Genomic DNA, 57,373 nt, shown 5'->3' with positions numbered 1-57,373 from the left:
TTTCGATCAGAACGCCCGAACCGAGGATGCCGAGGATCGCGCCGACGCCCGCGACACCGGCCCACAATCCGACCGCGCTGCTCCGCCGTTCCTCCGGAAATCCGGCGGTCAGCAACGACAGCGTGGACGGCATCACCAGCGCCGCGCCGACTCCTGTCACGACCCGCGCGACGATCAGCCACGTCGGGCTGTCGAGCAACAAGGGAGCCGCTGAAGCGAACGAGAAGATGACGAGCCCCGTGACGAGAACGACGCGCCTGCCGTACCTGTCACCGATCGCACCCCCTGGCAGGACGAGGCAGGCCAGCGCCAGCGTGTAGCCGTCGACAATCCAGGTGAGTTCGGCCTGGCTCGCCCCGGTGTCGGCCGCGATCTCCGGCAACGCCGTATACAGCGCGGCCATCGACGAGGTGACGAGAACTACTGCGAGACAAGACAAGGTGAGCAGCCAATGCTGGGCCGCGGACAATCGGTCGCGTCCGGGGGGAACCATCGGGCCTCCGCTACTGTCAGTATCGCTTCGCTACTATGTGTAGCATAAGTATCTGACGGGAGGTAGACCGTGGGAAAGGTCCACCGGCAGAGGAATACTGGACGATATGAGCGGAACTGACGCCGCCGAGGTCGACCCACGCCGGGTGCGCTCACGCGCCCGGCTACTCGATGCGGCCTCCGCGCTCCTCCAGGACGGCGGCGTGGAAGCGGTCACCGTCGAGGGCGTGACCAGGTTGTCCAAGGTCGCCAGAACCACCCTGTACCGGCATTTCGACAACGCGATTCAGCTACGCGCCGCCACCATCGAACGGCTGCTGCCGTCGGCCCTGGAGACCCCGCCCGAAGGCCCGCTGCGCGAGCGCCTCATAGCCCTATTGGAACGCCAGGCCGAGGCGATTCGAGACACGCCACTGCAGGTGTCGACCTTGGCGTGGCTGGCGACCGGCTCGGACCACAACGCCGACAACGCGGCCGTCAGCTCGCTGCGCCAGCGCATCATCGACCACTATCGGGTGCCGTTCGACCAGGTGCTCGATACCCCCGAGGCCCACCGGCAACTGGGCGAATTCGACACGTACTTCGTACTGTCGCAATTGGTCGGGCCACTCGTTTTCGCGAAGCTCATCGGTCTACGCGCATCGACCCCGCAGGATTGCGCTCGGATCGTCGACGACTTCCTCGCGGCGCGCGCCGAGACTCCTCCGGCGTCCTGAATCCCGCCTGCGCGCCACCATCATTCGCACCACCGTCGACGCAGTCCACCCGGCTGTGCTGCCGATCGCCGGGACCGGCAGCACGACATCACAGATCCGATGTCAGCGAGTTGCCCTCGGAAATCGTGCCGCAACTCGATCCAGCGGCCTCGCCGGCGAAGCGCGCATCGATCCACGAGACAGCGCCGACACTCCACGCAGCCAAGGTCGGGATGTGGCTGAGCTCGTCGTATTGCCGGTATTCGATGAAGGGGTTGCCGTCCGCGCAGTACCGGCGGGCGAGGCTACGGACATCTCCGGCGACCATGACGCCGTCACCGGCGCCGACCGTCGGCTTGCTCCCGTCCGTACCTTCCATGACCCCGTTGGCACCCTGGGCGATGTAGAGCGGGATGGTCGGGGTCGGCGCGTTCGCGAGGTTGACCTTCTCGACCGCTTCCACCAGGGGCGCAACACTATTGGGGTCGGCGTACTCGGGCTTGACCATCTGCTGCCACGACAGGCCGGGATACTGGAACAGCACGTTGGCGATCGACGCGGACCGCAGTGCGGCGACGACCTGCGCGCCGTACGCACTCAGGTAGGGCGAGAAATCGAGGTCATAGGAGCGGGCGACACCGATGACCGCCATCGCGGCGACACCGGACCAGCCGACGCTGCCGCTGACATAGCGCAGGTTGTGCGCGGGATTGACCAGCAGACCGCCCTGGGTCGCGCCGACGAGCGCGGCGTTCACGTCGGGGGCGTAGTCCGGCGCCAGCGCCGCGGCCCAGTCGGTCGCGATCGCGCCGCCGGAATAGCCGACCAGACCGATCCGTGTCTGCGCCGTGAGCCCGGTGGCCTCCGAACGGACCGCCGCGCGGATCGAGTCGAGTGTGTTCATGCCGTACTCGGGCCCCGTCGCGAAATTCGCTTGCTGCCCTTCGGTATCGGCGATGATCACCGTGTAGCCGCGCGCGAGGAGGTCCGCGATCACCGCGGCCTCCGAGGTCAGCACCATACCGCCGAAGCTGACGTCACCGGCGATCGAGCGTGAGGGTCCGTGCTCCGGGTCGAGCGAGTCATAGAAGGACTGGTAAGCGACCGCCCGAGTCGGATCCACTCCACCGGGCGGGATCAGGATCGAGGTGACGTTGGCACTCGGCCGATACCGGGCATCGGTGGTCCGGTACAGCAATTGCACCGCGGTGATCGGCGTGGGGATGCCGACGAGGTGATAGGTCGTGGTCCGGCTGTCGAGGACAGCTCCGGGCGCGAGGCCGGCCAGCGGCGTGTCGTCGCGGTAGCTGTAGAACGGGTCCGATGCCGCAGAGACCGGTGGCGCGAACACTGTGGTCGAGGCGAACGCGACCGACAGCGCGGCGATCGCCGACATCATCGGGGCGACCGAGCGTGCATTCTTCAAGAATTTCCCCTGAAATCTGATACCGCCACCGGATGAAATCCAGCAGCCATTCGAACGAGGCCGAGTACGGGATAGACACGAATTCCCGACCACAACCGGACACGAGTATCCGGTTGCTGGAACGTATTGTTGACGAAATGGCCCCGCTCCGTCAAGTACTCGAGTTCTAGTCACACAGGGCGTGCAGCAACAGGCCCCGGCATTTGCCCGCCACCGATGCCCGTTCACATTCCGGCGTCTTGTTCAGCAGCGCACCCAGCATTCCCACGGCGAGGAAGATCTCCTCGGCGGTGACGCCCCGGCGCACACTGCCACGACGGCTGTCGTCGGCGAGTTTCTCGTCGAGCAAGGCGTACAGGCGGGCGATGATGCCCACCAGGCGCGGGTCGCTGCTGTCCGCGACACGGAACAGATCGAACAGCACAGCAACCTCGACGATTTGGTCGAAGATCTCCGCCAGCAGCTCGTCCAGCGTCGAGTCGACATTGGCGACCATCGACTCCAGCTGGCCGAGATTTTCCTCGAAGACCGCGAGGATGATCGCCTCTCGGTTCGGAAAGTGCCGGTACAGGCTGCCTTGACCGACGCCCGCCGTCCGCGCGATCAGGTTCAGCGGAACGTCCAGGCCGTGTTCGGCGAATGCGGCCTTCGCCGCGACGAGCAGGGCGAGACGATTCTCCGCGGCGGCAGCAGGTCCCCTGTTGGTACGGCGCGGCGAGCTCATCCGGCCAACGTTACCCATCGGCCGATCCCGTCCGGCACCGAACGGCGCCGGACGCCGCTGTCGATGGGCGCGCCCGAGCTCCGTCGACGCGCGCCCATCACCTGAAGAATTGTTGAATCAACAATTCGAAGAATTGAGCCGACGCCAGACAGCTTCCGGCACCACACTGTACGGAATTCATACGCGGCCCGGCGTTGACCTATTCGAATCTAGCAGCGAAACCCTGCCTTACCAAACGAATGTCAGACATTTGTCCGCCGTTCCAACCGCGAATGCGCGATTGGTACGCCCCCACAATCTCTACCCGCCTTCCATCGCGGACCGGGAAACATCCGGACACAACAGTCCGGTTGCGCTAAGGTGCACCTATGCCGGCTTCCGCTCCCTCCGACAGCACATCCGGGCGCCGCGCGCGGCCGACCCAGCGCGACCACCACCTGACCGTGCGGTGAAGACGGCGATCCCGCGCACGCAACGCCACGTCCGCGAGCCGATGCCCGCGTCCGCGGAGGACACGGCGCCGGCCTTCGAATGGCTCACGGCTTTCGCACTGCGGATGCGATCCGAGGCCGAGTCCGAGCCGATCCTGTCCGCCGTCGACTCCGCGATCCAGGAGACCTTCCCGCACTACCTCGCCGACGTCGAAGTCCATCGAGAAGTCCGGGCGGCCACCAGAGCCCACTGGTTGGGCTTCCTCGCGGTGATCGGGCGCACGCAGTTCGAGGCGCGGCCACCCGCCGAGGCAGTGAACGGCGCACGGACCGTGGCCCGCCGCGGCTACGGCGTGGACATGCTGCTCAAGACCTACCGCGCAGCGCAGCGGGGGTTGTGGCGATACATCACCCAGGTGCTGCACCAGCAGATCCCCGATCCCGAACTGCGCGGGGCTGTCCTGGTCATCTTCTGGGAGCACAGCACCCTGTGGCTCGATACCTGCCTCGACGGCATCGTCGCCGCCTACATGGACGAGCGTGAGCACCACACCCGCAATTCCGATGCCCAGCGCACAGAGATCGTGCAGGCCATCTTGCGCGGGGAACCGGCACCACCGGCCGATTCGCCCGACAAACTCGCACACTCGATGGACAACGTCCATGTCGCGCTTGTTCTCTGGACCGACCCCGAGGTGCCGGCGCGATACGCCACCGGTCTGCTGCGTGACTACGCGGCCCAGATCGCGCGCGCACTCGGGGCGCCCCCTCCGCTCCTGATCAGCAGCGGCGTCCACGGTTTGTGGGCCTGGATTGCGACGTCGCATCTCCCGGACATCGCCGCGGTGGCGCCGCCGCCGAGCGCACACCTTCACCTCGCGCTCGGCACCCCCCGCCCCGGTGTGGCGGGCTTTCGGCGAAGCCATCTGGAAGCCTGTGCCGCTCAGCGGATCGCGACCAGCGCACAGAATTCCGGCGCGGTCACCGCCTACCAGGACATCGACCTGGTCTGCCTGCTCACCGGCGACGGAGACATCGAGTCCGTGCGCGCGCTCATCGAACGCGAACTCGGGCAACTGGCCGATCGAAGCGAGCAAGGCGCCCGTCTCCGCGACACCGTGTTCGAATTCCTCTGTGCCGGAGGCAATATCGACGCGGCCGCGAGCCGGCTCGGCGTGCACGGCAATACCGTCCGGTACCGGCTCAAGCAGGCGGAGCGCCGGTTGGGTCATCCGATCGAGAGCCGACGGGTCCACCTCGAGCTGGCGCTGCGCTGCCTCGAAGTCTATGGCGAGCAACTACTTCCAGCACCGTAGCCTCGCGAACGACGGGCGGGCGGGTCGATACGACACCGCCCGCCCGTTCTCGTTCGCGTCCCTTGCTCAGATCACGACACCCACATCGGTGCGCACCAGGACATCCATCGCGCGTTCGGCGATCGCGGCGATGGTCATGGACGGGTTGCAGGCCGCGGTGTTGCCGGGCATGAGGGCGCCGTCGAGCACGTAGAGGCCGCGCTGACCGCGCACCCGACCGTCCAGATCGCACACGCTGTCCATGTTCGCGCCGCCGAGCGGGTGCCAGGTGGACGGGAAGACCGCGTTGGTGTCGAGCACCTGCGCGCCCGGTCCCGCGATCCGCCGCACGGCGGGGTCGATGTGGCCCACCTGGATAGCCTGGTCGCCGTCGGAGGGCCAGCGCAGTGTCGCGACATCCGAGCCCGTGTCGTAGACGAATTCGCCGCGGCTCTCGCTCACGCCGTAGCCGACCAGCATGGTGCTGCCCGCGTCCATCGACAGCGGCGGCAGCGACGCCTGGATCACCGTGAACGCCGAGTGCGGATCGTCCCAGTTCTTGCTGCCGTAGACGACCGGACCGCCCTGCGCGGTACCGAAACCCGCCGCCGGATCGCGCCAGACATAGATGCGGTCGGCATTGGTGCCCCAGCCCTTGCCCAGTTCGTCCGGCAGATCCGGGATCGCGCCCGTGGCGCCGGCCCGCACCAGCAGGCGGGTGGTGTTGAGGCTGCCCGCTGCGAGCACCAGGGTGCCCGTGGTGATGATCTTGTTCTCCTGAACAACGCCCGCGGTGTCGAGACGGTCGACCCGCACCACCCAGCGACCGTCGGGCGCCCGCTCGATGTCGGTGACCTCGTGCAGGGTCTGCACCTCCACCTTCCCGGTTGCCTCGGCGGCCGCGACATAGGTGACGTCGACGGTGTTCTTGCCGCCGTTGTTCACGCCCATCGCACCGTCGCCGTTGGTGTAGGACGGTTTCATCTCCCCACGCAATTCGGCCAGCGCGTAGTTCCAGTCGATCGGCATCGGGATCTTCGACAGCGGCATCCCTGCCCCGCGCACCCGATCGGCGAAGACCCGTGCGGCCGCGTAGGGCGCGCTGTCGACCAGCTCGTCCGGCGCGGTGGCGAGGCCGAGCATGCGCGCGACGCGGGGGTAGTACACCTGGTCCATCTGCTGCCAATTCAGCCCGGCCGGGAAGTGCGTTTCGAACACCTCGCGGGTCGGCTGGAGCGACATGCCCTGATACACCAGTGATCCGCCACCGAGACCGGCCGCGCACAGCGCCGTCATCCCGCTGCCCGAGACAGCTTCGACCAGTCCGGTGTAGGGCTCGAACAGCAGTGGCGTACCGAACAGCGTCGGACTGGAGCGATGCCAGAGCAACCGCTTGTCGGGCTGGGTGGCATGCGGGAAGGTCTCCGCGTTCGGCCCGGTGACCCAGCGCTTCCCGCGCTCGAGCATCAGCACCGGCACCCCGGCCTGGGCCAGTCGTAGCGCGGTGACGCCGCCGCCGAAGCCGGAGCCGATCACCACCACCCTGCGTTCCTCCCTGGTCAGCGGGACACCACCGGTGCGGGCGGCTGGCCCGTTCTCCGCGGCGGCGGCACGCGACGATGCGAGCAGCAAGCCCGCGGCGGCGGCGCCACTGAACAGGGAACGGCGGGTCATCGTAGACATAGCGGTACCTTCATCGTGTCGTTGTCCGGGCACGGGTCAGACCCCGCGCCGGTTCAGCAGGAGGGACATCAGCCCGATTTCCTGCCCCTGGGTGCGCACCATCTCGCGGGCCGAGCGGTCGACCTCGCCTCCGGTGAGCAGCGCATCGGCAGCGGCGGCCATCTCGACCCCACCGGCGTGATGGCGCCGCATCAGCCGCAGGAAAATGATCTCGGCCTGTGTTCCGCGCGCGACGGAAAGCTCGTCCAGTTCGGCGGCCGAGGCAGTCCCCGGCATCGTCCGGTCCGTCTCGGTGCCCGAATGCCGGTGTGACTGTTCGGCATCCGGCATCCACGCCATCCGGCGCGGATTGACAACCGGTGCGCCGGCCAAGCGGAGCCAACCGAGCAGCATGCCCAGTTCGGTGCGCTGGCTGTCGGCGATCTGCCGGGCCAGACCGACGACGAACGGATCAGCGTCGGCGTCGAGCCGCTGGGTGAGCACCAGTGCCTGGCCGTGATGGGCCACCATGTCCTGAACGAAACCGACCTCGGTTTCGCTCAGAACCGCCGGTGCGGTGGCGCCGGCGGGCAGCACGGGCCGCAGCGCCGCGCCCATCGCGAGCAGCAGCAGGGCGAGCGCACCGAACGCGGCGAAGCGGAATCCGCTGCGCCTGATCATGATCCGGTGGTCGAGTTCTGGTCGGACGGCGGGGTGTAGACCTGCGGCGAGAGTTCGAGCGCCAGAAATCCATTGTCGGCGCAGGTGGTCCAGAGCTGATTTCCGCGCCATTCCGGCGGCGAGAAGCACCAGTCGGTCGACAGGTCCCCGACGGCCGCGCCGGTCCGTTCGCTCAGCGCCTGCTCCGGATCGAATTCGCCCCGCAGGATCGCCTGCGCGACAGAGGGCGCCGACAGTAGCGGCAGACCGATGATCGAGGCCAGCGCGTGCGATGAGTTCGACAGCGCGAAATGTTCTCCGGTGCGGGCGGGCGGGTTGAAATAACCGATCTCGCTGACCTTTCCGGGATCACGCACGTCGAAGACGCGGATTCCCGACGAGGTCCAGCCGCAGGCCAATGCCGTGGGATCGACGGGCCGGTCGGCCGCGCAGTAGTGCGCGTCGTAGGAGAACAGCGACCCACCCCCAGCTGAAGCGAGCAGCGAGTCCTGATGTTCGGGCTGGTTGATCTCGAGCTTGATCGAGCCGGAGATCCGCGGATGCCGCTCGTCGGAGACATCGATGAGTTTCACCCCACCGGACCCGGCTTCGTCGACGGCGAACACATGGGGCACTCCCCCGTATGTCACCGGAACGGTGTGCTGTGTCGCCCAGCCGTCCGACCAGGTCAGGTCGGCGAGCTCGGGCACCTGCGGTGCGAGGTCACGCCGCTGGACCGCGCTGATGTCGAGGATCTTCATCCCGCCGAGGTTGTTCGCCAGGTAGAGGCGGTTGCCGTCCGGGGAGACGCCGACCCCGTGCATGGACAGCCCGGGCAGGCCCTGCCACACCACTCGCGGATTCGCCGGGTCGGTCAGGTCGACCGCGCTGAGCAGGCCGGGCGCTGTACCCGAGCTCCAATAGGTGCGACCGTCCGGAGAGAAACCGCCCTCATGAGCGGTGATCGGCAGCGGCAAGGACGGATCGGTCCCGGTGCCCTGGTTGAGCAGGCGCGGATGTGCGCAGTCGCTGATGTCGTACACCGACAGCAGACCCGCGCCGGTCAGGAAGGGCACGCCCGCGCCGACCAGCAGTTTGCGAGTCTTGTTGACCTTCAAACTCTCCCAGGTTCCCGCCAGCATCGCGGGCTCGGTCAGTGTGGCGGTGTGCACGGGTGCGGCCGGGTCGCGTACATCGATGACCTGCACGCCGGCGTCGGGGCCGAGTAGGTCACCGGGAAAGAATGTGCCGACGTAGGCGCAGTGGTCGAAGGTCACCGAGGTGATGCCACCGCCCCGGCCGCCCGCGGCACCGAGTAGCCGGATGTTGCACCGGAATCCGTCCCGAGAACGACCGCTGTCACGGTCGGCGGCGGGAACGTCACCCTGTAGCCCGGATTCAGGGGCCGAGCCGGGCAGGCAGTCGGCGCGGGTCGCGGGCGGCGCAGAATGCGCGGTCACCGCGCCCATCGACACCAGGAGCGCGGCGGCCAGTATCAGTCCGGCGCGCCGATGCGCACGGGCAGAAAAAGTGATCATGAGTGCTGTCGTCGCCCCGATCAGAGGCGCCTTTCTCGAGTAGTAACCGTGTTACTGGTCGCAGACGGTACCACTCGAGAAGCGCCGGGAAACGGAATCCGGCGAATCGGTTCAGCGCACCCGGTCGCGCCGCTCCCCCTCGACTTCACGCAGGAACGACTCGATGAGATCGACGACGTCCGCGTGGCCGGTGTCGACGTCGAAGGCTTCCTCCATCCGCAGGAAGCGGGAGATACTCGACATCAGCAACACCAGGGCGCCGGGCGTGTAGCCGGCCGCGCTCGCGCCGTAGCCGGCGAGGATCTCGGCCACGGCGTCGAGTTGAAGCGAGCGGAATCGGCGCGAGGAATCGGCGATCTCGGCCCGGATCGCCTTCCGGTGGTTTGCCAGCGCGACGAATTCCATGGTCAGTGCGGTGTGCGACTGGTCGTGAATGGAGTCCCACAGCGCCCAGAGCGGCTGGGCCGATTCCAGCGCCCGTAGCTGACGTTCGTAGCTACGATCGGCTCCTCGCCGGAACAGTTCGACGAACAAGTTGTCCATGTTGCCGAAGTAGTAGTAGACGAGCGCGGGATTCACCCCGGCCCTGGTACCGAGACGCCGGGAACTGACGGCGGCGTAGCCCTCCTCCAGCATGATGCGCTCGGCCGCGTCCAGCAGCGCGGAGCGGGATGTGGAGTTCTCGGCGTCAGAGCTGTGCTCGGGCTTCACATGGAGACCTGTCTGTCGTGCGACAGGCGCTGTGGTCTGTCGCGTGGATCGCGGTTCATGGTCAGACAGCGCCCAGCGGTGTTGGGGTTCACCAGTTTACGGCCGTGCGGGGCCGCGATCGCTGACAAGGCCGGTTCACGAATCGGACTCTTGACAGTGGTGAGCGCCGTCACGTATATCTTAATCACTCGCTCAAATTGAGCACTCGATTAATAAAGGAACGAGCCTTCTCGGCCATTCCTGCAGCCCACCGACGGCTGGTCCATCGCGACCCACCCCATCCCTGGAGGATGTGCCTCCCCCGCGCCGACCACGGCGCCATCCCGCACTGGGATCCGGCGACGGCCCACCTTGCCGACGAGCAGAGGAACACGGATATGAGCAACACAGCCACAACGGCCTCGGCGGCGGTAGGCGGCCGGTCACCAGCTCGGGTTGCGGTGGTCACCGGCGGCGCCTCCGGTATGGGCCTGTCGATCTGCGTGGCGTTCGCCGCTTCCGGACATCGGGTCGCGGTCCTCGATGTGGACGGCGCGGCCGCGCAGCGAGTCGCCGAACAGTTGCGCGCGACCGGCGCGACGGCGATGGCCTGCGCGGTCGATGTCACCGATCGCGACGCGGTCCGGGAGGCGATCGGCAAGGTCCGGGTCGAGTTCGGCGCGATCGAAATCCTCGTCACCAGTGCGGGTTCCGTCGATTTCGCGCCGTTCACCGACATCACGCCACAGGCGTGGAACCGCGTTGTCGACGTGAACCTGAACGGGGTGTTCCACTGCGCGCAAGCCGTTGTGCCGGACATGGTCGCGGCCGGATGGGGTCGTATCGTGACGATCTCGTCGTCGAGTGCGCAGCGCGGCTCGCCGGGCATGGTGCACTACACCGCGTCCAAAGGCGCTGTCCTTGCGATGACCAAGGCATTGGCGCGCGAGTACGCCGCCGCCGGTATCACGGTCAATACGATTCCGCCCTCGGGCATCGATACGCCCATGTCGCGCCAGTCGCAGGCGGCGGGCCATCTGCCCGCGAGCGCCGTGATGGCCGCGGCGATCCCGGTCGGGCACTTGGGAACCGGCGAGGACATCGCCGCCGCGTGCGTCTTCCTGTGCTCGGACCAAGCCGGCTACATCACCGGGCAGGTCCTCGGCGTGAACGGCGGGTCGGTGATATGAACCTGTCCGCCGCCGCTCGACTGGTGCCCCTGCCGGTCCGGGAGTGGGACGAGAAGACGCGCGCGATGTTGCGCGGACACGTGAAATCGGCCGATCGGTACCTCTCCGGAGCACCCGATGCCCCGGCGATGCCGGGCGTCCTGGGCGTGCTGGCCCATCACCCCGAACTGGCCGGTGCGTGGTTGGCCTACAACGGTCTGCTGATCGAGCGTCCCACCGTGGACCCGCGTGAGCGCGAACTGGTGATCCTGCGGGTCGCCTGGCGCAGCGAGTCGGATTACGAATGGGCACAGCATGTTCGGATCGCCACGTCGCTCGGCGTCGACTCGGAGCAGATCGAGGCGGTGCGCTACGGACCGCAGGCACCGGTGTGGTCGCCGGTGCAGCGCGCACTGCTGGCGATGACCGACCAACTGCTGGATCGACATCGCGTCGACGACGCCGTCTGGGCCCAGCTCGAACTCCATTTCGACAGTCGGCAGCTGATCGAGCTGCTGTTCGTCGCCGGCTCCTATCTGTGCCTGGCGATGGTGTTCAACAGCGTTGCCCTGCAACCGGACCCCGAACAGGAGGAACGATCATGAGCAAAGTCGTCCACGAACCGGCCGCGCCCCATCGATGGCCGAGACCGCCCGAAGGCACCTGGACTCAGCACTATCCCGAGCTCGGAACGTCGATGATGTCGTTCGAGGATTCGGTGTCGCCAGAATTCTTCGAACTCGAGCGCGAGGCCATTTTCAAGCGCGCCTGGCTCAATGTGGGTCGGGTAGAGCAAGTGCCGAAGACCGGGAGCTACTTCACCAAGGAACTCGATGTGGCGCGCGCGTCGATTGTCGTGGTGCGCGACCGCGACGGCGCCGTCAACGCGTTTCACAATGTGTGCCGCCATCGCGGAAACAAGCTGGTCTGGAACGAATTTCCCAAAGAAGAGACCTCGGGAACATGCCGCCAGTTCACCTGCAAGTATCACGGTTGGCGCTACGGCCTCGACGGGTCACTGAACTTCGTCCAGCAGGAGAACGAGTTCTTCGACCTCGACACAACGCAGCTCGGCCTGAGTCCGGTGCACTGCGACGTGTGGGCCGGCTTCATCTTCGTCAACCTCGACGCCACGCCCCGGCAGACACTGCGAGAATTCCTCGGCCCGATGATCACCGATCTGGATGGCTACCCATTCGACAAGATGACCGAATGGTACGAATTCAGCGCCGACAACCAGAGTAACTGGAAGTTGTTCGCCGACGCGTTCCAGGAGTACTACCACGTGCCCGGACTGCACTCGCAGCAGGTTCCCAGCGCGGTGCGCACCCCGGGCAAGGGTTTCGAGTGCGCGCATTTCCAGGTCGACGGCCCACACCGGATGGTCTCCACCGGCGGCGCGCGACGCTGGACGATGCCGCCGGAGTTCATGTATCCGATCGAACGGGTGACCCGTAGCGGCCTGGTCGGCCCGTGGGAGTCGCCCGAGCTGGGCGAGCTGCCCAAGGGCTTGAATCCCGGCCGGATCGAGCCGTGGGGTATCGACAACTTCCAGATCTTCCCCAATATCGAGATCCTCATCTACCGCGGCTGGTATCTGCTTTACCGCTATTGGCCGACCTCCTACCATTCCCACCGGTTCGAGGGAATGTTGTGCTTCCAGCCCGCGCGCACGGTCCGTGAACGGGTCGAGCACGAGGTCGCCTCGGTCGTGTTCAAGGAGTTCGCGCTCCAGGACGCGGGCATGCTCACCGGTACCCAGACCGCGCTGGAATCGGCGTATCGCACCGCCGGCCTGACCCACTTCCCGGTCAATGATCAGGAAATCCTGGTGCGCCACTTCCACAAGGCCGTCGCCGACTGGGTCGACGTCTACCGGCACGATCTCGCCGGGGCCGATGCGCGATGACATCGACCACGCTGCCGCCCGCCTTCGCCGACCTCGAACGGTTCGCCGTCGACTGGTGCCTGCAGACCGAAGCCGAGCGCTACGCCCGCCGCCTGGCCAGTCCCATGCAGGAATTGATCGACTTCTACGACGCGTGCTTCCCGCGCGTCGAGGACGCCCTCTCCTACTGCGACAAGTTCTCGCTCGAGGAATTGCCCGAGGACGCGATACACCTGCTGCACCTGGTGTATTCGCTGGTCATGGTCGCGATGGCCGTCGAGATCTTCCAACAACCCAAGCCCGTCGACAGCGCCGACGCCGAACTCGCGCGCGTCAGCGCTCCCTGGCCGTAGGACACGAAGGAACTTTCATCATGACGATTACCATCGAGAAACTCGGCCAGGCCGTCGGAGCCGAGGTCATCGGCGTTCGGCGCGCGCAATTGCTCAGCGACAGCAGCGTCGCCGCGACCGTGATGTCGGCCCTCGAGGAGAACGGAGTGCTGGTCTTCCGGGACCTGCATCTGGACCCCGAAACCCAGGTGGCGTTCTGCCGCACGCTCGGACAGGTGGACACCTCACCCGGGCACCATCCGGTGGAGGGCATCTATCGGGTCAGCCTCGACACCACCAAGAACTCGTCGGCGAGCTATCTGCGCGCGACCTTCGACTGGCATATCGACGGCTGCACGCCCGAAGACGACGCGTACCCGCAGATGGCGACCGTGCTCACCGCCAAGGCCGTCGCCGCCGTCGGCGGTGAGACCGAATTCGCCAGCACCTACAAGGCTTTCGACGACTTGACCACCGAGGAGCAGACGTCGCTGCGTTCCTTGCGCGTGGTGCATTCGCTCGAGGCGTCGCAGCGCGGGGTGAATGCGGACCCGACGCCCGAACAGCTGGTGGCGTGGCGCCGACGTCCGGTCAAGGAGCACCCGCTGATCTGGACCCACAAAACCGGACGGCGCTCGCTGGTTCTCGGCGCGTCGACCGATCACGTGGTCGGAATGCCCGCCGACGAGAGCCGGGCCCTGCTCGACGGACTGCTGAACCGCTGCACCGCACCCGACCGTGTCTACCGCCACACCTGGGCGGTCGGGGACACGGTGATCTGGGACAACCGCGGTGTCATCCATCGCGCCGCGCCCTACCCGTCGGGTTCCGCGCGAGAGATGTTGCGCACCACGGTGCTCGGTGAAGAACCGATCGAATAGTCCACCGATACCGCTTTTCAGGAGTACATCATGGCTCGTTGGCCCAAGCCCGCAGAGGGTAGCTGGACCCAGCACTACCCCGAACTCGGCACCGCGCCGATGTCCTACGAGGACTCGATCTCGCCGGAGTTCTTCGAACTCGAGCGCGACGCGATCTTCAAACGCGCCTGGCTCAATGTCGGTCGCATCGAACAGCTGCCACGCACCGGCAGCTATTTCACCAAGGAAATCCACGCCGCGCACTCCTCGATCATCCTGGTCCGCGATCGCGACGGCAGTGTCAACGCCTTCCACAACATCTGCCGGCATCGCGGAAACAAGCTGGTGTGGAACGAGTTTCCCCGCGAGGAGACCTCCGGCACCTGCCGCCAGTTCACCTGCAAATACCACGGCTGGCGCTACGGACTCGACGGCGCGCTGACCTTCGTGCAGCAGGAGAGCGAGTTCTTCGACCTGGACAAGGACAGCCTCGGGCTCGCGCGCGTGCACTGTGAGGTCTGGTCGGGATTCATCTTCATCAATCTCGCCGCGCAACCACGTCAGACACTGCGCGAATTCCTCGGCCCGATGGTGACCGGTCTCGAGGGATACCCGTTCGACGCGCTGACGGAACGGTATTCTTACAAGGCCGAGGTCGGCGCCAATTGGAAGCTCTACCTGGACGCGTTCCAGGAGTTCTACCACGCGCCGATTCTGCACGGAAAGCAGACGCCCGACAATTTCTCCGTGGCCGCCCAGCAGGCGGGATTCGAAGCACCGCACTACCAGCTCGACGGGCCGCACCGGCTGGTCAGCACCTCCGGGGTGGTGACCTGGGAACTCGACGCGTCGATGCGTAAACCGATGGAGGACATCACCCGCAGTGGCCTGTTCGGCCCCTGGGACGTGCCCGATCTCGGTGCGATGCCGGCCGGGCTCAACCCCGCGGGCTGTGACCCATGGGGGCTGGATTCGTTCCAGCTGTGGCCGAATTTCACGATTCTCATCTGGTCCGGCGGCTGGTATCTCACCTACCAGTACTGGCCGACCTCGCACAACACCCACATTTTCGAGGGCAACCTGTACTTCACGCCCGCCCGTACCCCCCGCGATCGCGTCGCCCGCGAAATGGCGGCGGTCACCTTCAAAGAATATGGGCTGCAGGATTCTTCGACGCTGGAAGCGACCCAGCTTATGCTCGAGTCGCGCGCGGTGACGACATTCCAGCTCAACGACCAGGAGATCCTGCTCCGGCACCTGCACAAGGTGGCCGCGGACTGGGTCGGCGACTATCAGCGCGAGCGTACGGAGGCCAAGCGGTGAGCGCGCAGCTACTGCCGATCGAATTCGGCGATCTCGAGCAGTTCGCCGAGAAATGGTGTCTGGCTGACGAAACCCAACGCTACGACCAGCGCTTGGGCTCCACGATGCCCGATATGCAGCGGTTCTACGACGCGATCGCCGCACGGGCCGAGGACGCGCTCACCTACTGCGACAAGTTCTCGATCGACGACATGCCCGAGGACGCCAAAAACCTGATGTACCTGCTGTATTCGATGATTCAGGTGTCGTTTCCCATCGAGGTGTGGCGACAGCCGCGCATCCCGGACACCGGGTCGGCGTCGTTGACCTGCGTGATCGAGCCCGCCCTGTGAGCGGCCGGTCCATCGTGTTGCGGGCCGCTGCCTGGGTCGAGGTCGAGACCGGGCAGCGGCACACGCCGGCGGTGATCGTCGTCGACGACAACCGGATCACCGCGATCAACCCGGTCGAGGTGCCCGCCGACGCGCAAGTCATCGATCTCGGTGCGCTCACGCTGCTGCCCGGATTGATGGACATGGAGGTCAACCTGCTCATCGGCGGGCCCGACAATCCCTCGGGATTGCCCAACCCGATGCACGGTGTGCAGGACGATCCGGTCTATCGGACACTGCGGGCCTCGGTGAACGCCCGCGTCACCCTGCACGCCGGATTCACCACCGTCCGCAACCTCGGCCTGATGGTGAAGACCGGCGGCTATCTACTGGATGTGGATCTGCACCGCGCGATCGAACAGGGCTGGCTGGAGGGCCCGCGCATCGTCGCGGCCGGGCACGCCATCACCCCGACCGGCGGTCACCTCGATCCGACGATGTTTCAGCGTCTGGCCCCGCACATCATGCCGATCACCGTGGAGGAGGGCCGCGCCAACGGCGTGCCGCAGGTCCGCGAATCCGTGCGCTACCAGATCAAATACGGCGCCGAGGTCATCAAGATCTCGGCATCGGGCGGGGTGATGTCGCACGGCACCGTCGCCGGAGCGCAGCAGTACTCCGACGAGGAATTGGCCGCGATCGTCGACGAAGCGCATCGGGCCGGGGTGCACGTGGCCGCGCACGCGCACGGCGACGCGGGCATCCGTGCCTGCCTGCGCGCTGGGGTCGACTGCATCGAGCACGGCTCCCTCGCCGAGGACGACACCATCGCGCTGATGGTCGAGCAGGGCACCTTCCTGGTGCCCACGAGCTACCTCTCCGAAGGGCTCGATGTCTCCAAAGCCGCACCCGCGCTCCAGAAGAAGGCCGCCGAGGTCTTCCCACGGGCGCGCGAGACCCTGCGCAAGGCCATCCGCGCCGGCGTCAAGATCGCCTGCGGCACCGACGCGCCCGCGGTTCCGCACGGCCACAACGCCAAAGAACTGTGGGCGCTGGTCGACCGCGGCATGACACCGGCACAGGCACTGCGCGCGGCGACGATCGTCAGCGCCGAACTGATCGGTGTCGACGACCGAGGACGGCTGGCACCCGGGCTGCTGGCCGACATCATCGCCGTACCCGGGGACCCCACCGCCGACATCACGACCATCGAGGACGTTCGGTTCGTGATGAAGGACGGCCGGGTCTACAAGAAGCCCTGATCAGCGAAAACCGTTCGACTGCAGTCCGAATACGCGCATCAGATCCGAGGTAGCAATGTCGCCACGTCAGCAGCTCTACATCGGCGGTCGCTGGGTCGACCCAGCCACCGACCAGACGGTCGAGGTGATCTCGCCGCACACCGAGCAGGTCATCGCCCGGGTCGCCGACCCGACGACCGCCGATGTCGATCGCGCGGTCGCGGCCGCGCGCGCGGCGTTCGACACCGGACCGTGGCCCCGCACGGATCCGCAGGAGCGCGTGGCGATCATCCGCGAGCTGGTGCGGTGCTACCGCGCCCGCGAAGACGAACTCGCGCAGCTGATCACCACCGAAATGGGTGCGCCGATCACCTTCTCGCGCTCGGCGCACGCCAAGTTGCCCGGCATCATGATGAGCGCTTTCGCCGACATCGCGGCCGCCTACCGATGGCGCGACACCAGAGCCGGGTTCCTCGGCCGTGACGTGGTCGTCGGCCACGAACCCGTCGGGGTCGTGGCCGCGATCATTCCCTGGAACATGCCGATGTTCCTAATGGTGGGCAAGCTGATTCCCGCACTGCTCGCCGGGTGCACGGTGGTGCTCAAGCCGTCGCCGGAGACGGCGTTGGACGCGCATCACATGGCCGAACTGCTCGATCAGGTCGGGTTGCCACCAGGGGTGGTCAGCATCCTGCCCGCCGGGCGCGAAGTCGGCCGGCACCTGGTCGCGCACCCGGGCGTGGACAAGGTCTCGTTCACCGGATCCACCGGGGCGGGTAGACAAGTCGCCGAGGTCTGCGGCGCGGCACTGCGCAAGGTCAGCCTCGAACTCGGCGGCAAATCAGCCGCAGTGGTGCTCGATGACGCCGATCCCTCTGCCGTGGCCACCGGCATGATGGTGGCCGGGCTGATGAACAGCGGCCAGGCCTGCGTCGCCCAGACCCGAGTCCTCGTCCCGCAGCATCGCCACGACGACTTCGTCGACGCGTTGGTGAGTGTTATCGAAAACCTCACCGTCGGTGACCCGTTCGATCCAACGACCCGAGTCGGCCCGATGGTCTCGCACCGTCAACAGCAGCGCGTTCGGGACTACATCGACCTGGGGCAGCGCGAAGGAGCCCGCCTACTCGTCGGCGGCAGCGACCTGCCCGAGGGCATCGAGCGTGGTTGGTACGTCCGGCCCACCTTGTTCGCCGACGTGGACAATTCCATGCGGATCGCACAGGAGGAGATCTTCGGTCCCGTCCTGAGCGTGATCGCCTACGCCGACGACGAACACGCGTTGCATCTCGCCAACGACAGCGAGTACGGGCTCTCGGGCTCGGTGTGGTCACCCGATATCGAACGCGCCACGGCGATCGCGTGCCGGGTGCGCGCGGGCACCGTCGGCATCAACGAGCCCTACAGCATGGATCCCGTGGCGCCTTTCGGCGGCGTCAAGAACAGCGGCATCGGCCGCGAGTTCGGCGCCGAGGGCCTCGAGGGCTACCTCGACACCGTGTCACTCTCGATGCGCCCCCCGGCGAATTCCGCACTGCCGCACGCGAATACCCTCTCCCCTCGAGCCATGGCCCCGCCGAGCGGGATCCGCAGCTCATGAGCGACCGGGGCCGGGATTCGCGATCAGGGCAGCTTGATCGCGGACATGTACATCTCGAGGATCGGCCCGTAGAGGTCGACGCTGTCGAGTTCGGTGCCCAGCACAACGGAGGGCGTCGTGTGGATGAGTACCCTCGCCATCGTCATCGGCGGAATCAGCGACGTCGCTCCCAGCCGGTCCAGATTCTCGATGATGAACTGCCCCAAGGCTTCCACCGTCTCTTCCCGCCGGGCGGCGACCCGTTCCCTGACCTCGGGGTTACGCAGCAGATACAGGGTGAATTCCATCCCCAGCGCGGCGTGCTCGGTGCCGCGATCGGCGCCGAGCCGACGCCACAGCTCGCCGACTCGGTCCAGCTCTTCGGCTCCCACCTTCGACGCCGCCGCCAATACCTCGGTGAAGGTATCGAAGTAGCGCTGCATGTACCGATCGTTCACCCCCAGGAACAGTTCTTCCTTGGTGGCGAAGTGCTTGTAGATCGCGCCCTTGGTGTAGCCGGCGGCATGGGCGATGTCGTCGAGTGTCGCCGCCGCGAAGCCCTTTTCGGCAAATACTTCTTCGGCGGCCTCCAGGAGCAGCCCCCTGGTGCGCTCGAGTCTCCGATCCCTGGTCCACCGCTCAGCCATGTGAACGATTATGGCACGAATCCAAGAAACTCCTCAGTATCTGAGATTCTCAGTGGTATATTTCAGGTTGTACAGATACTTCAGGAGCGTGATCGATGACTCCCCCATCGACTTCCACGGCCATCGCCGATTCCATTCCGAATTTCGAGCGTATCGACGCACATCGGACCACCACAATTCATCGAGGAGGTGCGCTGTGAGCGGACCGTCGGAGCCGAAAAAGGGAACCACCGTCACCGAGCCACTCAGCAACGTGGCCGCCCTCGGCGCAAAAGTTCAGGGCACCAGCAAAGCGGTGAAAATCTGGGCAACCCTCGGCGGGTTGATCCTCGCCCTCCAGATATACGTGTGGCTGCGCTGGATCACCGGACCCAATTTCGAACGCGTCCCCACCGGACCGAGCGATCCGCCGACTTTCATGAAGGTGATTCTCACCGTCTGGACCGCGGTGATCCTGCTCGGCCTGCCGGTCGGCGCGTATTTCTTCATCATCCGGCCATGGCTGCGTGAGCGGCGAATAACGCTCGACGGCATGCTGTTCGTGGCCTGCGGCCTGATGTTCTTCCAGGACCCCCTGCTCAACTACTTCAATACGTGGAGTACCTACAACACCTGGATGTTCAACAGGGGCTCGTGGGTACAGGACGTACCGGGCTGGCAATCCTATGGCGAACCGGGCGCCATGATGGCCGAGCCGATCCTGATGAACGCACCGGGCTATTCCTATGGCGTGCTGCTCTGCACGATTCTCGGCTGCTGGGTGATGCGAAAGGCCAAGCAGCGCTTCCCGAATATCAGCACCGGTGCGCTGATCGGTGTGCTGCTCGTCTGGACATTCTTCTTCGATCTCGTCATCGAAGGTCTGTTCCTGATGCCGATGGGCCTTTTCACCTACCCCGGCGCACTCCAGGCATGGTCGATCAATGCCGGCACCTATTACCAGTGGCCGCTGTACGAGGGGCTCATGTGGGGCGGCGTTCAGGCCGGCCTCTGCTCGCTGCGCTATTTCACCGACGACCGCGGCCGGACCATCGTCGAGCGCGGCCTGGACCAGATCCAGGGCGGATTCGTCAAACAACAGTTCACACGTTTTCTGGCGATCTTCGCGGCCGTCAGCACCTTCTTCTTCGTGGGCTACAACCTGCCCGCGCAGTTCTTCGCCCTGCACACCGATCCCTGGCCCGAGGACATCCAGAAGCGCTCGTACTTCAATATGGGCATCTGTGGTGAAGGCACCGACCGGCTCTGCCCGCATCCCGATCTGCCGGTCCCCTTCCGCAACAGCGGCTACATAGATTCGACCGGGAAACTCATCCTGCCGGACGGTGCGGAATTGCCGAAGATCATTCCCTTCGCCGACACCGACAAAGGAAACTGACATGACCAATCGAGCCAGCGCTGTACTCGATGTTCCGCGTGCACCGTTCTATCGGGCGGTCGGCGACGAGGTCGAGGTCTTCCGGGCGGCGGCCGTCGGCGGCCTCCCGCTACTCCTCAAGGGCCCCACGGGCTGCGGAAAGACCCGCTTCGTGGAAACCATGGCCGCCGAGCTCGGCCGCGAACTGATCACTGTCGCCGGACACGAGGACATGACCTCGGCGGATCTGGTCGGACGTTTCCTGCTCAAGGGCGGCGAAACGGTCTGGGTGGACGGGCCGTTGACGCGGGCGGTGCGTGCGGGCGCCATCTTCTATCTGGACGAGGTCGTGGAGGCGCGCCAGGACACCACCGTGGTGATCCACCCGCTCGCTGATCATCGCCGCGAACTTCCGGTCGACCGACTCGGCGTGACCTTGCCCGCGGCACCTGGGTTTCAGCTGGTGATCTCCTACAACCCCGGCTATCAGAGCGTGCTGAAGAACCTCAAGGAGTCGACTCGGCAGCGCTTCGTCGCGATCGAACTCGGCTTCCCGCCGCCCGAGATCGAGCGCGAGGTGATCGCCCACGAAGCCGGGGTCGACGCCGAGACCACGCGGGCACTGGTCGCGGTCGGCAGCGCCATCCGCAACCTGGACAACTCGCCGCTGCGTGAGGTGTCCTCCACCCGGATGCTGATCCTCGCCGGCGGCCTCGTCGCGGGCGGATTGGCCCTGCGTACCGCCGTGCAATCGGCTGTGGTGCAGGCGCTTTCGGATGATGCGGATATCGTCGCCGCCCTCGGCGAGCTCGTCGACGCCGTCCTCGGCCGACCATGATCGACAACGATCCGAAGGGGCCGGAGCGGTTCAGGCTCCTGGCCACCTATCTCGCCGGCAGGTCTGTGGGTATCGCAGAGCTGCCGGCGGGCGGGATCCCGTACACGAACGGCCACATCGTGTTCGTGTCGGGAGGTGCGACCGATTCCGAGCAGCGCCGCGAAATGCTCGTGCAGAGCGCACTGCTCGGCGCCGGGAGCCTGGATCCGGCATTGGTGCGGTCATTGCGCGGGCGTCCGACGGCGGCTCGTCGATATCTGGCGCTCGAAGGCCATCGTGTCCTCACCGAACTCGCCCAACGGCTTCCGCTCGTCACCGAGGTCGGGCTCCGCGGCACCCCCGCGACCACGACTGCCGCGGATTCGCTCGCGGCAGCCAAGGGGAAGACACCGGTCGAGGAGCCACCCGCCTGGTTCGGCACCCTCAAACCCTCCCAGTTGGTGGCCTCGGACCCCGGTCCGGGCGGGCGAGCGAGCGAGCGCGAACTGCGCCTGGAGTTCGACCTCAGCGAAATCCCCGAGGCCGACGACGAGATCGAGGACAGCGTCGAGAAGTCCGACGAGAGCAAGATTCTCAAACTCTTCGAGAATCCCCTCTTCAGCGGCAAATCGGCGATGGAATTCCTGCGCAAGGCCATGGGCAGTTCGCGTTCGGACGGTGACTCGCCCGGCGGCACCGAGGCACCGGTCAGCGCGGTACGGCGGGCGCGGATGGTCGGCCCCAACGCCCGGCCGCTGCCCACCCGAATCGTGTTCACCGACACCGACAAGCCGGGCGCAGCCGCCGGAATCGGCGGCGCTCTCCATCCCGAGTGGGACGTGTTCAACAACCGGTACAAACCGGATTGGTGCCGGGTCGTCGATTTCCCGCTGACCGCTCCCACCGATATCGCGGCAGCGCGGGTGCCGGAAGACGATGTGCTGCGGCGGCGGCTGGCTCGGGTCGGGCTCGGTCCGAAGGTGCTGCGCGGGCGACCCGATGGCGACGAGCTCGATATCGAGGCGCTCATCGACCTGTTCGTCGATCTGCGTTCGGGCTACTCACGGCCGGAGAACGTGTACCTCGAACACCGCAGGCTCGAACGCAATCTCGGCGTCATGATCCTGCTCGACGCCTCCGGCTCGTCCACCGACGCCGACCTCGAGGGCCTGTCCGTGCACGAGCACCAGCGGCGCGCGGCCGCCACCCTGGCCGTGACGCTCGAAGAGCTCGGTGACCGCGTCGCGGTGTACGCCTTCCGCTCCGAGGGTCGCCACGCGGTGTACCTGCCGGCGATCAAGACCTTCGACCAGCGCTTCGGCGCTGTCGGTCGAGCCAGACTCAATCAGCTCGCGCCCTCGAACTACACCCGTCTCGGGGCAGGGATCCGGGGCGCGGGCGAGATTCTGAAAAACGAAGCGGGAACACAGAATCGGCTGTTGGTGGTGCTGTCGGACGGCTGCCCCTACGACGACGGCTACCAGGGCCGCTACGCCGAGGCCGACGCCGCGAAGGCGCTCGAGGAACTGCGCGCCGAAGGCGTGGCCTGCCTGTGCCTGTCCATCGGCGCCACCACGCCCGCCGACGCCCTCGAACGCGTCTTCGGCTCCGTCGGTCATGCCGGCGCGGCCACCCTGAGCGAACTGAGCCCGCGCATGGACGAACTGTTCCTGGCCTCCCTTCGCGAACTCGCCGCGCCCACACCGGGCTGACGCGACGTCGACATCGGAAAGAGAGCTCGCAGTGGAACCCAGCGCATCAGCGGTCACCGAGATCAAAGATTGGTCGAAGCAATACAGCCGGCGACACCCTGTCGCCTCGCTACAGACCGTCGGACGGCAGGTCGAACTCGGCCGGGACGCCTTTCGGTACCTGGTCACCGACATCGCGGGGCGGCGCTTTCCCTTCGACGAATTCGTCGGGCAGGCGATGTTCATGGTGAAGACCTCGCTGCTGCCGACGGTGGCGGTGGCCGTGCCGATCAGCGCGACCCTGTCCATCCAATTCGGTTTGCTGGCAGGACAGGTCGGGGCGACTGCACTGGCGGGCGCCGCGAGTGGCCTGGCCGTGATCCGCCAGTCGGCGCCGCTGGTCACCGCGATTCTGCTGGCGGCGGCGGTGGGTTCGGCGCTGTGCGCCGATCTCGGGTCACGCAAGATCCGCGAGGAGATCGACGCCATGGAGGTGATGGGGGTCTCGGTGCTGCGCAGGCTCGTGGTGCCGCGGCTGGCCGCCGGGATCCTGATCGCGATGGCGCTCACCGCGGTGAGCTGTTTCGTCGGGTTTCTCGCCGGCTACCTGTTCAATGTCTATGTCCAGGACGGGACTCCGGGCAGCTACATGGCGACCTTCTCCTCCTTCGCGACCTCGGGTGATCTGTACCTGGCGATGGTCAAGGCCGCGGTGTTCGGCGTGATCGTCGTCGTCATCGCGTGCGAGAAGGGCCTCAACACCCGGGGTGGGCCAGGCGGCGTGGCGAATTCGGTCAATGCCGCCGTGGTGGCGTCCATCGTGGTGCTGATGGTCGTCAACCTCGGATTCACCCAGATCTACACGATGTTGTTCCCGAGGACGACACTCTGATGGCCAGCGTGTATCGCCCGCCCGGCGCGCGGGCCGTGCTCGCCGTGGCGGCGGGGCCGTGGCGCGGCATCATCCGGTTCGGGCACATGTTCACGTTCTTCGTGCGCGCGGTGATCTCGATACCGGTGGCGCTGCGCCACTACAGCCGCGAATCGCTGCGCATCCTGTCCGATGTGACCTGGGGCAACGGCTCGCTCATCGTCGGTGGCGGAACGGCGGGGGTGATGATCATCCTGGGCGCCGCCGCCGGCGGCATCGTCGGCATCGAGGGCTTCAACGCCTTGAAACTGCTCGGCATGGAGCCCGCGACCGGCATGATCGCCGCGACCGCGGCCACGCGCGAACTCGCCCCGATCATGGCCTCGATCGCCTTCGCCGCGCAGGCGGGGTGCCGGTTCACCGCGCAGCTGGGCGCGATGCGGATCGCCGAGGAGATCGATGCCCTCGACGCGATCGCGATCCGGCCGGTGCCCTTCCTGGTCTCGACGCGGCTGATCGCCTCGATCGTGGCGGTGATCCCCCTGTTCCTGGCCGCGCTGGCCGCGGACTACCTGGCCGTCGAATTGTTCGTCGGGCTGGTCGGCGGACAATCCTTCGGCACCTACGCCCACTACTTCGACCTGGTGCTCAGCGGCACCGACGTCGTGTTCTCGCTGTTGAAGGCGATCGTGTTCGTCACCATCACCACCACGATCCAGTGCTACTTCGGCTACTACGCGCGTGGCGGACCACAGGGGGTCGGCGTCGCGGCCGGGCGGGCGATGCGCGCCAGCATCACGGTGATGATCTCGGTGAATCTGTTGATGACGTTGGCGCTATGGGGTTTCGACGCCGGCTCCAGGATCAGTGGGTAACGCGATGTCGATAGTGTTCGAGTCCGACGACCGGCACCTGAGTAACACCAAGCTGTTCGTGCGCGGGATCGCCGCGCTGACCGTGGTCGCTGCCACCGTCGCGGCGATGGTCGCCCGATCCGAAGGCGCGTTCGCGCAGACGATCGAGGTCACCGCGATGCTGGTCGACGTGGGCGACGGGTTGCCGAAACGATCCGACGTCAAATATCGCGGCATCCTGGTCGGCAGCGTGCAGGACGTGGTCGCCGCGGACCGCGCCCACCCCAACCGGGTGCGCATCGAGCTGACGCCCGAGCACGCGGCCACCATCCCGGCGACGGTGACAGCACGGGTCGTCCCGAGCAACGTGTTCGCGGTGCCCTCGATCCAGCTCATCGACAACGGGCCGGGCCCCGCCCTGCGCGCCGGCGCATCGATACCGGAGGACCACAGCCGAGCCAGTGTGCAGTTGCAGACCTCGCTCACCGCGTTGAGCCGCATCGTCGACGCGGTGGGACGCCCTGACTCCGATCCCACCGTCGGGATCCTGGAAACCGTCGAACGCGCGACCCGCGGCCGCGGCGCGGACGCGCTGGCCGCGGGCACCCAGCTCGCGCGCATCGTGCGGGCCTACGACGCCGAACTCTCGGGCTCCGACGACACCGCGTTGCTCACCGGGCTCTCCGACGCGGTACTCGGACTCCAGGAATCGGCTCCCGATCTGCTCGCCGCGCTCCACAGCGCGGTCACTCCGCTGCGCAGCGTCGCCGAGCAGCGAATCCGCCTGTCCGAGTTGCTCACCGGCGGTATCGCGACCACCACGACAGTCGGCACCGCGCTGAACAACCGGACCGACACTGTCATCGACCTCAACTCCAGACTGGGCCCGGTGCTGCAGCTACTCGCCGCGGGCAGCGCCAATTTCGTGCAGATGACGACCTCACAGACCCGGATCGCGCAGGTTTTCGCGCGCGACTTCTGGCAACCTGCGACCCAGAGCGGCACCGCCAAGGTGATCGTCGAGCTCACCCCGCACAAGCAATACACCCGCACCGACTGCCCACGGTACGGCGAACTGGCCGGTGCGAGCTGCGCGAACGGACCCGCCGCGGGGCCGGCGGTCATCGGTGCCGCCGACCAGCCGGTGAACACGCTCACCCAGCGCGACATTGTGGCCGAAAGCCTCGGTCTACCAAGGGAAGCCGCGAGCCTGGCCGAATTGCTCGGCCTGACGGTGCCCGCCCAACCACCCACCGGAGAACCACGGTGAAAATGACACGCGACCTCGCCGGACTGACCGCTTTCCTGCTCGTCGCCGCCCTGCTGATCTGGATGGTCCGCGTGACCCTGCAACGTGATGTCACCGGTGACACCCACGCCTATTCCGCGGTGTTCAGCGATGTCTCGGGACTGCGCGTCGGCGACGACGTCCGGGTCGCCGGAGTACAGGTCGGCCGGGTGGACTCCATCCGCATCCACGGTCCCGACGCCGAGGTCGGCTTCCGGATTCAACGAGACCAGCCCGTCTACGCCAACACCATCGCCTCGGTCACCTATCAGAATCTGATCGGACAGCGCTATCTCGGGTTGAGCAGGGCCGAATCCGGCGACCCGACGGCGCTGGCGCCCGGCGCGCGGATCCCCCTCGAGCGCACCGAACCGAGTTTCGATCTGTCGGGGCTGCTCAACGGATTCCAGCCGTTGTTCAGCGCCCTCGACCCGGCGGACGTCGACAATCTGACCTCCGCGCTGATCCGCGCCCTGCAGGGCGACGACGGCGCGGTCGCCGCCCTGATCACCGAGACCGCGACCCTGGTCCAGTCCTTCGCCGGGCCCGACCAGATCCTGGGCACCCTGATCGACAACCTGTCGGCGGTGATGACCACGCTGGCCGGGCAGAGCGCCGGACTACAGACGACGTTCACCCAGACCCGCAAGATCTTCGACGCGCTCGAATCCCGCCGCGACACGCTGCTGGACCAGACCGCGCGGATCTCCACCGTCGTGGCCGACGCCGCCGCGGTGGTCGACGGCGCGAGTCCGTCGCTGACGGAGTTCATGAACCGCGAACCCGGCTTCGCGCGGCACTTCGTCGACGGCAACCAACGTTTCGCCTTCCTCGGCTTCAATATTCCGTTGCTGTTCCAGGCCATGATCCGGGCCACCGACGCGGGCGCTTTCGTCAACGCCTACGTGTGCGATATCAGTTTCAGCATCATCCCCGGCATCGATCCGGTGATCGCGCAGATCCTGGGCGGCGCCTCCCCGACCGGTCGGCCCCAGCACTCCGCGATCTGTAGGTAGGACCCATGAAGACACCACTGCGCGCCCTCACTCGCGTCTCGACTCGCCGAGGTTCCGGCGCGATCGCCACCGACAAGTCGCTGCGAACCGGCCTCATCGCCGTGCTCTCGGTGGTGCTGGCGCTGCTCGTGCTGGTCGTGGTCAATTCGCTGAACCTCGGCACCCGCACGGTGCGGGCCGATTTCGCGCAAGCCGCGGGCATCGCCGCCGGTGACCCAGTGACCTGGGCGGGCATCCCCGTCGGCACGGTGACCGGCACCCGGCTCGCCGGCGACCACGTCGAGGTGAGCTTGTCGGTCGACGACGAGGTCGTCCTCGGCGCCGATGCCGCGGCCGCGATCAAACTCACCACACTGCTCGGTTCACGCTATGTCGAGCTGCGCTCGTCCGGCGGCGGCGGCGGCGAACTGCGTGACAATCGAATTCCGTTGTCCCAGACCACCGTTCCCTACGACCTCGAGACCGCGCTGCAGGACGCGACCACGACCTTCGACCAACTCGACGCCGACAAGATCGCCGAGTCGATGACCTCGCTGTCGCGCGGACTCGACGGCATGCCGTCGCTGGTGCCGGGCATCCTGCGCGACATCCGGTCGCTGTCGACCACCATCGCGACCCGACGCGACCAAATCGGCACGCTGCTCACCAGTACCGACCAGGTCAGCACCGTGATCCGCTCCCAGCAGGCCGAACTCGCCTCGGTGGTGGGTCAGGGCGGCACCGTGCTGCGCCAGATCATCGCCCGTCAGGACGCGCTACGCCGACTACTGGACGCGATCACCACGCTGGTCGCGCGGCTGGAACCGATCGTGGTCGATGACCACGCCGAGGTCGAACAATTGCTGACCGACCTGCGTGACATGACCGCGATGATGGCAGGCCACGACGACCTGCTGCGCAACATCCTGCAGATCCTTCCGGTCCCCTGGCGCATGTTCGCCAACGCCACCGGTACCGGTGCCGAACTCAATGCCAGCGCCCCCGACGGCGCCTTCGTCGACTCGTGGATGTGCGCGTTGAGTGCCGTCGCCGTCGAGAACGGCCGCGCCCCCTATCACCAGGACTGTCGATGAAAGCCCTGATCTCCACCCTGAAACTCGCCGCGATCACGGTGAGCGTCGCCTGTCTGACCAGCTGTTCGGTCGGTTCGCAGGCGGATACCACCACCATCACCGCCGAATTCGCCAATGCCAACGGCCTCTACGAGGGCAACCCGGTCTCGGTGCTCGGCATGAAGGTCGGGCGGATCGTCCGGATCGAGGCCCGCGGCACCGAGGTCGTCGTCGAGATGAAGATCGACGGCGCGATCCAGCTACCGGCCGACGTGCAGGCGGTCACGATCTCGGACTCACTGCTCACCGACCGTCACGTGGAACTCACCCCGGTCTACCGTGGCGGACCGACCCTGCCCGCGGGAGCGGTGCTCGGTACCGCCCGCACGAAGTCGCCGGTCGAGTTCGACGCCCTGCTGTCGATGGCGCAGAAGTTGTCGACCTCGCTGGGCGGTGACGGCAAGGGCGCGGGACCGGTCGCCGACCTGATCGATCTGGGTTCCGCCGCGACCACGGGCAACGGCGACGAGATGCGGGCGGCCCTGGGCGAACTCTCCCGGGCGTTGCGACAGGGCCAGGACAACGGTGCCGCCACCCGCGACGCGATCACCACCGTCGTCACCAACCTCGACGAGCTCACCGCGGCCGCCGCGCGCAATGACGGGACACTGCGCGAATTCGGCGGCGCCGTCGCACAACTCACCGATTTCCTGGCCGAACAACAGCTGGGTTCCGGCGAGACCGGCGCCGCGCTGAACCGGATCATCAGCCAGGTCGCCGAACTGCTGCGACGTCACCAGGGCACCATCTCCGGTCTCGCCACCAACGCGAACACGGTGACCGGTTCCCTGGCCGCCTACGACTACAACCTCGCCCAGTTCCTCGATGTGTTCCCGATGGTCGTCGACAACGCCTACAACTCCGTCGACCCGAATGTCCGCGCACTGCGCGCCGTGGTGGACATCAACCGGCTGCTGCTCGACGGCCAGATGGTCAAGGAGATCTGCAACCTGCTCCAACTGCAGAACCAGGGCTGCGCGACCGGAACCATGCGCGATATGGGACCGGATTTCGGTATCACCGCCATCCTGGCGGGCATCGCGGGAAAGAGCGGCCGATGACACCTCGCACCCAGTTCGCGCCCCGACTCGCGGTCGCCGTCGCGCTCGCCCTGTCCACCAGTGGATGTGCCGTGGGGCTCGACCAGTTGCCGCTGCCGGCACCAGGGCTCGGCGGCGACACCTACACCCTCACCGCGACCTTCTCCAACGCGCTCAATCTGCCCATGAAGGCGAAGGTGACGCTCAACGGCGCCGATATCGGTCAGGTCGAGTCCATGTCGGCACGCGACTACACCGCCCTGGTGACCCTGCGCATCACCTCGTCGGTCCGGTTGCCCGTCGGCACCTCGGCGCAGCTGCGGTCGGCCACCCCGATGGGCGACGTCTTCGTGGCGATGAAGCCGCCGCCGGTTGTCGAGCCCGGCGGCGCGGTACTCGACGACGGTGCCGCGATCACGCTCGAGTCGACTTCGGCGGCCTCGACGATCGAGGAAATGCTCACTCGCGCATCGCTTCTCGTCAACGGCGGCACCATCCAGTACCTCACCACCGTCGTCGCCGCGCTCAGCGACCACGTCGGCGGCCGCGGTGACCGGCTCGCCGCGCTGCTCGACGAGACCCGAACACTGTTGCGCGGCCTCGCCGATCGCACCGACCAGATCAACGGCGTTCTGCACGGCGCGGCCGATCTCAGCGCGACGGTGGCCGCCCAGCAATCCACCCTCGCCGACACCGTGGCCGCGGCTGGACCGGCCGTCGAGGTCCTCGTCGAGAACACCGATTCCCTGGTCACCCTGGTCGATCGCGTCCATACGATCGCCATCCAGCTCGCGCGGTTCCCCAGTGTCGCGGGCACCAACAACACGAGCATGGCCGCCAACATCAACCGATTGGCCGCCGGGCTCAACGCCGCGGCCCTCAATCCGGACGCCGACCTCGACTCGGTGAACGAGATGATCAAGATCGTGCTCAAGATGATCAGTGGTCCCAACGGGCACGTCGCGGTCGACGTCGCCCAGCTCGCGATTCCCGACCCGGCGAATCCGGGCGGTGTCGGCGGCCGGGCCCCTGACATCACCGACTGGACCGCCTTCGTCGGCTCGCTCCAGCACATGATCGATCGGCTGGGCGTCCGGCTGGCAGGAGCACCACGATGACCACGACACCCCGGCCGAGCCGGATGGAAACACCGGCGCGCGCGCTCGTCGGGGTCGTCCGGGCCGCACACCGGCATCGGGCGGTGGTCTCGCTGCTCGGACTGCTCGCCATCCTCACCGGCGCCAGTTCGCACCTGATCCTGTCCACCTTCGGCGTCGATCCGCTCGATCACCCGTATCGGGTACGCGTCGAACTCACCCAGTCGGGCGGGCTGCTGCCGGGACAGGAAGTGACCCTGCGTGGCGTGCGGGTCGGGCGCGTGGACTCGGTGCGGGTGGTCGACCAGAAGGTGATCGCGGTCGCCGCCATCGATGAGAATGTGCGAATCTCGGTGTCGGGGCAGGTGCGGGCGGCGGCCCTGTCCGCGGCGGGCGAGCAGTATCTCGACTTCCTGCCCGCGAGCAACGACGGCCCGTATCTGACCGACGGAGCGCTGATCACCGCCGATCGCACCGCCACCCCCGTGCCGATGGCGGACATGCTGCAAAGCCTCAGCGGCACCCTCGCCCAGATCGATCCCGACCGGCTCGCGACCATCTCGCGGGAACTGAGTGTCGGTCCGGCCGGGCCCGACAAACTGGCCGACATCATCGACGGTGGCACGTTCCTCATCTCCACGCTCGACACGGTGCTGCCCAACACCGTGAACCTGTTGCGCAACAGCCGAGTCGTGCTGGCGACCCTGCACGACGGGCGCACCGTCCTGCGGGACACCTCGGCGAACCTCGCCGCGGTGACGGGCGGCATGGCGTCGATGACCGGCGGCTACGAACAACTGCTGGCGCAGACGCCGCCGCTGCTGACCGAACTCGACACCATCCTCGCGCAGAACTCACCGACGATGGTGCAGTTGCTGGGCAATCTCGTCACCGTCTCGCAGGTCGCCTACTCCCGGATTCCCGCCCTCGAGGAGTTCTTCTTTCCCCGCCAGCGCGCCGGATCCGCCCTCGACGCGGTGGCCTCGGCGTTCCACGACGGCGGTGTCTGGGCACTGGCCAGCATCTACCCCCGCTACGCCTGCGACTACAACGTGCCGCGGCGGGGCGGCTCGGTCCCCGACTACGCGCCGCCCTACCTCCACGCGGACTGCACCGACCCCGATCCCACCCTCATGCCGCGCGGCGCCCGCAACGCGCCGCGACCGGCCGACGACCCCGTTCCCGCGCCACCGCCCGTCGATCCCTTGCAGACCGCCGAGCAGGCCCCGGTGGGACCGCTGACCATTCCCACGCCGTACGGCGGCCCCTACACACCGGGTCCGCGGTGACGGTGCCATCATGAGTGCATGGCCGCTCCCGATCCCGACGCGACGAGTGTCGGCAGAAGTGCGCGGCCCACCCACGCCGATGTCGCCCGGCTGGCGAACGTATCCACGGCGACCGTCAGCTACGTCCTGAACAATTCCGCGGGCAAACGCATCTCCGCACGCACCAGGGAGGCTGTCTACCGCGCCGCAGGACAACTCGGCTATCGCCCCAATGTCGCCGCCCGAAATCTCGCGCGCGGCGAGAGCGGAGTGGTGCTCTCGATCCTGCCGCGAGTCGCGGTGGGCGACATGCCGATTCAGGCGGGCAGCCTGATGGCCGCCGCGCTCGCGCAATACGGTTTGCTCCAGGTGCAGATCTTCGAGACCGAGGACTACGAACGCATCATCGACGCGATCGACAATCTCGATCCGATCGCGGTGGTGAGCCTGTTCCCGTTGAGCAGCGACGCGCGAGGCAAGGTGCGCGCCGCGAAGGTTCCCCTGATCGAGATCGGGCTGCTGCCCGCGCTCGGCGATCCCCTGCTCACCGTCGGGGCGATGCGCGTCGGCCACCTGGTCTCGCGTGGACACCGCAGGATCGCGTTCGGACGCACCGATATCGCCAAATGGCGTGCCCTCGGCGACTATTGGCTCCAGGGAATCGTCGACGCCGCGCGTGCGCACGATCTGCCGCCGATCACCGTGGACGAGGTGACCGCGAGCGGTGTGGCCGAGCTGGTCACCAGGTGGGTGCGCGACGGGGTGACCGCGGTCTGCGCGCAGAGCGACGAGATCGCGGGTCTGGTGTTGCACGGTCTGCGGGAGGCGGGTCTGCGCTGCCCGCACGACCTCGCCGTGATCGGCATCGAGGCCAATCCCATGGGGGCGCTGTGTGATCCGCCGCTGACGACGGTGGAGTACATCCCCGCCGCGGTGGCCGATGCCGCGATCGCCGCTGTCCTCACCGAACTGGGATATCCGGCACCCCCCGCGCCACAGCCGACCGATGTCGCCCGCCTCATCGTGCGGGCTTCCACCTAGCTTCCCCGTTCCTCACCGGAGCCGATTTGGGGTCTGGACACCTCGATGGTTATGCGCCTAACCTTGCGACGACGGTGCATTCCGCGTACCGAATCCGTTGCGCTCGAGTCACCGCTGACATGCGAGGAGTTACGCCATGAGCGTGCAGAATGTGCTGGACGAGATCCGCAACCGACCGGGCACCGGAGACGCGATCCCCGTCGTCGATCCCGTCACCGAGGAACAGCTCACCGAATTCACCGACGGCGGCTCCGAAGCTGTCGACGAGGCCGTCGCACGGGCGAAAGCGGCGTCGAAATCCGGCATCTGGAAGAACCTGGCGGGCAGCGAGAAAGCCAAGATCCTCTGGCGCGTCGCGGATCTGATCGACGAGAACACCGAACTGCTGGCCGACCTCGAATCGGCCAACGCCGGAATCCCACAGAACCAGGCCGCGCTCACCGTCGGCATCGGCTCGGAATGGTTCCGCTACTACGCCGGTTGGTGCACGAAGATCGACGGCATCGCCCACGACGTGAACGCCGGCGGGCTCACCGGCGTGGAATCGCGGCAGCACGGCTACACCCTCAAGGAGCCCTACGATGTCGTGGGGCTGATCTTCCCGTGGAACGGGCCGGTCTTCAACTACTGCGCCAAGGTCGCCCCCTCCCTCGCGGCCGGATGCAGCAGCGTGGTGAAACCCGCCGAGGAGACTCCGCTTTCGGCGCTGGTACTCGACCGGCTCCTGGCCCAGGCCGGCGTACCGGAGGGCGTGGTCAATCTGGTCAACGGCTACGGACACACCACCGGCGCGGCGATCACCGCACACCCTGACGTGGACAAGGTCGCCTTCACCGGCTCCACCGAGGTCGGCAGGGCGATCGTGGCGGCCTCGGCGGCGAGCAACCTCAACAAGATCACCCTCGAACTCGGCGGCAAATCGCCGGTGCTGATCTTCGACGACGCCGATCTCGATATGGCGATCATGATGGCCGGCTTCGGCGCCTTCGTGCATTCGGGTCAGGCGTGTGTGTGCGGTTCGCGCGTCTTCGTGCAACGCGGCTCCTACGACAAGGTCGTGGCGGGCATCGCGAACCTGGCCGACAACATGAAGATGGGTGGGCCCAGGGAAGAGGGCACCATGGCCGGCCCGCTGATCAGCGCCAAGCAGCTCACCCGGGTGTTGGGTTATGTCGATCAGGGCAAATCCGAGGGCATCGAGTTCGTGGCCGGCGGTCAGCGTCTCGATCGAACCGGGTACTTCGTGCACCCCACCGTGGCCACCAATGTCGACCCCGCCACCAGCCGCCTCTACCGCGAGGAGATCTTCGGCCCGATCGTCACGGTCCTGCCCTTCGACACCGAAGAGGAGGTCGTCGCGATGGCCAACGACAGCTCCTACGGTCTGGCCGCCACCGTCTGGACCAAGGACATCGGCCGTGGCCACCGACTGGCCAAACAACTGCAGGCCGGAACCATCTCGCTGAACTGCCAGATGGTCTTCGACCACTCCATGCCCTTCGGTGGATACAAGCAGTCGGGCTGGGGCTACGAGTCCGGCAAGGCGGGCCTGGAGGCCTACCTGCAGACCAAGGCCGTCTGGACGCAAATGTAGCGACTGAATATTGCCATGCGCATCTTGTGAGAATATGATTCTCACTAACCAACAAGGAGGCTCTCATGACGCAGCTGGATCTGCCGTATCAGTTGTTCGACGCGGACAATCACCTCTACGAAACCAAGGAGGCGCTGACCAAGTTCCTCCCTGCCGAGTACGAGGGGACCATCAAGTACGTCGAGATCAACGGGCGCACCAAGATCGCGGTCCTCGGCCAGATCAGCGAATACATTCCCAACCCCACCTTCGAGGTCGTCGCCCGTCCCGGCGCCATGGAGGACTACTTCAAGAACGGCAACCCCGAGGGTAAGAGCCGGCGCGAGATCTTCGGCAAATCGATGAAGTCGATCCCGGCGTTCCGCGAGCCGGGCGCGCGCCTGGAGCTCATGAACGAGCTGCAGCTCAACCGCTCGCTGATGTTCCCCACGCTGGCCAGCCTCGTCGAGGAACGGATGCGCCACCATCCCGATCTCATCCACGCGGTGATCCATTCGCTGAACCGGTGGCTGCTCGAAACCTGGGGCGAAGACGGCAATTTCGTCTACAAGGACCGCATCTTCACCGTGCCGGTGGTGGGCTTGCCGATCGTCGAGAAGGCGATCGAGGAGCTCGACTGGTGCGTCGAGCACGGCGCCAAGGCGATTCTGGTGCGCCCGGCCCCGGTCCCCGGTCTGCGCGGGCTTCGCTCGTTCGCGCTGCCGGAGTTCGACCCGTTCTGGAAGCGGGTGGTCGAGCACGACATCCTCGTCACCATGCACTCCTCCGACAGCGGCTACTCGCGACACAACGCCGAGTGGGAGGGCTCCAGCCTGGAGATGCTGCCGTTCCAGACCAACACCTTCCGGATGACCACCGAATGGCGTCCGATCCAGGACGCGGTGGCCTCGTGGGTGTGCCACGGCGCGCTGTTCCGCTTCCCCGAACTCAAGGTCGCGGTCATCGAGAACGGCGCGTCGTGGCTGGCGCCGCTGCTGGAGAACCTCGCCGACGTCGCCAAGAAGGCGCCGGAGGGCTTCGGCCATCAGGATCCGGTCGAGGCGGTCAAGCGCAGCATCTTCGTCAGCCCGTTCTGGGAGGAGGACCTCGGCGGGATCGCCGACCTGCTCGGGGTGGACAACGTCCTGTTCGGTTCGGACTACCCGCACCCGGAGGGCCTGGCCGAACCGGCACGCTACATCCACGAGATCAAGGATCTGAGCCTGGAGCATCAGGCCAAGATCATGGGCGGCAATCTCGCGAGGCTGCTGAAGGTATGACCTGGCAGACCATCCCGCAGATGGTCCTGAGCGCCGCCGATCGCTTCGGCACTGCCGAAGCGATCGTCGACGGGCCACAGCGGTTGAGCTTCATCGATCTCGCCCACCGGGTGCGCAAGGCCGCGGGCGCTTTCGCGGCGGCGGGCATCGAGCGCGGCGATCGGGCGGCGATCTGGGCGCCCAACTCGGCCGAGTGGATCATCGCCGCGTTCGGGCTGGTCACCGCGGGCGGCGTGCTGGTCCCGATCAACACCCGGTTCAAGGCCGAGGAAGCCGCCGACGTCGTGCGGCGCAGCGGCGCCAAGCTGCTGTTGGTGCAGCAGGGCTTCCTCGGGACGGACTACACCGGCCCGCAGGGCGTGCCGGTGATCGACCTGAAATCGGATTTCCTCGCCGACGGTGAGCCATTCGAACGGGCGGTCAACGGCACCGACATCGCCGACATCATCTACACCTCGGGCACCACCGGTCGACCCAAGGGCGTGATGATGAATCACCGCCAGACCCTGCGGCTGTACGCGGAATGGTGCGATCTGGCCGATCTGCGCGAGGGCGACCGCTACCTGATGGTCAACCCGTTCTTCCACACCTTCGGCTACAAGGCGGGGTTGATCAGCTCGCTCATCCGCGGCGCCACGATGCTGCCGGTGCCGGTGTTCGACGTCGAACAGGTGCTCGAGCTCGTCGAACGGGAACGGGTGACGATGCTGCCCGGCCCACCCACCCTGTATCACGCCCTGCTCGACGCGCCCGCGACCCGGGATCTGTCGTCGCTGCGGGCCGCGGTCACCGGGGCCGCCGACATCCCGGTCGAACTGATCCGGCGGGTCAAGACCGAGCTGCCGTTCCAGTCGATCATGACCGGCTACGGGCTCACCGAAGCCGGAACCGCGACAGCGTCGCGGCCCGGCGATACCTTCGAGCAGGTCGCGACCACCGTCGGAACCCCTTGTGACGGTGTGGAAGTGCGCATCGCCGAGGACGACGAGGTGCTGGTGCGCGGTTACTCCGTCATGCAGGGCTACTTCGACGATCCGGACGCGACGACGGCGGTCATCGATGCCGACGGATGGCTGCACACCGGCGATCTCGGCAGCCTCGACCTGGACGGTCGCCTGCGGATCAACGGGCGCAAGAAGGACATGTACATCGTCGGCGGCTTCAATGCCTATCCGGCCGAGGTCGAGGCGTTTCTGCTCGAGCACCCCGCCGTGGCCCAGGTCGCTGTCGTCGGTGTGCCCGATGAACGACTCGGGCAGGTCGGCCGCGCCTTCGTGGTTGCGAAGGGCCCGGTATCGGAGGCGGAACTGGTGTCGTGGGCCCGCGACCGAATGGCCGGCTACAAGGCGCCCCGATCCGTGCGGTTCCTCGACGAGCTACCGCTCAACGCCACCGGCAAGGTCATGAAAGACCAACTGCGTTAACCGAATTCGCCTGACTTCGAGGAATCCTCCATGAACTTCTCTGACATGATCCTGGTCAGCATCGACGACCATGTGGTCGAGCCGGCCGATATGTTCGCCCGGCACACGCCCAGCAAGCACGCCGAGTACATCCCGAAACTGATCACCAACGACCAGGGCGTCGATCAGTGGGTCTATCGGGGTAAACCGGTGGGCGTCACCGGTTTGAACGCGGTAGTGGGGTGGCCGAAGGAAGAGTGGGACAAGAATCCGGCCCGCTACGCCGAGATGCGGCCGGGGGTCTACGACATCCACAGCCGGGTGGCGGACATGAATGCCAACGGCATCCTGTCCTCGATGTGCTTTCCGACCTTCGCCGGATTCAGCGCCGGGCATCTGAGCCAGTTCAAGGACGAGATCACCATCGCGGTGATCTCGGCCTACAACAACTGGCACATCGACGAGTGGTGCGCCGCCTACCCCGGCCGGTTCATCCCGAACGCGATTCTGCCGCTGTGGGATCCCGCGTTGGCCGTCGCCGAGATCAACCGGGTCGCGGCCAAGGGGTTCCGTGGCGTCACGATGCCGGAACTGCCGCACATCGACGGGCTGCCCTCCTACCACGACGGCGAGTACTGGGGTCCGGTGTGGGCGGCGCTCGCCGATACCGGACTCGTGATGAACCTGCACATCGGGCAGGGTTTCGGGGCGCTTCGCCTGGCGCCGAACGCGCCGATCGACAATCTCATGTGCCTCGCGCCGACGGTGTCGCAGATCGCCATCCAGGACCTGCTGTGGGGACCGGCGCTGCGCACCTATCCCGGCCTCAAGGTCGCCCTGTCCGAGGGTGGGATCGGGTGGATTCCGTTCTACCTCGACCGCTCCGACCGCCACTACACCAATCAGAAGTGGCTGCGCCGCGACTTCGGCGGCCGGATGCCGAGCGACGTGTTCCGCGAGCACGTGATGGCCTGCTATGTCACCGACCGCAACTCGCTCAAGATGCGACACGAGATCGGGATCGACATCATCGCGTGGGAATGCGACTACCCGCACTCGGACTCGCTGTTCCCCGATGCGCCCGAATTCGTGCTCGAGGAACTCAACAGCGCCGGCGCCGACGACAGCGACATCCATCAGATCACCTGGCGCAACGCCTGCCGATTCCTCAACTGGGATCCCTTCACCCACATCCCCCGCGAACAGGCGACGGTCGCGGCATTGCGGAACAACGCCCTCGATGTCGACCTGACCATTCGGCCGCGTGCGGAATGGGCCGAACGCTATGCCGCCCAGCACATCAGCTGAGCACCCGAACAACCGAAGGACATTGCCATGCATTTGATCGTTTTCTCCAGTCCCCGCGCGGGCATGGACGAGGAATACAACACCTGGTACACCGAGGTGCACATTCCCGACATGCTGTCGATCCCCGGCGTCGAGTCGTGCACCCGATTCCGTGCCCAACCGGTCGGCGGGCAGGCCCCGGAATTCACCTATCAGGCCGACTACCTCATCGACGGCGATGCCGGTGCGGTACTGAAGGAGATCAAGGTTCGCTCCGCCGACGGGCGTTTCACGCTCAGCCCGGCCATCGACCCGGCAGCCATGAAAGTGACTGTCTGGGAATCACTCTGATGGACTTCGAGCTCTCCGACGACCAGCGGCTGTTCCGCTCGACCACGCGCGAATTCCTCGCCAAGTCCGTTCCGCTCGACATCGTGCGCGGCCTCGCCGCCTCCGGCGTCGGGTTCGATCGCGCATGGTGGCGCCAGGGCGCCGAACTCGGCTGGACCGCACCGCTGGTCCCGGAGCGGCTCGGCGGCGGATCGGTCTCGGCGGTGCCGATGGCCGATCTCGCCCTGGTCGCGACGGAGTTCGGGCGGGCCTGCGCGCCCGGCCCGCTCATCACCACCAGTGCCGTGCTGACCTCGCTGGTCAGGGAGCAGAACCGCTTCGCGGACCTGCTCGCCGCGGTGCTCAGTGGCGAAACCATCGCCGCCTGGGCCCATTACGAGCCCGGACACGGGTTGGGGCCCGCGGCGGTGGATACCGTCGCGGTGCCAGAGGGCACCGGTTTCCGGATCTCCGGCGTCAAGGATCGGGTGGAGTGCGGCGATCAAGCGGACGTGCTGCTGGTTTCCGCGCGCGGTCCCCAGGGGCCGGTCCAGGTGCTGATCGCCGCCGACGCACCGGGCGTCACCGTCACCCCGACCTGGACACTCGACCTCGTTCGCCGCACCGCGAAAGTCTCCTTGGTCGATGTCGTGGTCGGCGAGGACGCCGTCGTTCAGCGCTATCCCGGCGAGACCGCCGCCGCGCTGGAGACCCAGGTGCAGGTCGCCGCGGCGCTCACCGCCGCGGAGTCGACCGGCGCGGCCGAGCACGCCTTCGAACTCACCGTGCGATGGATGTTCGACCGCTACACCTTCGGCCGGCAGCTGGCGTCCTACCAGGCGCTCAAACATCGTGCGGCCGAACACAAGACCTCGCTCGAAGCCTGCCGTGCCACCGCCTGGGCCGCGGCCAACGCGTTCCACGGCGACCCGACCAGAACCGCCGAGGCGGTCAGCGTCGCGAAATCCCATATCGGGGCCGTCGTCCCCGGCCTGCTCCAGGACTGCGTGCAGATCCACGGCGGCATCGGCGTGACATGGGAACACGATATGCATCTGTATCTGCGGCGGGTCACCCTCGGGCGCGCGCTGTACGGGACGCCGGAGGAACATCGCCGTCGCCTCACCGATCTCCTGGACAGGAAGGTCGCATGACCGAACCGAGCACCGCCGAGCTGGAGCCCGTCGACGAATTCCGCCTCCGCGCCCGACGTTGGCTGTCGGACAACCTCGAGCCCGCACCGCCCAATCAGCACGGGGAAACCAGCAAGTCCGAGGAATCCTGGCAGCGCGCCAAACAGCTGCAACGCATCCTCTACGACGGCGGCTTCGCCGGCATCTGCTTTCCGAAGGAGTACGGCGGGCTGGGCCTGACACCCGAGCACCAGCGGGTGTTCAGCGAGGAGTCGCGCGCCTACGAGATGCCGCTGGCGCTCAACATCCCGACCCTGACCGTCTGCGCGCCGACGATTCTGGACAAGGGCACCGAGGAACAGAAGCGCACCCACCTCTCGGCGGTGCTGCGCGGTGAGGAACTGCTCGTGCAGTTCCTGTCCGAACCGCGCGGCGGCTCGGACCTGGCCGGGCTCACCACCCGCGCCGAGCGCCGGGGCGATTCCTGGGTGCTCAACGGCGCCAAGATCTGGAGCTCGGGCGCGTACGCCGCCGACTACGGGCTATGCCTGGCCCGCACCGATTGGTCGGTGCCCAAACACGCCGGGCTCACCATGTTCCTGGTTCCGGTGCGCGCGCCCGGTGTCACTATCCAGCGCATCACCCAGGTCGACGGGTCTCGGGAGTTCTGCCAGGAGTTCTTCGACGATGTCGTGCTGCCCGCGGAGGCGGTGCTCGGCGAGGTCGACGGCGGCTGGGAAACCACGAACCGGCAATTGTTCCATGAGCGCAGCGCCGTCGGGGGCGCGTCGCCCTACTCCAGCGGCATCCAGACCCACAGTGGGCGTGATATCTCCGGTCTCATCGAATCGGCCAGGCGGACCGGGCAGTTGGATGACCCGCGGGTCAGGGAGGATCTCGGTGAGGCGCGGGCGCTGAACATGGTGCACGATCAGCTGATCGGCCACATCACCCGCGGTATCGCGGCGGGTGAGTTCGTGCCCGCGGCCGGATCGATGGTCCGGCTGTTCAGCGCCCGGAATTCGTGGCTGCAAGCGGATATGGCGGTGCGGATCGCCGGGGCCGCCGCCGCGACGGGTTGCGACGCCGACGATGCCGCGACCGGCCAAGCCGGACAGGATTACCTGATGCGCCAGGCGTGGAGCCTGGCGGGCGGCAGCACCGAGATGGCCCTCAACCAGATCAGCGAGCGGGTCCTCGGGATGCCCCGGGAAGCCGCCGCCGATCGAGGATTGCCGTTCGATCAGGTCGAACGCGGCCGCTGATCGAATCGGCGCGCACACAACGGAAGACGAGCGGCCCGCCTCGGTGGCACCTACCCGAGGCGGGCCGCTCGCTGTCGCGATGGCTCGGAGCGGATGGCGTCCGCGACACTGCCGGGCCGAACAGAAGAGCTCCGGCGGGCACCCACTGTGGGTGCCCGCCGGAGCTTTTCGTGATCGTGGGCCGATCTCAGGTGATCGCGCCCGCGGTTTTGAGGGCGATGACCCGCTCCCAGTCCAGCCCGAGGCCCAGGAGGATCTCCTCGGTCTGGGCGGCGAACTCGGGGCCGGGGGCCAGTTCGGGTGCGGTGACGTCGAATTGCACCGGATTGGCGACCAATTCGAGCTCACCGGCGCGAATCAGGTACTCGTTGGCCCTGATCTGCGGGTCCGAGCCGACCTGCAGGCTGTCCTGGACCGGTGCCCACGGTCCCGACAGCGTTCCCAGGCGCTCGGTCCATTCGGCGAGGGTCCGACTCGCGAACGCCTCGCGCAGGATCGCCACGGCCTCCTGGGTATTGGCCGCGATGTCGGCCGACGTCCCGAAACGGGGGTCGGTCGCGAGTTCGGGACGGTCGATATGGCGACACACGTCGGCCCAGAACTTCACCGGCTGCAACATCACCAGCGACAGGTAGCGGCCATCGGCCGTGGCGTACAGACCCGAGAGCGGATTGGTCGGCGCGCCGTGGGCACCCGGTACCGGCGCCACCATCGGCTCACCGAGATGGGCCGAGAGCGCGATGGTGTGGCCCATCGCCCACAGCCCGCTCCCGAGCAGCGAGACATCGACCACCGACGGTTCGCCGGTGCGTTCCCGTTTGAGCAGCGCCGCCGCGATCCCACCCGCGAGGTTCGTCCCCGAGATGGTGTCGCCGAAGGCGGGCCCCGGGGGCGAGACCATGCCCTCGGTGCCCGGCGGGGTGATGGTGGCGGCGACCGAGCCGCGGCACCAGAAGGCGGTCATGTCGAACCCGCCCTTGTCCGATTCCGCGCCGCGCGGGCCGAGCGCACTGCCGCGCGCGTAGACGATCTTCGGGTTCACCGCGCGGATGTCGTCCACGTCGATCCCGAATTTGGTGCGCGCCTGCGGCAGGAAGCTGGTGAGGAACACGTCGGCCTCGCGGGCGAGGTCGTGGATCACCGCGCGCCCCTCGGGCACCGACATGTCGACACCGATGCTGCGCTTGCCCCGATTGGCATGTTCGACATTGGGATTGGGGTCACCTTCGACCCGCATCCGGCCGATTTGTCTGAGGCCGCGTTGCGGATCGCCAGTGACCGCGTGTTCGACCTTGACAACATCGGCGCCCCAGTCGGCCAGGACCGCGCCCGCCGAGGGCACGAACCCGTACATCGCGACCTCGAGGACGCGAATTCCGTCGAGCGGCCCCACTACTGGGCACCGCCCGACGCGTCGCTCAACCCGACTACCGCGGCGTAGGTCTTGCTCTCGAGGAATTCCTCCAGCCCGGCGACACCGCTTTCCCGGCCGATCCCCGACTGTTTGAATCCACCGAAGGGAGCGTCCGGCTGGAAGTAGTTACCGCCGTTGATGCTGAACGTTCCGCTGCGGATACGCCGGGCGATTCCGAGCGCGCGCTCGGTATCGGCGCTGAACACCGCACCGGACAGGCCGTAGATCGAATTGTTCGCGATGCGCACCGCGTCGTCGTCATCGTCGTAGGGGATCACGACGAGAACCGGGCCGAAGACCTCCTCCTGCGCGATCTCGCTGTCGGGATCGACGCCGGCGAGCAGGGTAGGCGCGTAGAAGAAGCCCGGATCGACCTTTGTACCGCCGGTGACCAACGTGGCTCCGGCGGCGACCGCGCGCTCGACCAGGCCGTGCACCTTGTCGCGCTGCTTGGCACTGATCAGCGGTCCCATATAGGTTTTCGGGTCACTGGGATCCCCGCTGCTCACCCAGCCGAGATTGGTGGCGACCAGCTCGACGATCTCGTCGTGGCGCGCGCGTGGCACGAGCAGCCGGGAGGTGAGAGCGCAGCCCTGTCCCGCGTGGGTACAGATGGTGAACGCGGCAAACACCGCCGTGGTGGCGAAGTCGGCGTCGTCGAGCAGGACCATGGCGGATTTGCCGCCCAGCTCGAGGAAGACCCGCTTGAGCGATTCGCTCGCCGCCGCCATGATCTGGCGCCCGACCGGGGTGGAGCCGGTGAAGGTGATCAGGTCCACGTCGGGGTGGGTGGTCATCAGCTTGCCGATCTCGACGTCGGCGGCGGACAACACATTCACCACGCCGGGCGGGATATCGGTGTGCTCGGCGATCAGCTCACCGAGAGCGAGCGTGGCCAGCGGGGTATCGGGGGCGGCTTTGAGCACCACCGTGCAGCCCGCCGCCAGGGCGGGCATGAGCTTGGCCAGGGCCAGCTGATGCGGGTAGTTGTAGGCCACGATCGCCGAAACGACACCGGCGGCTTCCTTCTCGATCCAGCGCCGGTGGCGCTCCCCGCGGATCTCGAGCTCGCTCAGTTCCTCGGTCAACGAGTACTCGGGCAGCAGGTCGGCGTAGAAGCGAGCGATCTCGATCGGGAAGTCGAGCTGGTTGCCGTGGGTGAGCCGCCGGGTGGCGCCGACCTCGGCGATGGTGAGCTCGCGCAGGTCCTCCACATTGTCGAGCAGTGCCCGATGGAGTTGGTCCAGGCAGCGAGCCCGCAATGCCGCGTCGGTCGACCAGCTGGTCGTGTCGAAGGCCCGACGGGCGGCGGCGATGGCCGCCTCGGTCTGTTCGAGCGTGGCTTCGGGCGCGTAGCCGTACACCTCGCCGGTCGCGGGATTGAGCGAGGCGAAGGTCTGTTCCGCCTCGACCAGCTGTCCGTCTATCAGCAACCGCTTGGTGACTGCCGTGGTCGGCGCGGACGCGCCGATCGAGTCCGTGTCCTGGGATGACATCCCGTCTCCTCGCTGAGCGTTGGAAATGTGATTCTCTCTTCTAGAGAACAATATATCCAAATGCAAGGGCTCGCATCAGCCGAATGCCGCGACCGACACCGCGATCACCGGCAGCACGTTCGCCAAAAGTCGGACATCAGCCCTTGCGGAGGAAACCTCAGCGAGAGTACGGTTCTCACAACTGGAAGGGAGATTCTTGTGATCCACACTACAGCGCTGCGTCCCGCGATCGGGGTGGAAGTCACCGGCGTCGCCGATCTGCACGACGACACGGTGGTCAGCCGGTGCCTCGAAGCACTGAAATGGCGCGGTGTGCTGGTCGTGCGCGGTCTGCACCTCGATGACGAAGCGCAACTCGCGTTCTGCCGCGAGCTGGGCACGGTGTTGGCACCAGGCGGCCGGGAGATCTTCACGATCACTCTCGATCCCGCGAAGAACCGGGCCGCCAAGTACCTCGAGGGCACGTTCTTCTGGCACATCGACGACACCACCAACGAGGTGCCGGCCAAGGCCACCGTGCTCACGGCCCGCCACGTCGCCATGGAGGGTGGCGGCACCCAGTTCGCCAGCACCTACGCCGCCTACGAGAACCTTCCCGAAGCCGACCGCAAGCGCTACGAAGGTCTGCGCGTGGTGCACAGCTTCGAGGCGTCCCAGCGGCTGGTGCATCCGGACCCGACCCCCGAACAGGTCGCGGACTGGCGTACCCAGCGGAGCCACGAGACGGCCCTGGTCTGGGAGCGCGCGGACGGCCGCAAATCCCTGGTGATCGGCGCCACCGCCGATCACATCGTCGGCATGGATCCCGCGGAGAGCCGGGCGCTGCTCGACGAACTGCTCGCCTGGTCGACGCAGGAACGCTTCGGCTACACCCATGACTGGACCGTCGGCGACCTGGTGATCTGGGACAACACCGGCATCCTGCATCGGGCGCTGCCCTATCAGGCGTCCTCCGAACGCGAACTGCACCGGACCACCCTCGCGGGCGAGGAGGCCTGGGCGTGAAAACCGCGGTGGTCACCGGCGGCGGCTCCGGTATCGGTCTCGCTGTCGCACAACGGCTCCAGGCCGACGGGTATCACGTGGCGACGCTCGATCTGCGCCCGACCGATACCCAATTCGCCCACACCGCCGACGTTTCCGATCCCGAGCAGGTGAGCGCGGCCTTCGCCGCGATCCGCACCCAGCTCGGCCCCGTGACGATCCTGGTGAACGCCGCGGGCCTGGACGGTACCGGGCGCTTCTCCAAAATCGACTTCGCGCAGTGGCAGCGGGTGATCGACGTCAACCTCAACGGCGTCTACCACTGCGTTCAGGCGGTGCTGCCCGACATGCTCGAGGCCGGGTGGGGTCGCATCGTGAACATCTCCTCGTCGAGCACACATTCGGGTCAGCCCTTCATGGCGCACTACGTCGCGGCCAAGTCCGCGGTGAACGGGCTGACCAAATCGCTGGCGCTCGAACTCGGTCCGGCCGGGATCACCGTCAACGCCGTCCCGCCCGGCTTCATCGACACCCCGATGCTGCGCAAGGCGGAGGCGGCCAAGCTGCTCGGCGGCACGATCGACGACCACATCCAGCGCACCCCTGTGCGGCGGGTGGGCCAACCCGAGGACATCGCCGCGGCGTGCGCGTTCCTGATCTCCGAGAGCGCCGGGTACATCACCGGGCAGATCCTCGGGGTCAACGGCGGCCGTAACACCTAGTCGTACCAATCCAGACAACGGGCTCACCCTTCCGGTGGGCACCGCACACACCGAAAGGAATTCCCGTGGGACGTGTCGAGGGCAAGGTCGCCTTTATCACCGGAGCCGCTCGCGGCCAGGGCCGCAGTCATGCGGTGCGTCTGGCCGCCGAGGGCGCCGACATCATCGCCGTCGATATCTGTCAGGACATCGACACCATCCAGTACCCGCTGTCGCGTCCCGAGGATCTGGACGAAACGGCGCGACTGGTCGAGAAGTCCGGGCGGCGCATCGTCACCATCCAGGCCGATGTGCGCGATGCCGCGCAGATGCGTGACGCGGTCGCGCAGGGAGTACAGGAACTGGGCCGCCTCGACATCGTCGTCGCCCAGGCCGGGATCGCCGGGATGAAGGGCGAGCCGCAGTGGCAGGCCTGGACCGATGTGCTCGACACCAACCTGGTCGGCGTGCTCAACGCCATCCACGCCGCGCTGCCGCATCTGCAGGCCGGCGCGTCGATCATCGCCACCGGGTCGCTGGCCGCGCTGATGGACACCACCAAGGTGGACCAGCCGGGTAAGGATCCCGGCGGCGTCGCGTACATGGTCGCCAAGCGCGCGCTGTCGATGGTGGTGCACGAACTCGCCACCCACATCGCGCCGAAGAAGATCCGCGCCAACGTTATCCACCCCACCAACTGCAACACCCCGATGTTGCAGAGCGAGCCGATGTACCGCTCGTTCCGGCCCGATCTCGAGAATCCGACCCGCGCGGACGCCGAACCGGCCTTCCACACCATGCAGGCCATGCCGGTTCCGTATGTCGAGCCCGAGGACATCAGCGACGCGGTGCTGTTCCTGGCATCCGACGAGTCCCGTTTCGTCACCGGCAGCCAATTGCGGGTGGACGCGGGCGGATACCTGAAGTGGTACGACTACCACGCCTGAAAGGAATTCCCGCCGTGAAGGTTCGAGTCGATTCAACGCGCTGCCAAGGCCACACGCTGTGCGCGATGACCGCTCCCCGATCATTCGAGCTGAGCGACTTCGACGGTCATTCGTCGCCGGTCAGTGAGACCGTCGCGCCCGACGAGGAGGAGCAGGTGCGCGAAGCAGCGCACTCCTGCCCGGAACGCGCCATCGATATTTCCTGAGAGGACACCGCCATGAGCGTCGACGACGTGGCGACCGACGACACACGCAAGAAACCGAATTTCTCGTTCGATAGAATGACCCCGGAATATCGGGACCAATTCGTCGCGACCACCGAATCCATGCATGAGCAGTGCCCGATCGCCTGGACCGACACCCACGACGGGCACTGGGTCGCGGCGGGCAACCGTGAGGTCTTCGAACTCGCGCGCTGCCCGCACATCTCCAACGACCACGACACGGCCGGGGTCCGGCGCGGCTACAAGGGCATCTCCATTCCGAAAGCCCCACGGGCGAGCGGTGTTCGGGGCGGCATCCTGGAAATGGACGAGCCGGAGCATCGCGAGGTTCGCGCGGCGCTCAATCCCTACCTCTCCCCCGCCGCCGTGGCCCGCTGGATTCCGTTCATCGACGAGATCGTGCGCGCCGCGATCGACGAGAAGATCGAGTCGGGGCGGATCGATTTCGTCGATGAGCTGGCCAATATCGTGCCCGCGGTACTGACCCTGGGCATGCTGGGTATCCCGCTCGCCAAATGGACGATCTACAACGAGCCCGCACACGCGTCGGTGTACACACCGCCGGATTCACCGGAGTATCCGCGGGTCGCGGAAATGCATCGGACGATGGGCATCGATCTGCTGCAGAATCTGTTCGAGATCAGGGAGAACCCCCGGCCCGGCCTGATCAACGCGATCAACAACGCGACGATGAACGGCGAGCCGCTCCCCGATATGGAAATGCTGGGCATGCTCGGCCTGCTCATCGGCGGCGGCTTCGACACCACGACCGCGCTCACCGCGCACGCCCTGGAATGGCTCTCGGAGAACCCGGACCAGCGCGAGACACTGAGTCGCGAGCGCGACGATCTCCTCGATTCCGCCACCGAGGAATTCCTGCGCTACTACACGCCCGCACCGGGTGACGGGCGCACGATGGCCGAGGATTGCGAGGTCGTCGGCACCCAGTTCAAGGAAGGCGATCGGGTGTGGCTGTCGTGGGCGATGGCCAATCGGGATCCGGCGGTCTTCGACGACCCGAACGAGGTCATCCTGGACCGGCGGCGCAACCGGCACTACAGCTTCGGGCTCGGCATCCACCGGTGCATCGGCTCGAATGTGGCACGCACCGTGTTCAAGCGCATGCTGCTCGCCGTGCTGGACCGGATGCCGGACTACCGCTGCGATCCCGAGACCGCGGTGCACTACGACACCATCGGGGTCATCCAGGGCATGCGGCACCTACCGGCGACGTTCACCCCGGGCGTGCGGCTCGGAGCCGGACTCGAGGAGACACTGGCGAAACTCCAGACCGTCTGTGACGAGCAGCAACTCGCGGCACCTGTCACGGCCCAGCGGGACGCCAGTACATAGTGAGCGACGAGATGGCCCAGCCATCGGTGAGGAACGAGATGGCCGAGCCATCGGGGCGGCCCCTGCCCCAGGTGACCGCGGAGAACGAGTTCTTCTGGACCGCGGGCGCCGACGGGCGCCTGCGGATCCAGGAGTGCGGTTCTTGCGCGGCCCTGATCCATCCACCACAGCCGGTGTGCCGGTACTGCCACGGGCACACCCTCGGGGTCCGGGAGGTCTCCGGCTTCGCCACCCTGGTCGGCTTCACCGTCAACCAGCGGTTCAGCGTGCCGGGGCTACCCGCGCCGTATGTGGTGGCCCAGGTCGCGGTCGAGGAGGATCCCCGGGTTCGCCTGACCACCAACGTGGTGGGCTGCGACCCGGACGACCTCGTGCTGGGGATGCGGATGGAGGTCGTGTTCGAACAGGACGCGGATGTGTGGTTGCCGCTGTTCCGGCCGACCGCCGACCAGCCCGAACCCGCGCCGCTGCCCGCCGACGAGATCGAACCGCACCGGTTCGGCGAGCACGTGCGGCCGATGATCGGCCGGGACAAGTTCGAGGACAAGGTCGCCATCACCGGGATCGGGATGTCGGATATCGGTCGGCGGCTGATGGTTTCGCCGCTGTCGCTGACGATCTCGGCCTGCGAGCGCGCGGTCGCCGATGCCGGGCTCACCATGGCCGACATCGACGGCTTGTCGACCTATCCCGGCGGCGGCAATGTCGGTGGTTTCGGCGAGGGCGGGGTGACCGCGCTCGAGGCCGCGCTGGGTCTGCGACCGACCTGGTACAACGGCGGTTTCGAGACCTTCGGTCCCGGCGGGTCGGTGATCGCGGCGATGCTGGCCGTCGCCGGCGGGTTGGCCAGGCACGTCCTGTGCTTCCGCACTGTCTGGGAGGCGACGTACAACGAACTCATGCGCACCGGCAAGATCACGCCGACGGGCGGCCGGACCACCAGTTGGATGATGCCCTTCGGCGCCACCTCGGCCGCGCATACGTTGGCGCAGAACGCCCAACGGCATTTCCATCGCTACGGCACCACCAGGGAAACGCTCGGCTGGATCGCACTGAACCAGCGCGCCAACGCCGAGCTGAATCCGACGGCGGTCTATCGCGAACCCCTGACGATGCCGGAGTACCTCGACGCCAGGCCGGTCACCACCCCGTTCGGGCTCTACGACTGCGATGTCCCCTGCGACGGCGCGGTCGCCGTGCTGGTCTCGGCGATCGACACCACCCCGGATCTGGCGAAGCCGCCGGTGCGGGTCGCCGCGGTCGGTACCCAGATCCTCGAACGGATCGAATGGGACCAGAGCACCCTGACCCATGAACCACAGGTTCTGGGCCAGGCCGCGCACCTGTGGTCGCGTACCTCGCTGCGCCCCACCGATGTCGACGTCGCCGAACTCTACGACGGATTCACCTTCAACTGCCTGTCCTGGATCGAAGCCCTCGGCTTCTGTGGGATCGGCGAGGCCAAGGACTTCCTCGACGGCGGCAAGAACATCGCGCGCGACGGGCTGCTCCCGCTCAACACCCACGGTGGCCAGCTCTCCCACGGCCGCACCCACGGTATGGGGCTGTTGCACGAGGCCGTCAGCCAATTGCGCGGCGAGGCGGGCCCTCGCCAGGTCGAGGGCGCGCGGGTCGCGGTGACCAGCAGCGGCGGGCTGACCCCGAGCGGTGTCCTCCTGCTGACCAGCGACAACTGACCCGATTCGACCGAGCCACCTTGTCGTGGCTCAGGAGGTTAACCCATGGATGTCACCGATGTGGCGCCGACTCTGATCCGGCTCGTCGTCGGCGTCACGATGATCGCGCACGGTCTCAACCACTGGCTCGGTGGCGGGCGGATCGCGGGCACGGCCCGCTGGTTCGCCGGCCTCGGCCTGCGCAACGGTGTCTTGCAGGCGTGGGCGAGTGTGGTCGCCGAAATCGGGGCGGGCGTGCTGCTGATCCTCGGCCTCGCCACACCGTTGGCCTGCGCGGCGGTGATCGCGGTCATGCTCGTCGCCGGGCTGCTCGCGCACCGCGCGAACGGATTCTTCGTCTTCAAGGAGGGGTACGAGTACGTACTCGTCCTGGCGGTGGTCGCGCTGGCGCTGGCCTTCACCGGCCCGGGTCGCCTGTCGATCGATCACGCCGCCGGAATCACTGTCACCGGCTGGGCCGGGGGCGTCATCGCACTCGGCGCCGGCGTGGTGTCGACCACGGGACTGCTCGCGCTGTTCTGGCGCCCGCGGCCAGAACCTACTGCGTGAGCGGCATAGTCGAATAGGAGGTGCGCAGATGCGCATCGGATTCATCGGGTTGGGTAGTCAGGGTGCGCCGATGGCGCAGCGAATCGTGGCGGCCGGGTATCGGACCACCCTGTGGGCACGCAGACCCGCCACGCTCGAGCAGTTCGCCGAGACCGCGGCCGAGATCGCGCCCACCCCGCGCGCCCTCGCCCAGGCCAGCGACCTGGTCTGTTTGTGCGTGGGGAACGACGCCGACATCCGCGAGGTCCTGACCGGCGAGGACGGCGTGTTCGGCGGACTCGCGCCGGGCGCGATCGTGGCCGTGCACAGCACTATTCATCCCGACACCTGCCGCGAGCTCGCCGAAACCGCTGCGGCACAGGGCGTTACGTTGATCGACGCCGCGGTCAGCGGCGGTGCGCCCGCGGTCGCCCAGGGGCGTTTGCTCGTCATGGCCGGTGGCCCGGTCGAGGCGGTCGACCGGTGCAGGCCGGTGTTCGGCACCTACGCCGATCCGGTGGTGCACCTGGGCGATACCGGGGCGGGCCAGGTCACCAAGCTGCTCAACAATCTGCTGTTCACCGCGAATCTCGCGACCGCGGCGAGCACTCTGGCGCTCGGCCGCGACCTCGGCGTCGATCAGGCCAAGCTCGGCGAGGTGATCGCGAACGGGTCGGCGAACAGCTTCGCCCTCGGTCGTATCCTGGCCGGCACGCTGGCGCGGATCGGCGAGCACGCCGGGCACACCCTGCGCAAGGACGTCGGACTGCTCGCCGAACTCGCCACCGGGGCCGACGCCGAGACCGGTGTCGCGCTGACCGCGGCCGACGAGACACTGAGCCTTATCGGCCATCCGCGATGACCGCCTTGCGGATCGGGTTCATCGGGGTGGGGCGGATGGGCGCTCCGATGGTGCGCCGTCTCGTCGCGGCGGGGCACGAAGTGCGCGCGCTCGGTCGGTCCGGCGACGCGCGCCGACGGATCACCGAGTTGGGTGCCGAGCCCGTGTCGTTCACGGCCGCGGTCGGCACCGGGGCGGACGCCGTCGTGGTCTGTGTGTTCAGCGACGCCCAGGTCCGCGAGGTGTGCCTCGATACTCCGCTGCTGGCGAGCATGCCCGGCGGGTCGGTGCTCATCGTGCACACCACCGGTAGCCCGCGAACCGCCGAAGACATTGCCGCGCAAGCCAATTCCTCCGACATCGGGGTGGTCGACGCGCCGGTCAGCGGCGGGCCACACGATATCGCCGCCGGCACGCTCACCGTGTTCACCGGCGGCGCCGAAGACGCCGTCGCCCGTGCCTTTCCGGTACTGCGGTGCTACGCGGACCCGGCGCTGCCGGTGGGTCCACTCGGCACGGGCCAGTGCGTGAAGCTGGTCAACAACGCGCTGTTCGCGGCCCAGCTCGGCCTGATCACCGAAGCCGTGCAGCTGGCAGGCGAACTCGGCGTCGACGAGGCGACCCTGCTGTCGGCGCTCCAGCGGGCCAGCGGAGCCAGCCGCGCCGCCACCAGTGTGGCGGCGAAGGGTTCGGTGGCCGCGTTCCATGCCGCGGTCGGTGAGTTCCTGCGCAAGGACGTCGCCACTGTGCGGACGCTGGCCGCCGAACTCGGCGCGACCATGGGTGCGCTCGACACCGCGATCGACGCGCAATTCCTCGACACCCCGCGCGGCGTGTGACCGAACTGCGCTGCGCGTAACCGAATTGCGCTGTGTATGAACGTATTACGCTGTTTGACCTGGATCGGGATCGCCCTCATGTGGGGGCGATCCCGATCTCGATCAGGCGCTCATCACGCCACGGACGCTGCGTCGTCCAATTGAATTCGGTTCTCCGACAGGCGATCACCGAGCTGGTTCAGATCGTAGGACTGGCGTGCCATCCAGAATCGCAGCACACCGGTGAGCGAGTAGCGGACGAACAGCGCGGCGCCGACGACACTGAGCGCCACCCCGACCAGCGCGAGCGCCAGTGCGTCGCGCTGGGCCAGCGGATCGGAGGTGTTGTGCGCCAAGAAGTAGGCCACCACGGCGAGCGCCGGGCCCGCCACCATCGCGGTCGCGCCGAGGCGCAACCACAGACTCCCCCGGCCCGAGGCGGGATCGGGGATCTTCAATTCGGCCAGTTCGCGAGCGAAGCGGTCGGCACGTGTTTCGGTCATCAGTGACTTCCTAGGTAGAGGTTGGCCAGTTCGCGGCGGAGTTCGCCGTCGGCGGGCCCCTGGTGTTCGATGCGGCCGCGCACCAGCACGGCCGCGTGGTCGGCGATGTCGAGGACGGCGGCGGCGAACTGCTCGACGACCAGCACCGCCACGCCTTGGCGGGCGATCTCACCGACCTGTTCGTAGAGCCGCTCGACGACCAGCGGGGCCAAGCCCATGGACAGTTCGTCGAGCAGCAGCACGGCGGGGTCGGTGGCCAATCCCCGTGCGAGCGCGAGCATCTGCTGTTCGCCGCCCGACATCGTGCCCGCGATCTGGTCGGCGCGTTGGGCGAGAATCGGGAATCGGCTGAACGCCACCTCCTCGATCTCGGCGTGGGTCTTGCCGGTGAACGTCATCATGAGCAGGTTGTCGCGGACCGACAGGTTGGGGAACACGCCACGGCCCTCGGGGATCAGGCAGACCCCGGCGGCCGCCAGATCGCGGGGGTCGGCCCCGGTGACGTCTCGGCCACCGAGAACCAGTCGGCCCGCGGTGACCGCACGCACCCCGGCCGCGACCCGCAGGGTGGTGGTCTTACCCGCCCCGTTGGGACCGAGCAGGGCGACCACCTCGCCGGCGCCGACCCGCAGGTCGACACCGTGCAGCACCGCGATCGCGTCGTAGGCCGCGCGGACACCGTGTAATTCCAGTGACGAGGTCATCCTTCTCCCAGGTAGGCGGCGAGTACGGCGGCGTCACGGCGGATCACCTCGGGCGGCCCGGAACTGATGATCGCGCCGAGGTCGAGCACATAGAGCTGGTCGCAGACATTCATGACCAGGCCCATGTCGTGCTCGACGAGCAGTACCGCGACACCGTCGGCGGCCAGCGACCGCAACAGTGCGGCGAACCGCTCGGTTTCGGTGTGGTCGAGGCCGGCCGCCGGCTCGTCGAGCAGGACCACGCTGGGCCGGGCGGCCATCGCCCGGCCCACCTCGACCAGTCGGCCGGTGCCGGTGGGCAGATCGTCGGCGGCGGTGTCGGCGACCTCGTCCAGTCCGAGTCGGTCGAGGAGCCCGTCGACGATCCCGGCGGCGTCGCGCCGGTGGCGCCCGAGTTCCGCGGCGACGAGCAGGTTGTCGCGAACGCTCAAGCGGCCGAACAGTTCCAGCCGCTGAAAGGTCCGCGCCATCCCGTGCCCGGCCCGGCGGGCGGGCCCGAGCCGGGTGACGTCGCGGCCGTTCATCGTGACCCGGCCGGTCACCGGTCGCCGCAATCCGCAGATCACGTCGAACAGTGTGCTCTTGCCCGCGCCGTTCGGGCCGATCAGGCCGGTCACCTTGCCCGCCTCGGCGCTCAGCCCGGCCTTGTCCAGGGCGCGGTGACCGCCGAAGGTCACCGTGACCTGCTCAACTTCGAGTAGCGATCCCACGATCGAGCATCTCCTTGTCTGCTGTGGTCCACGCCTGATCGATGCCGAGCCATTCGACGGGCACCTGCGCCGGTGTGGGCGGACGGTGGCGCCGATTCGCCCAGCGCGGCACCACGATGGCCGCGATCAGCGCACCCGCGGTGAACACGTAGCCGTTGATGACATCGCCCAGGCGCAACGCCCACAGCAACGCGAGCCCACCGAGCAGCACCGCCATGACGACCCGATCGCGCAGTGCCGCGGCCCATTCGCGACGGATCTGTGCCAGGGCACCCTGGCCGAGGAACCCGCCGCTGAAGGCGATACCGCCCAGGGCGGGCAGGACATGGACGAGATTGGTCAGCGCCGGGAACAACACGGGAATCGCGTTGAGCGGGCCCGAATAGACAGCGCCGGTGAACAATCCGCTGCCGACCGCGCCCAGCCCGGCGATGACCACGATCAGGAAGATCGGCAGGCCCGCGACGAAACTGAACTGCTCGGCGGTCACCGACCGCAGCTGCATGCCGTAGAGCGCCCCGCCGAGTCCGGCGATCGCCGCCGACAGCGAGAACACCAGCATCTTGGCCGCCAGCAGGTTTCCGCCGAGGGTGGCGTAGGCGGCCTCGCTGTCGCGCAGGGCGATCAACCGTCGGCCGAGCCGACCGCGCCGCAGCATCGCCACCGCGAATCCGGCCAGCCCGAGCACGATCGCCGCGAACACGGTGATCTGCGCGGTGCTGGTCAATTGGGTGCCGAACAGGCTGGGGCCGACCAGATCCACCGAGCCCTGGTCGAACAGGGCGATCCGCACCCCGAACACCTCGAACGAGGGCAGGGTGAAGATCCAGCGGTCGAGCACCACCGCGAACGCGGCCGTGCCGAGCGCGAGGTAGACCCCGGACAAACGCAGCGCCGGTAGGGCGATCAGCGCGCCGACGACGCCCGCGATCGCCATGGCGGCGAGCAACGCCCACCACTGCCCGTCGGCGCCCAGATGCGCGTAGGCGACGGCGCCGATCCCGGCGATGCTCAACTGGCACAGCGAGATCTGGCCGGCGAACCCGGCGAGGGGCACGAACGACAACGCGATCACCCCGAAGGCGAAGATCAGGCCGTAGCTGATCAGATCCGCTTCGCTGAGCAGGGTGGCGAGCATGAGCCCGACCACCGCGACGACGACCGCGAACACCGCCGAACCACGCACGCTCGGCAGCGGCACCGGGCTCAACCGCCGATCGCGCCCGCGCAGCCGTCCGTGTGGGAACAGCAGCAGCGCGACGAGCAGCAGTAGCGCGGGCGCGGCCAGCCGCAGTCCGGGCAGATACTCGTTCTGTGGCAGATACCCGGTGAGATAGCTCTCCAGGCAGCCGACGACGATCGCACCGAGAAAGGTCATCGGCAGGCTGCGCAGCCGTCCGAAGATCGCCGCGCTGTAGGCGCTGACGATCAGCAACGACAGCTGCGCCGCGTCCAGGGCCACCATCGGCGCGATGAGGATGCCGCCGACGGCCGCCAATTCGATGCCGAGCATCCAGGCCACCCGGTTGGCGCGCTGGGGGTCGGCGCCGGTGAGCCCGACCAGTGCCCGATCGTCGACGGTCGCGCGCATCTCCGCACCGGTTCTGGTGCGGTACAGCAGGATTCGCAGAGCGATGGCCACCACGACGGCCACCACCATGGTCAGTGCCTGATGCCAGGTGATCGTCACCGAACCCAGGTGCAGCGGTGGTTGGTCGGCGAAGAACCGCGGCAGGGTGCGCGCCACGTCCGGATTCCAGATCCAGCGTGCGGTGAGCATCAGGCCGCTGAGCAACGCCACCGTCATGACGAGTTTCTCGGCGTCGCCCAGGCCCTGGGTCGGCGCCAGCGCCTGGGCGAACGCCAACCCGAACAGTGGCGCGAACACCAGCAACACCAGGGCGACCGCGATCGGCGTCGGCACGCCCCAGCCCACGGTGAACTGCCAGTACACGAAGGCCGAGACCATGCCCGCCGCGCCGTGCGCGAAATTGAAGACACCGGTCGTGGTGAAGGTCAGGACCAGGCCGCTGCCGATGATGGCGTAGATCGCGGCGGTGCTGAGTCCGACGATGCCGAAAGCGATGAACTGCTCCATTATTTGACGTCGCTCATGCTCTTGTTGACGTCGGCCAGTGTCAGCGGGCGACCGTATTCCTTGGTGTAGACGTAGGGCTTCATGTCGCAGCGGAACGGACCGGTGTCGGGCTTGAAGTCCGCGTTCGTCCAGCCCTGCGCGGTCGCCTTCATCACGTTGAAGCACTTGGGCGGCACGGTGTGGGTCGACATGTCGGCGGGCGCCTGCAGACCACCGGCGGTCCACGCTGTTTCCTTACGGGCGGCCTCCACCACGCAGGTGCGGGTGAGGTTGTCGCCGCAGCTCGAGGCCGCCTTCGCGAACAGCAGCCACTGCACCAGCGAGCGCAGCCCGTTGTAGGTCAGTTTTCCGTCCGGCGCGTACTGGGCGAACAGATCCTTGGCGCGCTGCACCGCGGGAACGCTGGCCGCTGACTCCAGCGGCACGGTCCCTGACAGGTCGGCGAAGTTGTTCTGCGCGCCCAGCGACGTGCGGGCGAGCTCGAGGAACGCGGGGGTATAGGCGTTGCTGGTGACGTCGACCCAGTCCAGCTTGTAGTCCATGCTGGTGAGCACGTCCTCGAGCTTGGCGAGGCTGCGGAAGTCGCCGAGGAAGATCAGGCCCTTCACGCCCTTGGCCTTGATGGACTGCGCGTAGGGCGTCCAATCCGAGACGCCGGCGGCCGGATAGAGGTCGTTGTAGATCAGGGTCGCGCCCTCGGCGGGCAGCGACTCCCCGTAGCGGTCGGCCATCGACTTCACCACCGGCGAGTCGGCCACGATGATGCCGACCGCGGCTGCCGAGGCCGGGTAGGCCTCCTTGAACAGCCACTGATGCATGCCCGCATAGGTGTCGTAGGGGCGCGCGGAGGAGGCACCGGATCCCACCTGGAGATCGGAACCGGTGTTCTCGGCCTGACTCACCTGCGACGGGAACTCGGGCAGCGTGCACGTGAGCCGATCCTTGACGCCGAGGGCATCGAGTGCGGCGGAGCCGCCGACCAGCGCGAAGTCCTCGCGGCAGGCTTCCAGCATGCGCGCGCGGACCTCGAGCAGTTTCGCGTCACGGACATTGAAGGCCAGTTTGCGACCGTTGATTCCGCCGTTGTCGTTGCACCAGGACGTGAAGACCTTGGCGGCGTCGACCAATTCGGGATTCTTCGTGAAACCCATATCGGTGAACACGCCGACTTCGATCTGCCCGGCGGTGACGCCCTGCGTCGGCGCACTCGTCGACTTGCCGGTCTGGCAGACCCCGTTCAGATCACCGAAGTCGCTCGTCACCGCCTTGCCGCCGGGTGCCGCGGCCTCTTCGACCCCGCTGCCGGTGCGGCCGCTACAGCCTGCCACCAGCAACGCGGTCGCCATCAAGGCGATCAGTACTCGCTGCGATCTCACCGATGTCCTCCTGACACAAGCTCGGCGGCCGAGCCCTGTTTCTCATCGAACAAAGCGCCTGTTCTCGGCGCTCTCTATTTCGGAAATCATCTTCTCATCGAAAGAGAATAAAGTTAACCCTTTGAGAAAATATCTGATTCACCACTCTGTAAACACGGGTGGCGGCCCGCGGGAACCGCGGGGGGCCCCCCGGGTTGGACAACCGCCACAGGCGGGCGGGGGGGCGCCCCGGATAGCCCACACCGCGCCGGTGGGGGGGGGTCGGTTAAACAAAAGACGCGGCCGACGGCGTA

At 67.2% G+C, this 57,373-nt stretch carries 53 protein-coding genes and 1 pseudogene (1 of these 54 cut by a window edge); 39 read left to right on the top strand and 15 right to left on the bottom strand.

What is annotated here, in order from left to right:
- Nucleotides 1-493, bottom strand: partial view of an MFS transporter gene (locus tag ACWGCN_RS29055; protein ID WP_452460098.1) — the 5' portion only. The gene continues 1,049 nt to the left of window position 1, outside the view; the window shows 493 of its 1,542 coding nt (coding positions 1-493); it begins with the start codon at nt 491-493; its stop codon lies beyond the left edge, outside the window.
- Nucleotides 494-599: 106 nt separating this feature from the next.
- On the opposite strand from ACWGCN_RS29055, the gene ACWGCN_RS29050 reads away from it, so the two are divergent.
- Nucleotides 600-1,208 carry a TetR/AcrR family transcriptional regulator gene (locus ACWGCN_RS29050; protein WP_387444764.1) on the top strand — a complete coding sequence of 203 codons (609 nt, stop codon included), beginning with the start codon at nt 600-602 and terminating at the stop codon, nt 1,206-1,208.
- A gap of 88 nt (nt 1,209-1,296) precedes the next feature.
- On the opposite strand, the gene ACWGCN_RS29045 is transcribed toward ACWGCN_RS29050, so the two are convergent.
- Nucleotides 1,297-2,613, bottom strand: coding sequence for a lipase family protein (locus tag ACWGCN_RS29045; protein WP_452460099.1), 1,317 nt, complete (start codon nt 2,611-2,613; stop codon nt 1,297-1,299).
- Between the two features lie 166 nt (nt 2,614-2,779).
- The gene (locus ACWGCN_RS29040; RefSeq protein WP_378990161.1) at nt 2,780-3,337 is read right to left on the bottom strand and encodes a TetR/AcrR family transcriptional regulator; all 558 of its coding nucleotides are present in this window, start codon (nt 3,335-3,337) and stop codon (nt 2,780-2,782) included.
- A gap of 448 nt (nt 3,338-3,785) precedes the next feature.
- On the opposite strand from ACWGCN_RS29040, the gene ACWGCN_RS29035 reads away from it, so the two are divergent.
- Complete coding sequence (locus ACWGCN_RS29035; RefSeq protein WP_449961978.1) at nt 3,786-5,084, top strand: PucR family transcriptional regulator; 1,299 nt, start codon at nt 3,786-3,788, stop codon at nt 5,082-5,084.
- A 66-nt stretch (nt 5,085-5,150) separates the two neighbouring features.
- Here ACWGCN_RS29035 and ACWGCN_RS29030 read toward each other — a convergent pair whose 3' ends face one another.
- From ACWGCN_RS29030 to ACWGCN_RS29015, 4 genes are all read right to left on the bottom strand, one after another.
- Complete coding sequence (locus ACWGCN_RS29030; protein WP_452459233.1) at nt 5,151-6,746, bottom strand: GMC oxidoreductase; 1,596 nt, start codon at nt 6,744-6,746, stop codon at nt 5,151-5,153.
- Between the two features lie 36 nt (nt 6,747-6,782).
- Nucleotides 6,783-7,406, bottom strand: a complete 624-nt coding sequence (locus tag ACWGCN_RS29025) for a DUF305 domain-containing protein (protein ID WP_387444755.1) — start codon at nt 7,404-7,406, stop codon at nt 6,783-6,785.
- Entirely contained in the window at nt 7,403-8,854 is a 1,452-nt protein-coding gene (locus ACWGCN_RS29020) for an LVIVD repeat-containing protein (protein ID WP_452459234.1), read from the bottom strand. The genes ACWGCN_RS29025 and ACWGCN_RS29020 overlap by 4 nt, the downstream gene beginning before the upstream one ends.
- A 180-nt stretch (nt 8,855-9,034) precedes the next feature.
- A complete protein-coding gene (locus ACWGCN_RS29015; RefSeq protein ID WP_378990165.1) occupies nt 9,035-9,634 on the bottom strand; it encodes a TetR/AcrR family transcriptional regulator in 600 nt (199 codons plus the stop codon).
- Between the two features lie 377 nt (nt 9,635-10,011).
- Between ACWGCN_RS29015 and ACWGCN_RS29010 the strand changes: the two genes are divergently transcribed.
- The 9 genes from ACWGCN_RS29010 to ACWGCN_RS28970 are packed head-to-tail and all read left to right on the top strand — an operon-like array spanning nt 10,012 to nt 18,337.
- On the top strand, nt 10,012-10,803 hold the full coding sequence (locus tag ACWGCN_RS29010) for an SDR family NAD(P)-dependent oxidoreductase (RefSeq protein WP_452459232.1): 792 nt from the start codon (nt 10,012-10,014) through the stop codon (nt 10,801-10,803).
- Nucleotides 10,800-11,387 (top strand): carboxymuconolactone decarboxylase family protein, encoded by a 588-nt coding sequence (locus ACWGCN_RS29005; protein ID WP_378990167.1) that lies wholly within the window; start codon nt 10,800-10,802, stop codon nt 11,385-11,387. Before ACWGCN_RS29010 ends, ACWGCN_RS29005 begins: the two co-directional genes overlap by 4 nt.
- Complete coding sequence (locus ACWGCN_RS29000) at nt 11,384-12,691, top strand: aromatic ring-hydroxylating oxygenase subunit alpha (RefSeq protein ID WP_452459231.1); 1,308 nt, start codon at nt 11,384-11,386, stop codon at nt 12,689-12,691. The genes ACWGCN_RS29005 and ACWGCN_RS29000 overlap by 4 nt, the downstream gene beginning before the upstream one ends.
- Complete coding sequence (locus ACWGCN_RS28995) at nt 12,688-13,023, top strand: hypothetical protein (protein WP_452459230.1); 336 nt, start codon at nt 12,688-12,690, stop codon at nt 13,021-13,023. Before ACWGCN_RS29000 ends, ACWGCN_RS28995 begins: the two co-directional genes overlap by 4 nt.
- A 20-nt stretch (nt 13,024-13,043) precedes the next feature.
- On the top strand, nt 13,044-13,883 hold the full coding sequence (locus ACWGCN_RS28990; protein ID WP_452459229.1) for a TauD/TfdA dioxygenase family protein: 840 nt from the start codon (nt 13,044-13,046) through the stop codon (nt 13,881-13,883).
- Between the two features lie 30 nt (nt 13,884-13,913).
- A complete protein-coding gene (locus ACWGCN_RS28985; RefSeq protein WP_067445009.1) occupies nt 13,914-15,185 on the top strand; it encodes an aromatic ring-hydroxylating oxygenase subunit alpha in 1,272 nt (423 codons plus the stop codon).
- Complete coding sequence (locus ACWGCN_RS28980) at nt 15,182-15,517, top strand: hypothetical protein (protein ID WP_379317802.1); 336 nt, start codon at nt 15,182-15,184, stop codon at nt 15,515-15,517. The genes ACWGCN_RS28985 and ACWGCN_RS28980 overlap by 4 nt, the downstream gene beginning before the upstream one ends.
- On the top strand, nt 15,514-16,758 hold the full coding sequence (locus tag ACWGCN_RS28975) for a metal-dependent hydrolase family protein (protein ID WP_387444742.1): 1,245 nt from the start codon (nt 15,514-15,516) through the stop codon (nt 16,756-16,758). Before ACWGCN_RS28980 ends, ACWGCN_RS28975 begins: the two co-directional genes overlap by 4 nt.
- 55 nt (nt 16,759-16,813) lie before the next feature.
- A complete protein-coding gene (locus ACWGCN_RS28970; RefSeq protein ID WP_452459228.1) occupies nt 16,814-18,337 on the top strand; it encodes an aldehyde dehydrogenase in 1,524 nt (507 codons plus the stop codon).
- 23 nt (nt 18,338-18,360) lie between these two features.
- On the opposite strand, the gene ACWGCN_RS28965 is transcribed toward ACWGCN_RS28970, so the two are convergent.
- Nucleotides 18,361-18,963 carry a TetR/AcrR family transcriptional regulator gene (locus ACWGCN_RS28965; RefSeq protein WP_379297529.1) on the bottom strand — a complete coding sequence of 201 codons (603 nt, stop codon included), beginning with the start codon at nt 18,961-18,963 and terminating at the stop codon, nt 18,361-18,363.
- 253 nt (nt 18,964-19,216) lie between these two features.
- Here ACWGCN_RS28965 and ACWGCN_RS28960 point away from each other — a divergent pair, with 253 nt between their 5' ends.
- From ACWGCN_RS28960 to ACWGCN_RS28870, 19 genes are all read left to right on the top strand, one after another.
- The gene (locus ACWGCN_RS28960; protein ID WP_378990178.1) at nt 19,217-20,341 is read left to right on the top strand and encodes a spirocyclase AveC family protein; all 1,125 of its coding nucleotides are present in this window, start codon (nt 19,217-19,219) and stop codon (nt 20,339-20,341) included.
- 1 nt (nt 20,342) lies between these two features.
- Nucleotides 20,343-21,158, top strand: a complete 816-nt coding sequence (locus ACWGCN_RS28955) for an AAA family ATPase (RefSeq protein ID WP_452459227.1) — start codon at nt 20,343-20,345, stop codon at nt 21,156-21,158.
- Nucleotides 21,155-22,849, top strand: coding sequence for a VWA domain-containing protein (locus ACWGCN_RS28950; protein WP_452459226.1), 1,695 nt, complete (start codon nt 21,155-21,157; stop codon nt 22,847-22,849). Before ACWGCN_RS28955 ends, ACWGCN_RS28950 begins: the two co-directional genes overlap by 4 nt.
- Nucleotides 22,850-22,880: 31 nt before the next feature.
- Nucleotides 22,881-23,720: an MlaE family ABC transporter permease gene (locus ACWGCN_RS28945; RefSeq protein WP_379314699.1), complete on the top strand. Its 840-nt coding sequence runs from the start codon at nt 22,881-22,883 to the stop codon at nt 23,718-23,720.
- Nucleotides 23,720-24,574, top strand: a complete 855-nt coding sequence (locus ACWGCN_RS28940; protein ID WP_452459225.1) for an ABC transporter permease — start codon at nt 23,720-23,722, stop codon at nt 24,572-24,574. The genes ACWGCN_RS28945 and ACWGCN_RS28940 overlap by 1 nt, the downstream gene beginning before the upstream one ends.
- A 4-nt stretch (nt 24,575-24,578) precedes the next feature.
- Nucleotides 24,579-25,823, top strand: coding sequence for an MCE family protein (locus ACWGCN_RS28935; RefSeq protein ID WP_452459224.1), 1,245 nt, complete (start codon nt 24,579-24,581; stop codon nt 25,821-25,823).
- A 2-nt stretch (nt 25,824-25,825) separates the two neighbouring features.
- On the top strand, nt 25,826-26,857 hold the full coding sequence (locus ACWGCN_RS28930) for an MlaD family protein (protein ID WP_067444979.1): 1,032 nt from the start codon (nt 25,826-25,828) through the stop codon (nt 26,855-26,857).
- A gap of 5 nt (nt 26,858-26,862) precedes the next feature.
- Nucleotides 26,863-27,930, top strand: coding sequence for an MCE family protein (locus tag ACWGCN_RS28925; RefSeq protein WP_452459223.1), 1,068 nt, complete (start codon nt 26,863-26,865; stop codon nt 27,928-27,930).
- Nucleotides 27,927-29,030 (top strand): MCE family protein, encoded by a 1,104-nt coding sequence (locus tag ACWGCN_RS28920; protein ID WP_452459222.1) that lies wholly within the window; start codon nt 27,927-27,929, stop codon nt 29,028-29,030. The genes ACWGCN_RS28925 and ACWGCN_RS28920 overlap by 4 nt, the downstream gene beginning before the upstream one ends.
- Nucleotides 29,027-30,127 (top strand): MlaD family protein, encoded by a 1,101-nt coding sequence (locus ACWGCN_RS28915; RefSeq protein WP_452459221.1) that lies wholly within the window; start codon nt 29,027-29,029, stop codon nt 30,125-30,127. Before ACWGCN_RS28920 ends, ACWGCN_RS28915 begins: the two co-directional genes overlap by 4 nt.
- On the top strand, nt 30,124-31,395 hold the full coding sequence (locus ACWGCN_RS28910; protein WP_452459220.1) for an MlaD family protein: 1,272 nt from the start codon (nt 30,124-30,126) through the stop codon (nt 31,393-31,395). The genes ACWGCN_RS28915 and ACWGCN_RS28910 overlap by 4 nt, the downstream gene beginning before the upstream one ends.
- Nucleotides 31,396-31,413: 18 nt before the next feature.
- Nucleotides 31,414-32,415 carry a LacI family DNA-binding transcriptional regulator gene (locus ACWGCN_RS28905; protein WP_449961919.1) on the top strand — a complete coding sequence of 334 codons (1,002 nt, stop codon included), beginning with the start codon at nt 31,414-31,416 and terminating at the stop codon, nt 32,413-32,415.
- 136 nt (nt 32,416-32,551) lie between these two features.
- Nucleotides 32,552-34,009 (top strand): aldehyde dehydrogenase family protein, encoded by a 1,458-nt coding sequence (locus tag ACWGCN_RS28900; RefSeq protein ID WP_452459219.1) that lies wholly within the window; start codon nt 32,552-32,554, stop codon nt 34,007-34,009.
- Between the two features lie 65 nt (nt 34,010-34,074).
- Nucleotides 34,075-35,268 carry an amidohydrolase family protein gene (locus ACWGCN_RS28895; RefSeq protein WP_452459218.1) on the top strand — a complete coding sequence of 398 codons (1,194 nt, stop codon included), beginning with the start codon at nt 34,075-34,077 and terminating at the stop codon, nt 35,266-35,268.
- The gene (locus tag ACWGCN_RS28890) at nt 35,265-36,692 is read left to right on the top strand and encodes a FadD3 family acyl-CoA ligase (RefSeq protein ID WP_387444720.1); all 1,428 of its coding nucleotides are present in this window, start codon (nt 35,265-35,267) and stop codon (nt 36,690-36,692) included. The genes ACWGCN_RS28895 and ACWGCN_RS28890 overlap by 4 nt, the downstream gene beginning before the upstream one ends.
- A 30-nt stretch (nt 36,693-36,722) precedes the next feature.
- Entirely contained in the window at nt 36,723-37,979 is a 1,257-nt protein-coding gene (locus ACWGCN_RS28885) for an amidohydrolase family protein (protein WP_449961907.1), read from the top strand.
- 27 nt (nt 37,980-38,006) lie between these two features.
- Nucleotides 38,007-38,309: a hypothetical protein gene (locus ACWGCN_RS28880; RefSeq protein WP_378990195.1), complete on the top strand. Its 303-nt coding sequence runs from the start codon at nt 38,007-38,009 to the stop codon at nt 38,307-38,309.
- Entirely contained in the window at nt 38,309-39,442 is a 1,134-nt protein-coding gene (locus ACWGCN_RS28875) for an acyl-CoA dehydrogenase family protein (protein ID WP_452459217.1), read from the top strand. The genes ACWGCN_RS28880 and ACWGCN_RS28875 overlap by 1 nt, the downstream gene beginning before the upstream one ends.
- Nucleotides 39,439-40,686, top strand: coding sequence for an acyl-CoA dehydrogenase family protein (locus tag ACWGCN_RS28870; RefSeq protein ID WP_067444953.1), 1,248 nt, complete (start codon nt 39,439-39,441; stop codon nt 40,684-40,686). The genes ACWGCN_RS28875 and ACWGCN_RS28870 overlap by 4 nt, the downstream gene beginning before the upstream one ends.
- 187 nt (nt 40,687-40,873) lie before the next feature.
- Here the strand turns inward: ACWGCN_RS28870 and ACWGCN_RS28865 are convergent, their stop codons facing one another.
- Both ACWGCN_RS28865 and ACWGCN_RS28860 read right to left on the bottom strand, forming a co-directional pair.
- Nucleotides 40,874-42,079, bottom strand: coding sequence for a CaiB/BaiF CoA transferase family protein (locus ACWGCN_RS28865; protein WP_452460115.1), 1,206 nt, complete (start codon nt 42,077-42,079; stop codon nt 40,874-40,876).
- Entirely contained in the window at nt 42,079-43,596 is a 1,518-nt protein-coding gene (locus ACWGCN_RS28860; RefSeq protein ID WP_067444948.1) for an aldehyde dehydrogenase family protein, read from the bottom strand. Before ACWGCN_RS28860 ends, ACWGCN_RS28865 begins: the two co-directional genes overlap by 1 nt.
- Nucleotides 43,597-43,794: 198 nt before the next feature.
- Here ACWGCN_RS28860 and ACWGCN_RS28855 point away from each other — a divergent pair, with 198 nt between their 5' ends.
- The 9 genes and pseudogenes from ACWGCN_RS28855 to ACWGCN_RS28815 form a co-directional block, all read left to right on the top strand.
- Complete coding sequence (locus ACWGCN_RS28855; protein ID WP_452460116.1) at nt 43,795-44,601, top strand: TauD/TfdA dioxygenase family protein; 807 nt, start codon at nt 43,795-43,797, stop codon at nt 44,599-44,601.
- Nucleotides 44,598-45,302 (top strand): SDR family NAD(P)-dependent oxidoreductase, encoded by a 705-nt coding sequence (locus ACWGCN_RS28850; RefSeq protein WP_452460117.1) that lies wholly within the window; start codon nt 44,598-44,600, stop codon nt 45,300-45,302. Before ACWGCN_RS28855 ends, ACWGCN_RS28850 begins: the two co-directional genes overlap by 4 nt.
- A 65-nt stretch (nt 45,303-45,367) precedes the next feature.
- Nucleotides 45,368-46,228 (top strand): mycofactocin-coupled SDR family oxidoreductase, encoded by an 861-nt coding sequence (locus ACWGCN_RS28845; RefSeq protein ID WP_452460118.1) that lies wholly within the window; start codon nt 45,368-45,370, stop codon nt 46,226-46,228.
- Nucleotides 46,229-46,242: 14 nt separating this feature from the next.
- Entirely contained in the window at nt 46,243-46,434 is a 192-nt protein-coding gene (locus tag ACWGCN_RS28840; RefSeq protein WP_067444937.1) for a ferredoxin, read from the top strand.
- Between the two features lie 12 nt (nt 46,435-46,446).
- Nucleotides 46,447-47,805, top strand: a complete 1,359-nt coding sequence (locus tag ACWGCN_RS28835) for a cytochrome P450 (protein WP_452460119.1) — start codon at nt 46,447-46,449, stop codon at nt 47,803-47,805.
- Between the two features lie 38 nt (nt 47,806-47,843).
- Nucleotides 47,844-49,502, top strand: a complete 1,659-nt coding sequence (locus ACWGCN_RS28830; protein WP_452460120.1) for a thiolase C-terminal domain-containing protein — start codon at nt 47,844-47,846, stop codon at nt 49,500-49,502.
- 45 nt (nt 49,503-49,547) lie between these two features.
- The gene (locus ACWGCN_RS28825) at nt 49,548-50,051 is read left to right on the top strand and encodes a DoxX family protein (RefSeq protein WP_379314767.1); all 504 of its coding nucleotides are present in this window, start codon (nt 49,548-49,550) and stop codon (nt 50,049-50,051) included.
- A 28-nt stretch (nt 50,052-50,079) separates the two neighbouring features.
- Nucleotides 50,080-50,892: an NAD(P)-dependent oxidoreductase gene (locus ACWGCN_RS28820; RefSeq protein ID WP_452460121.1), complete on the top strand. Its 813-nt coding sequence runs from the start codon at nt 50,080-50,082 to the stop codon at nt 50,890-50,892.
- Nucleotides 50,871-51,710 (top strand): annotated as a pseudogene (locus ACWGCN_RS28815) (NAD(P)-dependent oxidoreductase); the annotation flags it as partial. The gene ACWGCN_RS28820 and the pseudogene ACWGCN_RS28815, both read left to right, overlap by 22 nt.
- Before the next feature lie 113 nt (nt 51,711-51,823).
- Here ACWGCN_RS28815 and ACWGCN_RS28810 read toward each other — a convergent pair.
- Genes ACWGCN_RS28810 through ACWGCN_RS28790 form a run of 5 tightly spaced genes read right to left on the bottom strand, consistent with a single transcriptional unit; the run spans nt 51,824 to nt 57,050 of the window.
- Nucleotides 51,824-52,192 carry a hypothetical protein gene (locus tag ACWGCN_RS28810; protein WP_379297474.1) on the bottom strand — a complete coding sequence of 123 codons (369 nt, stop codon included), beginning with the start codon at nt 52,190-52,192 and terminating at the stop codon, nt 51,824-51,826.
- On the bottom strand, nt 52,192-52,896 hold the full coding sequence (locus tag ACWGCN_RS28805; protein ID WP_452460122.1) for an ABC transporter ATP-binding protein: 705 nt from the start codon (nt 52,894-52,896) through the stop codon (nt 52,192-52,194). Before ACWGCN_RS28805 ends, ACWGCN_RS28810 begins: the two co-directional genes overlap by 1 nt.
- Nucleotides 52,893-53,606 (bottom strand): ABC transporter ATP-binding protein, encoded by a 714-nt coding sequence (locus ACWGCN_RS28800; RefSeq protein WP_067444920.1) that lies wholly within the window; start codon nt 53,604-53,606, stop codon nt 52,893-52,895. Before ACWGCN_RS28800 ends, ACWGCN_RS28805 begins: the two co-directional genes overlap by 4 nt.
- The gene (locus ACWGCN_RS28795) at nt 53,584-55,704 is read right to left on the bottom strand and encodes a branched-chain amino acid ABC transporter permease (protein WP_452460123.1); all 2,121 of its coding nucleotides are present in this window, start codon (nt 55,702-55,704) and stop codon (nt 53,584-53,586) included. Before ACWGCN_RS28795 ends, ACWGCN_RS28800 begins: the two co-directional genes overlap by 23 nt.
- Nucleotides 55,704-57,050, bottom strand: a complete 1,347-nt coding sequence (locus tag ACWGCN_RS28790) for an ABC transporter substrate-binding protein (RefSeq protein WP_067444914.1) — start codon at nt 57,048-57,050, stop codon at nt 55,704-55,706. Before ACWGCN_RS28790 ends, ACWGCN_RS28795 begins: the two co-directional genes overlap by 1 nt.
- Nucleotides 57,051-57,373 lie beyond the last annotated feature (323 nt).

This window comes from Nocardia sp. NPDC055050 (assembly GCF_053608345.1).
Note: the sequence above shows the minus strand (reverse complement) of the source record. Positions and strands in the feature narration are given on the sequence as shown.

Bases quoted from the DNA above. Each gene is read 5' to 3' on its own strand.
- ACWGCN_RS29050 (WP_387444764.1), top strand. From the start codon at position 600: ATGAGCGGAACTGACGCCGCCGAGGTCGACCCACGCCGGGTGCGCTCA.
- ACWGCN_RS29040 (WP_378990161.1), bottom strand. From the start codon at position 3,337: ATGAGCTCGCCGCGCCGTACCAACAGGGGACCTGCTGCCGCCGCGGAG.
- ACWGCN_RS29030 (WP_452459233.1), bottom strand. From the start codon at position 6,746: ATGTCTACGATGACCCGCCGTTCCCTGTTCAGTGGCGCCGCCGCCGCG.
- ACWGCN_RS29025 (WP_387444755.1), bottom strand. From the start codon at position 7,406: ATGATCAGGCGCAGCGGATTCCGCTTCGCCGCGTTCGGTGCGCTCGCC.
- ACWGCN_RS29020 (WP_452459234.1), bottom strand. From the start codon at position 8,854: ATGGGCGCGGTGACCGCGCATTCTGCGCCGCCCGCGACCCGCGCCGAC.
- ACWGCN_RS29010 (WP_452459232.1), top strand. From the start codon at position 10,012: ATGAGCAACACAGCCACAACGGCCTCGGCGGCGGTAGGCGGCCGGTCA.
- ACWGCN_RS29005 (WP_378990167.1), top strand. From the start codon at position 10,800: ATGAACCTGTCCGCCGCCGCTCGACTGGTGCCCCTGCCGGTCCGGGAG.
- ACWGCN_RS29000 (WP_452459231.1), top strand. From the start codon at position 11,384: ATGAGCAAAGTCGTCCACGAACCGGCCGCGCCCCATCGATGGCCGAGA.
- ACWGCN_RS28995 (WP_452459230.1), top strand. From the start codon at position 12,688: ATGACATCGACCACGCTGCCGCCCGCCTTCGCCGACCTCGAACGGTTC.
- ACWGCN_RS28990 (WP_452459229.1), top strand. From the start codon at position 13,044: ATGACGATTACCATCGAGAAACTCGGCCAGGCCGTCGGAGCCGAGGTC.
- ACWGCN_RS28985 (WP_067445009.1), top strand. From the start codon at position 13,914: ATGGCTCGTTGGCCCAAGCCCGCAGAGGGTAGCTGGACCCAGCACTAC.
- ACWGCN_RS28970 (WP_452459228.1), top strand. From the start codon at position 16,814: ATGTCGCCACGTCAGCAGCTCTACATCGGCGGTCGCTGGGTCGACCCA.
- ACWGCN_RS28965 (WP_379297529.1), bottom strand. From the start codon at position 18,963: ATGGCTGAGCGGTGGACCAGGGATCGGAGACTCGAGCGCACCAGGGGG.
- ACWGCN_RS28955 (WP_452459227.1), top strand. From the start codon at position 20,343: ATGACCAATCGAGCCAGCGCTGTACTCGATGTTCCGCGTGCACCGTTC.
- ACWGCN_RS28950 (WP_452459226.1), top strand. From the start codon at position 21,155: ATGATCGACAACGATCCGAAGGGGCCGGAGCGGTTCAGGCTCCTGGCC.
- ACWGCN_RS28940 (WP_452459225.1), top strand. From the start codon at position 23,720: ATGGCCAGCGTGTATCGCCCGCCCGGCGCGCGGGCCGTGCTCGCCGTG.
- ACWGCN_RS28935 (WP_452459224.1), top strand. From the start codon at position 24,579: ATGTCGATAGTGTTCGAGTCCGACGACCGGCACCTGAGTAACACCAAG.
- ACWGCN_RS28930 (WP_067444979.1), top strand. From the start codon at position 25,826: ATGACACGCGACCTCGCCGGACTGACCGCTTTCCTGCTCGTCGCCGCC.
- ACWGCN_RS28925 (WP_452459223.1), top strand. From the start codon at position 26,863: ATGAAGACACCACTGCGCGCCCTCACTCGCGTCTCGACTCGCCGAGGT.
- ACWGCN_RS28920 (WP_452459222.1), top strand. From the start codon at position 27,927: ATGAAAGCCCTGATCTCCACCCTGAAACTCGCCGCGATCACGGTGAGC.
- ACWGCN_RS28915 (WP_452459221.1), top strand. From the start codon at position 29,027: ATGACACCTCGCACCCAGTTCGCGCCCCGACTCGCGGTCGCCGTCGCG.
- ACWGCN_RS28910 (WP_452459220.1), top strand. From the start codon at position 30,124: ATGACCACGACACCCCGGCCGAGCCGGATGGAAACACCGGCGCGCGCG.
- ACWGCN_RS28905 (WP_449961919.1), top strand. From the start codon at position 31,414: ATGGCCGCTCCCGATCCCGACGCGACGAGTGTCGGCAGAAGTGCGCGG.
- ACWGCN_RS28900 (WP_452459219.1), top strand. From the start codon at position 32,552: ATGAGCGTGCAGAATGTGCTGGACGAGATCCGCAACCGACCGGGCACC.
- ACWGCN_RS28895 (WP_452459218.1), top strand. From the start codon at position 34,075: ATGACGCAGCTGGATCTGCCGTATCAGTTGTTCGACGCGGACAATCAC.
- ACWGCN_RS28890 (WP_387444720.1), top strand. From the start codon at position 35,265: ATGACCTGGCAGACCATCCCGCAGATGGTCCTGAGCGCCGCCGATCGC.
- ACWGCN_RS28885 (WP_449961907.1), top strand. From the start codon at position 36,723: ATGAACTTCTCTGACATGATCCTGGTCAGCATCGACGACCATGTGGTC.
- ACWGCN_RS28880 (WP_378990195.1), top strand. From the start codon at position 38,007: ATGCATTTGATCGTTTTCTCCAGTCCCCGCGCGGGCATGGACGAGGAA.
- ACWGCN_RS28875 (WP_452459217.1), top strand. From the start codon at position 38,309: ATGGACTTCGAGCTCTCCGACGACCAGCGGCTGTTCCGCTCGACCACG.
- ACWGCN_RS28870 (WP_067444953.1), top strand. From the start codon at position 39,439: ATGACCGAACCGAGCACCGCCGAGCTGGAGCCCGTCGACGAATTCCGC.
- ACWGCN_RS28860 (WP_067444948.1), bottom strand. From the start codon at position 43,596: ATGTCATCCCAGGACACGGACTCGATCGGCGCGTCCGCGCCGACCACG.
- ACWGCN_RS28835 (WP_452460119.1), top strand. From the start codon at position 46,447: ATGAGCGTCGACGACGTGGCGACCGACGACACACGCAAGAAACCGAAT.
- ACWGCN_RS28830 (WP_452460120.1), top strand. From the start codon at position 47,844: ATGGCCGAGCCATCGGGGCGGCCCCTGCCCCAGGTGACCGCGGAGAAC.
- ACWGCN_RS28825 (WP_379314767.1), top strand. From the start codon at position 49,548: ATGGATGTCACCGATGTGGCGCCGACTCTGATCCGGCTCGTCGTCGGC.
- ACWGCN_RS28820 (WP_452460121.1), top strand. From the start codon at position 50,080: ATGCGCATCGGATTCATCGGGTTGGGTAGTCAGGGTGCGCCGATGGCG.
- ACWGCN_RS28810 (WP_379297474.1), bottom strand. From the start codon at position 52,192: ATGACCGAAACACGTGCCGACCGCTTCGCTCGCGAACTGGCCGAATTG.
- ACWGCN_RS28805 (WP_452460122.1), bottom strand. From the start codon at position 52,896: ATGACCTCGTCACTGGAATTACACGGTGTCCGCGCGGCCTACGACGCG.
- ACWGCN_RS28795 (WP_452460123.1), bottom strand. From the start codon at position 55,704: ATGGAGCAGTTCATCGCTTTCGGCATCGTCGGACTCAGCACCGCCGCG.
- ACWGCN_RS28790 (WP_067444914.1), bottom strand. From the start codon at position 57,050: ATGGCGACCGCGTTGCTGGTGGCAGGCTGTAGCGGCCGCACCGGCAGC.